Source organism: Blautia sp. BCRC 81119 (assembly GCF_003184505.1).
GTDB lineage: Bacteria > Bacillota > Clostridia > Lachnospirales > Lachnospiraceae > Blautia_A > Blautia_A fusiformis.
This window is the reverse complement of record NZ_QJHD01000006.1, coordinates 1-57671: the sequence shown is the minus strand read 5'-3', so window position 1 is coordinate 57671 and position 57671 is coordinate 1. Positions and strand designations below refer to the sequence as shown.

Here is a 57671-nt window from a genome sequence, read left to right as displayed (position 1 = left end):
TCAAGAAGGAATTTTTGAGCATCCTTTTATGAAAAAAAATAACAGCTGCCCCAGGCGTGGAGTATTGGTCTCTCCTCTGTCCTGTGACAGCTGTCTTGTTTTTTTCAGACAGGTATTGTATTTATGGTTATTGCATTTATAGTTATTGCATTCATAGTTTTACTTCATTGCCCACTGTACCAGGCACACTACACCAACCTGCACCAGCAGTATCACCGGTACACCAATTGCAAATCTGGCTTTTCGGGTTTTGTGGTGAAAAAATCTCATGCCAAGGATCGCCCCGACGCTGCCACCGATGACAGCACTTAAGATCAGGGTCTTCTCCGGGATCCGCCATTTATTACGACGTGCTTTCTGCTTGTCAACTCCAAAAAGCACAAAGGCCAGGATATTGACTGCAAGCAGATAATAATATATGTAATCATTCATGATAGCTCCCTCCAGGATCTGTGTCCTGTATTTCGGACAGTAACCGATTTATGTCTTCATTGCAGTTTGATGATCAGCACCGGTATGGGCGGATCATTGGGCCGGTTTGCATATTCCGACAGGATCACCAGATATTTATGGGGATCCAGCTGACGGATAAACACAAGCATCTCATCCCGTTCCTGATATCCCGTATCCCCGCCACTGTAAATGCAAAGTGTCATAAGTCCGCCTTTTTTCAGAAGCTTAAGTCCGCTTTCCACCGCTCTTTTGCTGCTGTCTGCTCTGGTTGCCACCGAATGGTCTCCGCCGGGAAGATATCCCAGATTAAAGGTGATGCAGGACACTGTTTCTGCTTCTGCATAAACGTCCATATTCTCATGGGATTCCAGAAGAAGCTGATAATTTTCCGGACAGTTATCTCTTTTCAGGCGCTCCTCCGTATGTTCCAGTGCCTGCTTCTGAATGTCAAAAGCCAGAACCCGTCCCCTTTTTCCTGCAAGCTGGCTTAACAGAGCCGTGTCATTGCCATTTCCCATTGTTGCATCGATACAAATGTCTCCCGGCATGACCTGCTGCCGTATAAAATGCTGCGTGTATGCAGTGATCTGAAGATTTTTCATTTAAAAATCCTTTCAAAATTCTCTTACAGTTCATGATAATACGGACAGATATCCTCATAATGTCCGTCCTTCATACGGAACCCCTTCGGGATCACGCCAAGCTGGATAAATCCAAGTCTCTCATGATGATCTTCTTTATTTAAGCAGCTCCACATTCCGTCCGTCTCTTCGGATCACACCCTCATCCGAGAGATTTTTGATCTCCCGCATCATGGCACTCCGGTCCACACTTAAGTACTGGGCCAGTGCGGTATAGGACATGGGCAGCTTGAATTTCCCGGCATTTTTTTCCGCAGCCAGAGAATGCAGATAGGCTATCAGCTTCTTCCTGGTGGAGGATCGTGAAAGCATGTATATCCGATCTGTCTGCTGTCCGGAACGAAGGGCCGTCATCTGCAGCAGATTACTGACCATCTGGCTGTGATGATGACAGGCATTTTCACAGCGCTTGATCACATGCTCATAATCAATAAACAGCACTTTCGTCACGGTAGTGGCACATACATAATAATGCTGGGAATCTGACGAAAGCAGAAACGGTTCGCCAAATACACTGTCCTTATTCAATTCATCGATGACATACTCATTTCCATCCTCGTCACAGCAGTAGAGAACTGCTCTTCCCTCCTGGATCAGACCGATCTTTTTCATGGAGCTGGAATATTCCATTATGGTTTCTCCATTCTGAAAAACTTTCTCCCGGACTTTGAAGCAGACACGCATCCTTTCCTGTTCTTCGGGCAAAATATCCGTAAATAAAGTGATATGCTCCATAAATTTTCCTCCCACCGGCAAAATAATCTTCCGCATATCTGTACTTTTCTCTCTGCATCCAGGACTATGTAAGAGGACTCTCAAAGCAGATATCCGTATTTTATTTTGCTGCATGTTTCTGATTTTATACCAGCACGAAAAAAATGTAAAGTCTGGAATTTTTTCTGTTTTGTTGTATTTGCAACAGTTTTTGTTGTCGATTTCTGTTATATTTTTATCAAAGTTAAGAAACAAACAAAACCTGAAGCATATAAATAAATCCACCATAGAAAGAAAAGAGGAATCGCTCATGAAAATCACAGATACCATCAAATATGTAGGCGTTAATGATCATCAGGTTGACCTTTTTGAAGGCCAGTACAAAGTGCCGAACGGCATGTCCTACAACTCCTATGTGATCCTGGACGAAAAAATTGCGGTTATGGATACGGTAGATGCAAATTTTACTCACGAATGGCTTGATAATATCCAGAAAGTTCTGGGTGACCGGAAACCGGATTATCTGATCGTACAGCATATGGAACCGGATCATGCAGCCAACATCGCAAACTTCCTGAAGGCTTATCCGGACACCATCGTTGTTTCCAACAAAAAGGCCTTCGCCATGATGCAGAATTTCTTTGACCTGGATCTGGAAAGTCATCAGATCATCGTAGATAACGGCGGAACCCTTTCCCTTGGAAAACACAATCTGACTTTTGTATTTGCACCGATGGTTCACTGGCCGGAGGTTATGGTCACTTATGACAGCACAGAAAAGGTTCTTTTTTCCGCAGACGGCTTCGGAAAATTCGGTGCCCTGGATGCAGATGAACCATGGGACGATGAGGCAAGAAGATACTATATAGGCATCGTTGGAAAATATGGTGTGCAGGTGCAGAATCTTCTGAAAGTAGCCGCAACTCTGGATATCCAGACCATCTGCCCGCTCCACGGACCGGTTCTTACTGAAGATCTTGGACATTATATCAGTCTCTATGATACCTGGTCTTCCTATACACCGGAGGATGACGGAATCGTGATCGCCTACACTTCCGTATACGGTCATACAAAAATGGCCGTTCAGCAGCTGGCCGATAAATTCCGCAGCAAAGGATGTCCAAACGTTGTTGTCTATGATCTTGCAAGAGACGATATGTCCCAGGCACTGAGCGATGCTTTCCGTTACTCCAAGCTGGTTCTCGCAACCACCACATATAATGCAGGCATCTATCCGTTTATGAACGACTTTATTACCCGACTGACAGAGCACAACTTCCAGAACCGCACGGTAGGACTGATTGAAAACGGAACCTGGGCACCGCTGGCAGCGAAGGTTATGAAAGAAATGCTTTCCAAATGCAAAAAGATCAGCTGGCTGAATACCACAGTTAAGATCATGTCTGCAGTAAACGAAGAAAACCGCAGGCAGATGGAAGCTATGGCTGATGAGCTCTGCCAGGAATACATTGCAAAAAGCGATGATCTTGCCAACAAGAATGATATGACTGCTCTGTTCCGCATCGGTTACGGCCTCTATGTGGTAACCTCCAACGATGGCAAAAAGGACAACGGTCTGATCGTCAATACCGTTACACAGCTTACCGACAACCCATATCGCGTGGCTGTCAACATCAACAAGGCAAACTACTCTCACCACGTGATCCAGCAGACCGGTATCATGAACGTAAACTGCCTGTCCACAGATGCTCCGTTCTCTGTTTTTGAGCAGTTCGGCTTCCAGTCCGGCAGAAGCACCGATAAATTTGCCGGACAGAAAGTAAACCACTCCGACAACGGCCTGGTATTCCTGGACAAATATATCAATGCTTTCATGTCCCTGAAGGTAGAAAACTATGTGGATCTCGGCACTCACGGAATGTTCATCTGCAGCGTCACAGAGGCCCGTGTCATGAGCGATCAGGATACCATGACTTACACCTACTACCAGAAACATGTAAAGCCAAAGCCACAGACCGAAGGCAAAAAAGGCTGGGTATGCAAAGTCTGCGGATACATCTATGAAGGCGATGAACTTCCGGAAGATATCATCTGCCCGCTGTGCAAGCATGGCGCTGTGGATTTTGAGCCGATCGAAGGATAAGACTGAAATCCCCATAAATTGATTTAATCCGGTTACAGCTCCCTTATTTTTACAAATTATAAACCACAAAAAAGACAGGCTTCTGAGGTTGCCTGTCTTTTTTGTATTATCATCCAATGTCTTCTCAGCGTCTTTCACCAAATTTATTCTTACAGCAGATCAGACACTCACGCTCTGTATTTCTGCAGGAATCCTGAAATTTACGGATTATATGTCTTTCATTTATTTCATCAGTCTGATAACCTGCTCTGCAGTATCTGCCAGATTCTGCTTTGCATTCTCATTTTTCATGGCCTCCTCCAGAGTTACCACTCCGCGGAGGATCGGGAAAAAGGCATCGATCCCTGCATCGTTGCAGGCTCTTGCGTCACGCTGTACGGCACCTGCAAAGGCGATCACTTTTTTGCCATATTTCTTTGCAAGCTTTGCAACACCTACCGGCGCTTTTCCCATGGCTGTCTGTCCATCCATACGTCCCTCACCTGTGATCACAAGATCCGCGTCTTTGATGTAGTCCTCAAGTTTTGTCTCATCCAGCACGATGTTGATCCCGGATTCCAGGACTGCATCGGTAAAGGTCAGGAATGCAAATCCCATTCCGCCGGCAGCACCTGTTCCCGGATACTTTGCATCTGCTTTCGGAAAACGCTCCTTTGCAAGCTCTGCGTAAGCACCCAGCCACTGATCCATGTCCTGGATCATCTCCGGCGTAGCACCCTTCTGCGGTCCGTAGATGGAACTGCATCCAAGCTCTCCGCAAAGAGGATTTGTGACATCGCAGGCAACACGAAATTTACATTCTGCAAGCTCCGGGATCACATAGGCATCTGTGATCTCTGTGATGTCTTTCAGGCCTCTTGCTCCCGGAAGGACCTGCTTTCCGTTTTTATCCAGAAATGCATAGCCAAGTGCCTGAAGCATTCCCACACCACCGTCATTGGTGGCGCTTCCGCCGATACCCACAATAAATCTGCGGCAGCTTTTTTCGATGGCGTCCTTGATCACCTCACCGACACCGTAGGTTGTGGTATAAAGAGGATTTCTTTTTTCGTCCGGCACCTGCGTGATCCCTGCTGCACCAGCCATTTCGATCACTGCAGTCTTTGTGCTTTCGATGATGCCATACTCACAGATCACCGGCTCGCCAAGAGGCCCCGTAACCTTTACGTGCTCTGTTTTTCCGTTCATTCCTGCGACAAGGGCTTCCACGGTTCCCTCTCCACCGTCTGCCAGTGGTCTTACCTGAACTTCTGCGTCCGCATCCACACGATGGATACCTTCAGCAGCTGCAAAGCCTGCCTCCATGGATGTCATACTGCCCTTAAAAGAATCGATCGCTGTTACTACCTTCATTTTATTTTCCTCCTGTATGATTTTTATGTAAAGCTGATATCCGTACTCTCCGTTCTATCATTCCGTGTACCGGAAACGTGAAATGTTCATTTACGTGTCAGGCGGATATTTTCTGCGCAGCTCTGCAGCCAAATAACTGTTCTGCTGTTTGGTTATCAGCTGTCCCCGGATGAAAAGAACCTTCTGTGAACTTATTTTTCCCTGGAAATGTCTCTGGCTGATGCCGCAGAGAAGCTTTTTCTCCACAAAAATACTCTTCAATATAAATTAAACCACATTTATAAAAAATGTGGTCTCAATCCCCGAAAATTCCGGGACGCTGTTCTGTTGTATCTGGCACTGGAGCTGGAATGAACCGGCTATTTCACTATTCTCTCACATGAAAGCCAAACTCCTCCTCCAGTGGGATTTCCCTTGCTTCAATCCCCTCGATCTCCACAAAGCTCTGCTGAGAAAGGCGCTCTACCATCTCCCGGATTTCTTCTCTGGTTCCCTGTACTTCCATTTCCACACGATCATCCCAGAGATTCCGTACCCAGCCGGTCAGTCCCATGGACTGTGCAATATAATAGGAGCGGTAACGAAAGCCTACTCCCTGTACTCTTCCTGAAAAATAAAAATGTTTCCGAATCTTTTCCATCTGGCACCTCATATTTTCTGTCTTAACTATTCTGTCTCTGTATCTCCACCCGAAATTCTCCCGCATCCGCCGCAGGAATATCATAACCAGATTATATAATATTTCTTTATAAATTGTAAAGTTATATCCTTCTATCTATTGGAAACTATAATCATCTGCGTTATAATGGTTTTTATCAGAATAAAAAGAAATTTACTTTCTTTTGCAGAAAATATTTTCAACAAAATTTAACATCAGGAGGTAATGATCATGAATGAAAGCATCAAAAATCTGTTAGAGCGCAGAAGCATCCGCGCCTACAAAAAAGAGCTTGTTCCGAAAGAAACTCTGGATACGATCCTGGAAGCGGGAGAATATTCCCCCAGCGGCATGGGACAGCAGAGCACTCTTATGGTAGTGACACAGGATCCGGAGCTGGTTGCAAGGCTTTCCAAAATGAACGCAGCTGTTATGGGCAGCACCTCAGATCCGTTCTACGGCGCCCCAACTGTGATCATTGTCTTTTCCGACAGCAAAATGGGCACCTGTGTGGAAAACGGAAGTCTTGTGATGGGAAATCTCATGAATGCCGCACATGCTCTCGGCGTGGACTCCTGCTGGATTCACCGTGCAAAAGAAGTTTTTGACTCCGAGGAAGGAAAAGAGCTGAAGAAGCAGTGGGGTGTTCCAGAGGAATATATCGGCGTAGGCCACTGTGTTCTTGGATACCGTGACTGTGAGTATCCAACAGCCAAACCGCGTAAGGATGGTTTTGTGATCCGTGTGTGATCGGCTTGCAGAATAAAATTTCCACTGCCAAAAACTTTTAATGTAAATAAAAATCTGACAGATTCCTGCATGATACGCATCGCTACGTATCTGAGAATACACAGGGAAACACCCCTCCGGTATCATAAATACCAGAAGCTTTTCCCGTCTTCTCCGGCAGTGATCTGTCAGATTTTATTTTCTCTTATTTCAGTGCTTTATCCTTATATCTGGAAATCTCCTCCAGATATTTTTTCCCAAGGGCACTGATGTTAACACCCTTTCTGGCAACATAACCGATTGTCATGATCTCATCGGAATCCAGCTTCACAGCACAGTAATCGGAACCATTAAGATCCTCACAGATAATACCGGAGCATAAGGTATATCCATTCAGTCCTACCATCAGGTTCAGCATAGTAGCCCTGTCATCGGCTTTGATCAGCCGTTTGTATTCATAGGTGCTCAAAACCTCCTCAGCAAAATAAAAAGAGTTATTTCCTCCCTGTTCAAAGGACAGACACGGATATTCCTTCAGTTCTTCCAGCGTGATCTTCTCACGCTTCGCCAGAGGATGCCCCTTCCACATATAAACGTAGATCCGACAGTTGAGAAGTTCGTGAAACTCCAGACCATACTCGTGAAACATTTTTGTAAGTACCTTACGGTTAAAATCATTTACGTAGAGGATCCCGATCTCACTCTTGAAATTACGGACATCCTCGATGACCTGATGCGTCTTGGTCTCGTGGACCGCAAATTCGTACTCATCCATGCCGAATTGCTTTACCAGCTCCACAAAGGCATTAACTGCAAAGGTATAATGCTGCATGGAAACACTGAATTTTTTGCGTGACTGTTCCTTGGAAATATATTTGGCTTCCATCAATTCGTACTGTTCCACCACCTGCCTTGCATACCCCAGAAATTCTTCGCCTGCAGGCGTTACGGCGATTCCTCGGTTCGTTCTTCGGAAGATCTCAACACCGGTTTCTGCTTCCAGCTCCCGGATTGCCGTGGAAAGACTGGGCTGAGAAATATAAAGGCTTTTTGCTGCCTCGTTCATAGATCCGGCTTTTGCAATTGCTATGGTATATCTGAGCTGTGCCAGAGTCATCTTTCTGCCTCCCCGTTTCTTGTTCCGGCTTTCTGTTCCTCTTCAGGCAGATCCGGCAACAAGCATCCTTTATCTTTTTATTTAAGGTAGTTCTTATCTACATATCCTTCTTTTCCAAGCTTCGGAACATATACATACCAGTAAGTACTGTCTTTCTTCTCAATGACTTCTACCGTATCTCCGTTATTCAGCTGGGCGATCTCATTGTCCTTGTCATACGCCTTTGTACTGCGCAGAGCCAGATAGCCGCTTTCCACTTTAACAGTCATGGATGGAGTTGTCGTACCTGAGCCTCCGGTAAGATAGTTCCTGTCAACATAACCGGTCTTATCCAGCTGCGGAACATATACATACCAGTACTGATCGTTGCTGGTGTCCTTCACCTGAACCGTGTCACCGGTATTCAGCTGTCCGATCTCATTGCTTTCATTATAGGCTGCCTTGTTGCGAAGGGCAAGATAACCAGTTTCTACTTTAACTGTCCACAGACCACTGTTGTAAATATACCGGTTATCCACATATCCGGATTTATCAAGCCCCGGAGCATATACGTACCAGTAAGTAGAATCACTGCTGTCCTTTACAAGAACGACATCTCCGGTATTCAGACGTCCGATCTCGTTACTGTCATTGTAAGCTGCGGTACTTCGAAGAGCCAGATAGCCTTTTTTTACCTTTACTGTCCAGGAATCGTTGGAAGCTGTGGCGTTCTCTGCTATCTGGATATAGTTTTTGTCCAGATATCCGGATTTATCCAGTCTTGGCACGTATGCATACCAGTAGGTAGCGTCCTTCCGATTTGTAACTTCCACAAGATCTCCTGTATTCAGCTGTCCGATCTCATTGCCTTTGTCAAAAGCCTTCTCACTCCGGAGAGCCAGGTATCCATCTGTGACTTTGACTTTAAAAGTGGTTCCTGCTGCTGCCTTTGCCTCCCGGATCGTCGCCGGAAAAGCTGCTGCCAGTATAAGTGTCAGAAGTACCAGCCTTTTTACTGCCTTTATATGGGACAGAAGAGTTCTTTTTCTCATATTATACGCCTCCTTTTCTTTTTTGGATCTTTCTCTGATCTGCGGCTCTCTCTGTTTTTTATTTACTGAGCAGACCGCACCGGAATTTATGGTAGTATTATATCATATTTTCAGCTGATAGCTGTAAGAATCACATCTCTTATTGCAGTCCAAAATGTTCTTTCCCACAATGCAGGTATTGACACTTTTAATTAGTAGTGTTATATTACATGTAGAACAAGATAAAAGTAATGCCCCCGGGATTTTTCCCGGGGAATTTTATACGCATACGTTCAATATATGACAGTCCGGGAGATCTGTCCTCTGAGAGGACAGATCGATCATCCGGGACGCTGCAGACTATAATATAAGGGAAGGTGAATACCATGGCAGTAAAAAGAGATTATTACGATGTTCTGGGCATTGACCGGAACGCAGATGAAAAAACAATAAAAAAAGCCTATCGTAAACTGGCCAAAAAATATCATCCGGATACAAACGCCGGTAATGCAGATGCCGCAGATAAATTTAAAGAAGTAAACGAAGCCTACGATGTCTTAAGTGATCCAAAGAAGAAAAAAATGTATGATCAGTTTGGTCATGCCGCATTTGAAGCAGGAGCTGATCCTGGAGCCGGCGCAGGTGCCGGTGGATTCGGCGGATTCCAGGGTGGCGGCAATGGCAGCTATCAAGAATTTCATTTTAACGGTGAAAATATGGACGATATTTTTGGTGATATCTTCGGAAATATGTTCCACGGCAGTCACGGCGAAAGCCGCGGTTTCGGCAGCAATGGCACATATGAGCATTTCACCGGTAACGGTGGCGGCTTTCACAGTGGATTTGGCGGAAGTGGCTTTCACAGTGGCAACGGCTTCGGCGGATTCCATCAACAGGATTTTCCGCAAAAAGGCTCTGATGTGAAGGCCAGCATCAACGTTACCTTTGATGAGGCAGCTTTTGGTGCAGATAAAAGGATCTCTCTGTCCGGTCCGGACGGAAGCTCCGGTGCACCGCAGACACTTCAGATTCATATTCCGGCAGGTATTGATACCGGCAAGAGTATCCGTCTGAAAGGAAAAGGCATGCCCGGAACCGGCGGCGGTGAGCCTGGTGACCTTCTTCTGAAGGTTACCGTAGGAACACGTCCTGGCTATGAACGAAAGGGATCGGATGTTTATACCACCATTTCTATTCCTTACACAACCGCTGTTTTCGGCGGTGAAGCCACCGTTCCCACCCTTTACGGAAATGTTATCTGTAAGATCAGGGAAGGTATGCAGTCCGGTTCCAAGATCCGCCTGAGAGGAAAAGGCATTGTTTCCATGAAGAACCCTTCCGTCCGCGGTGATCAGTATGTAACCATTCAGATCCAAGTTCCTCAGAATCTGAATTATTCCGCAAAAGAGAAACTCCATGAATATGCAAAGGCCTGTGGACTGGAACGGAGTAATGCCACCGGATCACATGTAGCATAAAAGTTAAAATAAAAGAGTATCACAAAGCTCATCACTATCAATGAGTTCCTGTGATACTCTTTTTTGATTTTAAAGTAAGATCTGATATAGCTTATGACAGCGTCATATCTCCATCTTTCACCCATCCGAGCTTACGTACAAACATATTGATCAACGGGCAGAGAACTGCCGGGAGAATAAAAGAGATCAGAAAAAGTCCTGCCCAGTCCATAGCTGTAACAGCTGTCTTGGTTCCTTCTGCAATATCATTCATCCATCCTGTATACACACCGATCTGACCTACAAAACCGCAGGTACCCATTCCTGAGGATACAGCAGTTCCGTTCATCTGAAGCCTGAACAAGCAGGTTGCAATAGGTCCTGTGATAGCAGATGTTACGATCGGAGCGATCCAGATTCTTGGATTTCTGACGATATTTCCCATCTGGAGCATGGAAGTTCCGATTCCCTGAGAGACAAGACCACCCCATTTGTTTTCCCTGAAGGACATGACCGCAAAACCTACCATCTGCGCACAGCAGCCCGCTACTGCAGCGCCGCCTGCCAGTCCGGTAAGTCCCAGAGCCGCGCAGATCGCAGCAGAAGAGATCGGCAGCGTTAGTGCGATTCCAACAAATACAGAAACCAAGATTCCCATAAAGAATGGCTGCAGATCTGTTGCCCACATGATCACGCTTCCTACCTTCATGGCAGCTTTTCCAAGAGCCGGTGCCCACCATGCGGAAAGACCTACGCCCACACCGATGGTTACAAGAGGCGTTACAAGGATATCGATCTTTGTTTCCTTTGAAACTGCCTTACCGATCTCAGCTGCAACAATGGCAACAAACAGTACAGCCAGAGGACCGCCTGCTCCGCCAAGTGCGTTGGAGGCAAATCCAACGGTGATCAGCGAAAACAATACCAGCGGCGGGCAATGCAAGGCGTAACCGATGGCTACTGCCATGGCAGGGCCGCTCATGGCAGATGCCAGAGAACCTACTGTATACTGGGTATCATTGACTGTGGCAACTGCCATAGTCAGAAACGGAATGTGAAACTGTGTGCCAATGGTGTTGATGATCGTACCGATCAGCAGGGAACAGAAAAGTCCCTGTGCCATAGCTCCCAGTGCATCGATACCATATCTCTTCAGAGAGATCTCGATATCCTTCCGTTTTAGAAATGCTTTGAATTTTTCCATTTTTAAACTCTCTCCTTACCCTGATCCGCTTCCTGCCGGATCAGTTCCTTTATTTGCAAAAAGCCTCGCTTACTTTCTCAAGTTCCTCGCGGATGGAAATATGCTGCGGACATACTTCCTCACACTGTCCGCATTTTATACATTCATCTGCACGCTTTCTGCCATGACTGACTACCAGCCAGTCTTCCTGATGCGCTGCGGCGGCTTTATTTCCGTACAATGTCAGATAATTCATTGCTGTAAAAGAACCGGAAATTCCAATTTCCATCGGACAGACCTTTGCACAGTAGTTACAGGTTGTACATGGGATCAGAGGAATTTTGCTCATAGCCTCTCTTGCCTTATCAAGAGTCTCCTTCTCACTGTCAGTAAGGCCATTGAAATCCTTCATAAAGGAAAGGTTATCCTCCATCTGTGCAACATTGCTCATTCCGGAAAGTACGGTGATCACGCCTTCCAGATTTGCCGCAAAACGGATTGCCCAGGATGCTGTGGATGCTTCCGGCTCTGCTTCCTTCAGAAGCTTTTCCACTGCTTCCGGCGGAGTTGCAAGCATGCCGCCTTTTACAGGTTCCATGATAATGACCGGTTTTCCATGTTTTCTGGCTACCTCGTAGCAGGCTCTTGACTGGATCACCGGATTTTCCCAGTCTGCGTAATTGATCTGCAGCTGTACAAATTCCATTTCCGGATGTGCAGTGAGAAGTGCATCCAGCTCCTCCGGTGTGGAGTGGAACGAAAATCCTGCATGTCTGATCAGACCGGCTTCCTTCTGTTCATGGATCCAGTCCCATAAACCGTACTTATCAAAATATTTTGTTCTGTGCTCTCCAAGATTGTGGAGAAGATAAAAGTCGAAATATCCTGCCTTTGTTCTCTCCAGAGATGTTTTAAACTGTGCAAGAGCTTCATCTCTTGTCTTGCAGTTGATCCAGGCTGCCATCTTGGTGGCTAACTGATATTTTTCTCTCGGATAACGCTCTACCAGCGCTTCGCGGATAGCATCTTCGCTTCCTGCATAAGCCCATGCTGTATCAAAATATGTAAATCCGGCTTCCATAAATTTGTCCACCATGACTTTGGTCTGCTCCACATCGATCACACCTTCTGATTTCTGCGGAAGTCTCATAAGGCCAAAACCAAGTTTTTTGATCTCTTCACCTAAATATGCCATATCTTTCTCCCTTCTTATTACATACCGGAAAATTCCTCATATCATCTGATATATCACCGGATAAGCAATATTTCTGACACAGATATCTCCCGGACCGTTATATTTTTGCCGCAGAAAAACTGCGTTTCTCCTATTATAACGATATTTTTCCTGGCGGTAAACCTTTTTCTTTTACAAGTGTCAAGACAACGCCAGGATATAAAAAACAGCTGCCGCACGTTTATTGCACGGCAACTGTCTTTTGTCCTATCAGTTCATCTTTGTTCTTTACACCTCAGATCAAATATTTTAAACTGATATTACTTATAATAACCATATATCGAAAGGCAGAAAACTCTCATGAAAAACAAGCAGGTCATGAACCGCCAGACTTCGTCAAAAGAACTTCATCTTATTTCCTGCGGCTGGGAAAAATGTACACCGGAACAGTCCTATGGTCCAGGTGTACGGCGGTATTACACCATTCACTTTGTGCTGAGCGGGCAGGGATATTTCTATATGAACAACCGGAAATATACCTTGAAAGCCGGACAGTGCTTTTTCATTCCTCCTATGACCAGTTCTCTCTACAAAGCGGAACCTTCTGATCCCTGGACTTACATCTGGATCTGCTTCAATGGAGAAAATGCTCCCATACTTTGTGAACACTGTCATCTTACTGAAGAAACTCCGGTCCAGCAGCTAAATTCGGTTCTTCCCTATCAGGAAACCATTCTTGAAATGATGACTCACCCGCAGCTGACGCCCTCCAGTGAAGCCTATATCCAGAGTGGTCTTTACCGGATCATCGCCATGCTGGAGGAAGAATTTCATGCTTCCTACACGACCATGGAATCCAATGAGAATTTTTACATCACACAGGCTGTTGATTACATCAAAAAAAGTCCGCTACAGAATATCACTGTGACAGATGTTGCTGACTATCTCCATATCAGCCGCAGCCACCTTTACGGACTTTTTAAAAAACATCTTGGAACCACACCCCAAGCATTCCTGACTTCAGCCAAGATCATCAACGCCCGGGAGCTTCTGACCATCACGGATATCCCTGTCTCCAGCGTGGCGTTCTCCTGCGGATATCAAAATCCATTTGCCTTTTCCCGTGCCTTCAAAAAAGAAACCGGCATGACGCCACGGGAATACCGGGAAAAATATCATCATGCCGAGGATCTTCTGGATTGCTGAACCACTTTTCCTGATTTACGGAACAACTACCTTGGCATTATAGTATTCCACCGCAGCATCCATGGTCGGACCTTCGTTGTCAAACCAGTCATAAGTGATAGTTTCGCCGTTTTCTCCCCATACCTCCGGGCAGTCGATTTCTTCCCAGTCCATCGGAACAAAATGCTCTTTCTGTTCTGATGCACGCAGCATGATCTGATGCAGCTCCTCAAATTCCTCCGGATTCAAAACTCCAGGTTTTGCGGATACAAACAGTGGTGTACCGCTCTTTGCAAGAACGTCTGCCCACTGACGATTTTTCTCCCATGGGATCATTCCGAAAATACCGACACAGTCTGCATCAATATGGTAAAACGTATTGTGCTGCGGAAGACGGAATGCCAGCGTATTTACGCCCATTCGTCTGGTACGCTCCCAGATACGTCCGCTGGTATCGTCACCGGTCCGGTTCAGATGCATCAGGCCTGCGCCGAGATGTCCGATGGTATTGCAGCCGATGATCACTGCGTTGTTGCTCCGGGAAGCATCATAAATCTCCTGATAAAGCATTTTTACGATTTCTGCGCTGGTTTTGGTCTGATCATAAAAATGCCATTTCTCCATGGAATTGTCTCTTAAATTCGCCTCAAATCCCCATTTCCCAAAGAGATCAAAGGTAGAAAAATCATGCTTGATCAGCGTGTATCCCCAATCACAGATCCTCTCGATATCTTTACGGATATATTCCAGTGCATCCGGGTGGGACGGATCGAGACAGTCATTATAGGAAATTCTCCACTCATTCGGGATATTCTCATCTTCATTAAGAAGCAGACGGACCCAGATACCCGGGCGGACACCTTTTTTCTCCAGCTTGTCTGCAAGACCTTTCATATCCGGAAATCTGTCATTGCCTTTTGTCCATGGTCCACCGTTGTATTCATCCAAGCGGTGATGTTCCTGCCAACAGTCATCAATGACCATGAACGGAGGATTTTTTACACCTTCGGTCAGTTTCAGGATATAATCGGTATCACTTAAGATCTCCTCTTCGGAGCTGTCACCGTAAGCATAGTACCAGTTATTGCTTCCATATACCGGAAACTCTGGGAAGATCGGATCTGCACACATTTTTTCACAGAATTTCTGTGCAGTTTCAAAAGTATCTGCTCCTTCTGCTTCCATGCAGACGATCTGTGCGGCACACAGCTTTCTTCCTTTCAGCTGTACTCCTGTATTTCCGCAGCGAACATCCAGAAACAAAGTAATTCCTTTGGTATCCACCTGCCAACAGCACATAGCAGAAGGACGGACCTTTACGCCAAAGCAGAGAACCTTCTCAGAAAGCTTCGCCAGAAAATACCATGGCAGATAACGGTTTCCGCTCATTCCATGCCATTCCGCATCACCATAGGTACGTTCCCAGGCATCTCCCAGAAATCTGGCTGATTTCGGGATCTTATAGTTCCATCTCAGCTTCACACATCTCACTGCATCCTCGGATGTGACAAATATATCCTCATGTTCACCTGCGTCCTGAAATTCCACAGTAGTTGCACCGGCAGCTACTGTCGTCTGCCCTCCCTGGCACACAAGTCTCTCCGCTTCTGTTTCCACTGTTACATAATCCGGTACCCCAAGCTTAAAATCTGCATATTTTTTCTGCATTATTCTCTCCTCCTGTACTTTTTCATTTACATTTTGCTTTACCTGCATACTCATGAATACTGTCTTTCTATCGTCTGTTCAACTCAGAAGAATGTACGAAAAATTTTTTTAATACATTTTGTCTATATGCCTTATTATATTGATTTTTTTGGTTTTTTCTATGCTTTAAAGTTATTATAACATTGCAGAATGTTCAATCTGCATAAGATTTTCAGTCCTTGTCCGATTCGCTTTTTAATATGAGAGCATAAAGGGCTAAAGGTGGAAATTAGTTTTTTCATTTTACGGAACACAAATTCTTCACAATTTTTTAGCACTCACCTATTGACTTTGCTAACAACATGTGTTATATTACATATAGAACAAAGGAGAAGATAAAAAAGAACTTCCAGATGTTCAGAATAAAACCAAACGATCACCACTGCGGAATAACCCGAAGTGGTAACTATATACCGGCAACAGTTGGATTTCTTGATCCACCGGAACGGCTTTTCAATTTGAAAGGAGAAATGACTTATGATGTTCCCGAGTGTATTTGGAGAAAACTTATTTGATGAGTGGATGGATGATTTTGGATTCAGAGATAATTTCTTTAGCGGAAAGAACCCTCTTTATGGCAAACATGCAAAAAATATCATGAAAACTGATGTACGTGAAACAGATAAAGGCTATGAGCTGGATGTAGATCTTCCAGGATTTAAGAAAGATGAAGTACAGGTACAGCTGAAGGATGGTTATCTTACCATCTCCGCTGCCAAGGGTCTTGACAAAGACGAGGAAGACAAGAAAGGCAATTATATCCGCCGTGAACGTTATGCCGGCAGCACAAGCAGAAGCTTCTATGTTGGTAATGGTGTAAAAAACGAAGATGTCCATGCAAAATTTGAGAACGGTGTTCTGAGACTTTCTATTCCGAAAAAAGCAGCTGAAGAGATTGAAGCTGATAAATATGTATCTATTGAAGGCTGATATTGACTCACTCTCACAGGGGGAGGATCCTTAGGGATTCTCCTCCTCTTTTTTATACGCAATAATACATATGACACTCTCTTTCCAATTTACTACGTACTCACAAGTACTTTCACTCTATAGTAATGATCCTATTGTCAAAGTTTTCATGATATTGGATATTTTTTAACAAATACGCTTGATTTTTTGAATATTTTTTATATATTTTGCATTATATTATTTCATTTTTTTGAAATTAATGGTATAATATGCACAGCTAATCGGATATTTGCAATCCGCATTCGGTTAAATAAATCTGTTTCGTAATCCTTCAGGATAATTCTCCTGAACAACCACGTAAAACACGATCACGACAGGAGGTTTTTATTATGGATCAGGACAACATCATAAAAATTTATGCACGCACTGACAACCGCATACAGCTTAAAATGATTCCGGGACACTTCGTAACATCCCAGTCCCATATCACACACTACCTGGATCTCACTACTATGAAATCCAGATGCGCTGAAGCACAGCGTATTGCATCCGCTCTCGCAGCAAATTACGAAGCATCCATTCCGGTAGACACCATCGTCTGCATGGACGGACTTGAAGTGATCGGTGCTTATCTCGCCGAAGAACTGACCAAAGCCGGCGTCCTTTCCATGAACGCACACCAGACCATCTACGTCATCACCCCTGAGTTCAACAGCACCGGGCAGATGATCTTCCGCGACAACTATGAACCAATGATCAATGGAAAAAACATCCTCGTCCTAAATGGTTCCATCACCACCGGATCCACATTGAACCGAGCTATCGAAAGCGTTCTGTACTATGGCGGTAAGATCCGCGGCGTGGCAGCCATCTACAGCAGTGTAGACAGTGTAGCCACACTCCCTGTCCACTCTATCTTTCAGGCCAGAGACATCCCGGACTATCACTCCTACCGCTCTGACAACTGCCCACTGTGCAAAAACCGCCAGAAGATCGATGCTATTGTCAGCAGTTACGGATATTCTGTATTATAAGATTCAGATCAATCAACGAATCCCCCATGGATAGCAAAACCAGTGGGGGATTCTCTTTATCTTTTCTTATTATAATTGATATTCTCTGTACATAGCTTCACGCATTTCTTTATCTGTAACAACCTTCTGAATCTCATTACCACGCTCATCAAGTATAAGCCTGTTGATCAGAACACTAAGTCGTTCTTCCCCCTGGGCCATTCCCTGAGCTATTCCCTGAGCCATTCCCTGGGCCATTCCCTGAGCCATTCCCTGAGCCATTCCCTGTTCTCGCCCCAGTGCTTCAGCCTGTTCCTTAGCTTCCGCCATCAGTCTTGCCCTTTTCTCAGATTCCAGTTCCAGAACATGTCCACCCATAATCTCACCTATTCCTTTCCGGACTTTCTCCTCATTTCTGAAAATATGATCAGATATCCGAGTTATCAGTCCAATCAGATCACTGAACAGTTCAGACCTTCCAGATTCAGTGATCTCTACCTCCAGTTTACTCCGGATCACTTCATATTCATTCAGTAATTCCTGAAAAAGTTGTGGATTCTCACTCATCTCATGCCCTCTTTTTTCATATCGCATGATATAAAAAGGAAGCAGCATAAGAAGACTCTTTTCAAATATCTTATCTTTTGTATAATTCTCTACTTTAATGGCAGGCACTCTGTACAAATGACATCCCCCATCCGGAAAAACCACATCCACTTCCAGAAAATCCGGCGTATTCCTACTATTTCTCAGATACAACACACAAGAACGTGGAAACTCCATCCGATACCTCCGTCCCTGCTTTCTGGCAAACTCAACAGCAGTTGCAAAATCATACTCTATCATCCGTACAGCCATTGTCGTGTCATCCGTACTCTGGCATTCTATATGATAAATCCTGTTTCCGATCAACAGCCGCGAATCCGTAATAATCTCACCATCCACCCGCTGATACTCGTTACGCAGCTGCACAATCTCCATATCAGCCGGGTATGATGTATGAAAAACATCATTGATCAAAGGCACGACCAGAAACGTCATTTTCTCCATCATAGTACGAAAAACATCATCAAAAATCGTATTATCTCTCAAACAATACTCCTTCTGGTATATACAATTATACCATCAACCAAACACTTCAGAAACCCTGTATACAGTTTTTATAAATATTTTTGAAAAAACGCTTCAGACATTGAAGCAAAAAGAAACCAAATAAATGGATAGATCTTATAAGATATACAAATCATACCACACATCCCACCACAACACCACAAAAACCCATCTCCAAATTTCGACACCACCTTCCAGCGTCCAGCAACGCACCGACATTCACAACCTCCCTCCAAACCACAAAGAATCTCAAGCTTCCAAACTACAGGCGTCCAGCAACGCGCCGACGCTCACAACCTCCCTGACAAACACATAGAATCTCAAGCTTCCAAACTACAAGCGTCCAGCAACGCGCCGACGCTCACAACCTCCCGGCAAACACATAGAATCTCAAGCTTCCAAACTACAGGCGTCCAGCAACGCGCCGACGCTCACAACCTCCCGGCAAACACATAGAATCTCAAGCTTCCAAACTACAGGCGTCCAGCAACGCGCCGACGCTCACAACCTCCCCTCCAAACCACAAGGAAACTCAGCCTTTCCTCCCAGCCATCCAGCGCAGCGCTGATGGCTCATCCAACTCCCGTCAGACCACTCTATCCCTCCCACCATGACCGCACAGTGTGAGGTTTGCAGCAGAAGTCCGGGTGCTTTGGAGTGAGCCTTGGTCCATACTTAGCGTCTGAGGTGGTTCACGGAGAGGTACCCGGCGGCCACAAGCCGTAGGGTAAGGCCCATCTGTCTGAGCCAGGTACGCATCAGCGTACATGGCGAGTTATGGGCCGGCCGCTCCGTGAGGCACCTCAGACGCTTAGTATGACCAGGCGAAACGACGGCACCCGGACTTCTGCTGCAAATCTCACACGTCCGTCCGCGTCATCTTGCCCCCACCAAACACCTGTGCTATAATCAAACTAATTAAAAAACCGAGGTAAACCACACATGAACAAAAAAGAAATCGCAGAAATAAAAAAACAATTCACCCCTGACCGCTGCTCCATCACCCGCATCTGCGGCTGCTACGTAGACGGTGAAAAAAACAAAAAAACCGAACTCAAAGAAGCCTTCTTATCCTTATCAGAGGAAGAAACCTTCAAATACTTCGACATCTTCCGAAAAACCCTCACCGGCACCATCGGAAAAAACCTCATCAACATGGAATTTCCCCTGGATCAGGAAGCTGAAGGCGGAACCCAAAACTTCCTCATGAAACTCCGCAAAAGCAAACTCACCGACGACACCCTCACCGAAGCCTTCTACGACAGAATCATAGAAAACTACGACTACGGTGAAAACTACTACATCATCCTCATCCACGCAGTCTACGACATCCCCGGCAAATCCTCCGACGGTGCCGAAATGTTCGACGCTTCCGATGAGATCTACGATCACATCCTCTGCAGTATCTGCCCGGTCAAGCTCTCCAAAGCAGGCCTGCATTACAATGCAGAGACAAACAATATTGAAGACCGTATCCGGGACTGGCTGGTAGAAATGCCTGACTGGGGCTTCCTTTTCCCACAGTTCAACGACCGCAGTACCGATATCCACGGACTTCTCTACTACACCAAAAACGCCGAAAATCTCCGCTCCACCATGATGGAAGAAGTCTTCGGCTGCACCACACCACTATCTGCCGGAACCCAGCGTGACTCCTTCAATGCTCTGGTGGAAGAAACCCTTGGTGATGACTGTGCCTACGACACAGTCCTTGAGATCCACGAAAAGCTCAACGATCTCATCGAATCCCAGAAGGACGAACCGGAACCTGTTGTCCTCACCAAATCCGAAGTCAAACGTCTCTTCGAAGAATGCGGCGTAGAAGACGAAAAGCTCCAGAACTTCGATGAACAGTATGAGCTTGCCGCAGGAGAAAAATCAGCTCTGGTAGCATCCAACATCACCAACACCCGGAAATTCGAGATCAAAACCCCTGACGTGGTGATCCACGTAGCACCGGACCGGGCAGAACTGGTAGAAACCCGCATCATCGATGGTCGAAAATGCCTTGTGATCCCCATGGAAAGTGAAATAGAACTCAACGGCATCCGTGTCAGCACATTGAACTCTGTTGAAGATACATCAGCAGAACCGCTTCCTGTTAATGATATTACTGACATTGATAACAGTAACACCGAAGAAGAAATCCCATTTTAAAGGAGACCTTATGAACGATAAAAAAATCCTGTTCTTCGACATAGACGGCACACTGCTTACGCCTCACCCTTTCAAGGTTCCGGAGAGCACCAGCCGCGCCCTCACAAAAGCCCATGAAAACGGTCATCTTCTTTTCATCAACACCGGCCGCACCAAAGTAATGATGCCCTCTGCACTCTCAGAGCTTCATTTCGATGGCTATATATACGGCTGTGGAACCCACATTTACATGGACAACAAATTGCTTTTTTTCCGTACAGTCCCAAATCTTCTGTGCAAGGAAACCGTAGACCTTCTCCGCAAATGCAAGATCGAGGCAATTTTTGAATCCAACACTGAGATCCTGTATGATGGCGCATCTCCGGCCCAGTCCGAATTCGGAGTCAAAATGCGAAAAGAAATTCCAATGGTCGACATCACGAAATTCAATCGGGAGGATGCCTGCACTTACTCTTATGACAAATTCCTGGTACATATGCTGCCGGATTCCGATGTCGAAAAATTCCGCAGCTTCTGTAATGATCATTACACCTATTTTGATCACGGAAACGGAATCTGGGAAGTCACACAAAAGGGTACCAGCAAAGCCACAGGCATGGAATTTCTCCTGGACCGCCTTTCCATCCCCAAGGAAGACTGCTATGCATTCGGAGACAGTCCCAACGACCTTCCCATGCTGAAAGCTGCCGGAGTCAGCGTTGCTATGGGAAATGCTTACGGAGGCATCGAAGAGCACTGCACATACCAGACAGACTCAGTGGACAAGGACGGGATCCTTCACGCACTAGAGCATCTCAATCTGATCTGATGATCCGTAAAGCAGGCATGAGCATTACAAAAACGAGCCGTGTACGATAAACCCGTACACGGCTCGTTGTCTTTTCTCTTATCATTCCATTGTAAACATTGTATCTTATTTCTCAGCTTCCGGTGTAGCAGCTGCCTCAGATTCTGTACTGTCTGCAGTCTCCTCATCAGCCTTTGCAGAATCTCCCTCTGTCTCCGGTGTCTCGGTCACATCGGTCTGCTCCTCAGCTGCCGGTGTCTCAGTTGCCTCAGCCGCTGCAGAATCTGCTGTCGGTGTCTCAGTTACATCCGGGTCCGGTGTCGGAGTTGAAGTCTGGATCGTAAAGCTGTGATTATCTGTGATCTTGATCTTCTTGATCAGTTTTTTCTCTTCTTTGATATCAGCTTTCTTCTTCCAGCCATCTGTTGTATCATTATAGAAATCATCCTTCTTGGTGTTTGTCAGAGACTCTTTCTTACTCTCCGTTGCAGTTTTATCATTCTTGGAATCCAGTCTCACAACATACCATACGGAATCTGTCTTTATGATCTCCTCGTTCAGTGCACCCTCGTCCAGCTTTCTTAAAGCGGTACGAACCTCATCCGGATAAGTAGTTCCGTTGGCAGCACTGTCATCACCTTCCTCATAGGTAGGGCATGTTCCGGTTGTTGCGGTCATATCCTCGGAGATCTCATCTCCAAGAGTATTGAAATCTGCAGCCGGATCCTCTTTAACCTTGTCATAAAACTTCTGAAGATTCTCTTTATTCTTCTTGATATCATCATCGGAAAGATCATCTCCGCTGACCTTTGCACTTGCATAGCTGAAGGACATCTGCTGATATTCTTTCTCATCCAGCTTCACGTCCGCTTTGGCTTCAATGGCATCCTTCATCTTCACATCGTATGTTTCAAGCTCGAGGAAAGTCTTTACCATATCTTCATCAACCGCAAGCTCTGCAATTGTCTCATCAGAATTGGCAGCCATGAAGTTCTTGGCAGCTTCCTCAAGAGCCTTCTGCTCATCATCTGTGATTTCAACATCATACTCGGAAGCGTGTTCTTTCTCCAGACACATCTTTTCAACAGTTTCAACAGAAGTTGTTACCGCATTTTCACCGTAAGTCTCATCGGAATCATCCATTTTGGTACTCCAGATAGACATATCGCTTCCGCCGCCAAGATACATCTTGTACATTGCCTCAGCCTGTGCCTGCTGCATACGTGCTGCCAGACTTACAACGCCAAACGGGATTTCCTGCTTATTGACTGTCACTGCGATCTTTGTACCATCGAGTTTTTTATTTCCGCAGCCTGCCATCATTCCTGCCGCTGTAACGCAGACAAGAGCAGTAACTGCCGCTTTCTTTACTGAATTTCTCATTTCATCCTCCATCTATCCGTCCATAAGAATCACGGTCCGGCTCTTATTCCATAATACTTGATTATAAACGTTTTCACCTTTAAGAGCAAGGAATTTCACGAACTTACACGACATTTCACAAATTATCCACAAGTCTTTCCGGGAAAATATCCGGTATCCACAAACCGGATGTTTTTTCCCGTGGATAACCCTAAGCTTAGCTGATTCTTCCCTTTACTCCAGTGGCTCTGCCAGTTTTGCCAGCTCCCCCGCAAACTTCATCAGCTCTTCAATCAGCCTTCCCTGTGGTGTCAGGATAAATTTCGGCTCATGATCAGCCTTAAACTGCAAACCTCTCCGGTACTGCGCCATAATAGCCGGGATACCTGCGGGATCCAGCTTGGCCTTTTCATAGAGCGTGATCCGGACATCTTTTCCAAGCTGCTTGATCTCCGTCACATATCCCTGATGGGCAAGAGCCTTCAGTCTTGCAATGGCAAGAAGATTCAGCACAGCTTTTGTCGGCTCGCCAAAACGGTCGATCAGTTCCTCCAGCATATCGTCATATTCCTGCTGGCTTTCAATACCGGCAATACGCTTATAAATATCCAGCTTCTGGAACTCGTTGCTGATATAGGAATCCGGGATAAACGCATCGATGTTGAGATCAATGGTCGTCTCAAAATCATCCATAGTCCGGATTCCCTTTGCCTCCTTGACAGCCTCACTGAGCATCTTGCAGTAAAGGTCATAACCAACTGCGTTCATATGCCCGTGCTGCTGAGCACCAAGAAGATTTCCTGCTCCACGAAGTTCCAGATCCTTCATAGCTATCTTAAAACCGCTTCCAAGGTCTGAATACTCCCGCATGGCGCTAAGCCGTTTCTCCGCGGTCTCCTGGAGCATCTTGTTTTTGGTATACATTAGAAATGCATAAGCAGTCCTGTTGGAACGTCCTACACGCCCACGAAGCTGATAAAGCTGGGAAAGGCCATATCTGTCCGAATCATGGATGATCATAGTGTTTACGTTGGAAATATCCAGTCCTGTCTCAATAATAGTGGTGGAAACCAGTACATCCACATCTCCGTTGATAAAATCATACATTACCTGCTCCAGTTCCCTCTGACTCATCTGTCCATGTGCAAAATCCACTCTGGCCTCCGGCACAAGTCTGGATATCCGAAGGGCTACTTCGGCAATGTCATTGACTCGATTATATACGTAATACACCTGTCCACCCCGGCGAAGCTCCCTGCGGATGGCTTCCCGAACAGTCTCCTCATCGTACTCCATAACGTATGTCTGGATCGGCACACGATCCATCGGCGGCTCTTCCAGAACGCTCATATCACGGATACCGATGAGACTCATATGAAGAGTTCTCGGAATCGGCGTTGCCGTCAGCGTCAGTACATCCACATCTTTTTTCATCTGCTTGATCTTCTCCTTGTGAGTAACACCGAAGCGCTGCTCCTCATCAATGATCAGAAGTCCAAGATTTTTAAATTCCACATCTTTTGAAAGAACTCTGTGGGTGCCGATCACAATATCTACCTGCCCCTTTTTGATCCCTTCGATGGTCTTTTTCTGCTGGGCAGATGTCCGGAAACGGCAGAGAAGCTCCACCTTCACCGGAAATTCTTTCATACGCTGTACAAAGGTATTGTAATGCTGTTGGGCAAGAATGGTAGTAGGGACCAGATAAACCACCTGCCGGCTTTCCTGTACTGCCTTAAACGCAGCTCTTAAAGCCACCTCCGTCTTTCCGTAACCAACGTCACCACACACAAGACGGTCCATGATCCTGGTGCTTTCCATATCTCTCTTGGTATCCTCAATGGCTGCCAGCTGATCCTCTGTCTCCTCATAAGGAAACATCTCCTCAAATTCCTTTTGCCATACGGTATCCGGTCCGCAGACATACCCCTCTTTCTCCTGGCGTACTGCATAAAGCTCTACCAGCTCTTTTGCGATATTTTTTACCGCACCCTTAACACGGCTCTTGGTCTTATTCCACTCCTGACCGCCAAGCTTGTTCAGCTTGGGCGTTTTTGCATTTTCGGAGGATCCGGAATATTTCTGCAAAGCATCTAGCTGGGTTGCCAGGATATAGAGATTACTGCCGCCCCGGTATTCGATCTTGATGTAATCCTTCACAACACGGTCAACCTCTACCTTTTCGATTCCACGGTAAATACCCAGTCCATGCTTTTCATGAACAACAAGATCACCAATGGAAAGCTCTGCAAAGTCCTGGATCCTGTTTCCGCTGTACTTTTTCTTTTTTTTGCGCTTTTTCTGCTCTTTGCCGAAAATATCGGTTTCCGTCATCACTGCAAATTTGATCAGCGGATACTGGAAGCCACGTCTTGCGTGACCATAGACCACCATGATCTCCCCGGGACTGATGATACGATCCATGTCCTGGCTGTAAAAAGCATTCAGTCCTTCCTCTGAAAGATCCTTTGCCAGACGCTCCGCCCTGGTCCTGGAACCGGAGAGCAATGCGATCCGGTATCCCTGACTCTTATACTGAAGGAGATCCTTTACCAGAAGTTCAAAGCTGCTGTTATAAGAATCTACAGACTTCACCGTAAGATCAAATTCCTCATTGATCTTCCATCCGGAACGTCTGGGAGAAAGTGCGGATACAGCCACACAATTCCGTCTGTTCAGCTTCTTCTGCAGTTCCTGAAAGCCACATAGCCACTGCTCCGGAAGATTTGCCTCGCCTTTTTCCTCTCTGTGCATACGACTCTGACGGTACTCTTCCTCCACACCCTCGCCGTTTTCTGCCAGGTGGTTCAGTTCATCCAGAAACACCAGTGTTTTTTCTTCCGGAAAATAATCCAGAAAGGATACCATATCTTCTCCGTCCATCTTTTCGACGGCCGGATAAATCGTAATTTCATCTACATTTTCTAGAGATCTCTGACTTTCCGCATCAAAGCTCCGGATAGAATCCACCTCATCATCCCACAGTTCGATACGCCAGGGATTATCCTCTGTCAGCGGATAGATATCAATGATTCCTCCACGCACAGAAAACTGCCCCGGAAGCTCTACCTGACCAGTGCGTTCATACCCCAGCTCTACCAGCTCTTCCTTCAGCTGATCCAGATCGATCACACTGTCACTTTTAAAATGAAGAAGTCTGCTTCTGATCTTTTCCAGCGGCATCAGGAAATCCATACATCCGTCAATGCTGGTAACAACGGTCACTTCTTCCTGTTCCAGAAGTGCCCGGATCACACGCATCCGCTGCCGGATCAGAAGATTTCCGTGAATATCTGCCTGAAAAAACAGAAGATCCTTTGCCGGATAAAAATATACATTTTTGTCATAGAAGCGGTAATCCTCATAGATTTCCTTTGCGTTGCGCTCATCATCCGCAAGGATCAGATGATATGGAAAAAGCCCGGAAAGTCCATACATCAGATGGACCTTCTGGGACTCCATACATCCGGAAACATTGAGAATTCCGCAGTTTGCGCCACAGCGCTTTTTTATTTCCTCAAACTCTGCAAGACCCTGCAGAGGATGCAAAAATGCTTCCATACAAACCTCAATTCTTAGGCTTTTTCCTGTTATATTTATTCATCGCCGCATCTACGCCCTCGGACAGGATCATCTCCACAGCCTCTGCCGCATCATTGATCCCTTCGTCCACAAGCTTGCGGTCACTGTCCGAAAAATGACCCAGCACAAAATCTGCCAGATCCCAGTCTTTCGGTTTTGCACCGACACCAACACGGATGCGGATAAATTTTTCAGTTCCAAGGCGGCGGATGATATCCTTGATCCCGTTATGTCCGCCTGCACTGCCCTTTTTGCGGATACGAAGCTGCCCAGGTTCCAGATCGATATCATCGTAGATCACGATCAGCTCTGTCTCCGGATCGATCTTGAAATAGCCGGACATCTCCTGGATCGGACCGCCGCTTAAATTCATATAGGAAAGCGGTTTCATCAGAATAGCTTTTTCACCGCCGATGATACCTTTTCCATACATGGCATTAAATTTTACGCCGCCCTGCGGGATATTATGCTTCTCCACAAGACAGTCAACGGTGTCAAAGCCCATATTGTGGCGTGTAGCCTCATACTGCTTTCCCGGATTTCCCAAACCTGCAATTAAATACATAAAAACTCCTCAGCTGTAATCTACCTGTTTCAATGTCAGGCCTTCTTATGCCTTAAGGCATACAAATGCTCTGATCGTATCAGTTGAAATATACCATCTCATCAGCAAGTGGCTCACAAACTTCTACATGCTCTGCGTAAAGTACGATTCCCTCTCCCTGATATTCCATTCTCTTCTCAAACGCAACCTTCGCAGTAACATCCACCCACTGGCCTTCTGCGATCTTCGGAGCAAAAGCGCTCTTGCAGATGTAACCAAGGAATGTGGTATCATCTGCACAGCATGTCATGGCTGTTCTTCCGGGAACAAAGAATTTGCTTCCCATTCCACGCGGCTTCAGGGCACGTGCTTTAAAGTGAACGGTTTTTCCAACATAACGGTCCGGATGATCCATGGAATCCACAAACCAGATACCATAATCCTCCGGAAGGATATCGATCACCGGCGCATCAATATCAAATGGCATCTCATCCTCAAAAAGATCACCAAGCTCGCCCTCTTCATCCTCAAAGATGATCTCCGCACGCTGGTTCACCACCTTGATGCTTCTTCTGTAAGAAGGAAGCGGGTCGTTCTCCTGGCAGCGGTTAAAGATAACCATATCCGCATTGCGGACCATGTCCATAAAAAGTGACTTCATATTCGCCATATAGACTTGGAATGTGCTTGCATCCACACAGGTGATATGCTGCTCCACGCCCCAGCCTTCCGGTTTTTCCATTTCTTCGAATTTACTTACCAGCCACATGCCATTATACTCAATGATCACCCGCTCCGGCTGATGCAGGATCTCCATTGCCGCAAGTCGTTCCGGTGTAAGCTCTTCCTCGCTGTCAATGCTCTCCACAACGGTATTGCACTGTTTCAGTGCTTCCTCATCATATTCTTCCTCACCCTCTTCGCAAAGGATCAGCAGTGTTTTTCCATCGATCTGAAAGTAATCCTGCTGCAGGGTAAAGCTCAGGAAAGAGGTCTTGCCGCTTTCCAGAAAACCTGTGATCAGATAAACGGGTACTCTGGTCTCTTCCATAAATCCATCCTATCAGATACTGTACGATTTAATGTACAGTATCTGTTTCCTTTCTGTAACAATCTATATCTGTATTCCGCTTTGGCTTTGCGTCAAAACGAACATTTATTTTATCATATGCTTTATGCGATCCCGAAAAGCTCCTCCAGTGCATGCTCGTCAAGCTTAGAACCGATCACGCACAGACGGCCTGTATATTCCGGTGCACCCTCACGGATCTCAGTTTCTTCCGGAACCATATCAAAATAGATCCATGTTCCGTCTTCTGCCGGAAGCATTCCCTTTGCACGGAGGATGATACCGTATTTATCAGACTCGGAAAGTGCCTCAAGGATCTTCTCAAGTCCCTCACGTGTATATTTTTTAATAGTCTCACGGCCCCAGCTTGTGAAGACCTCATCTGCATGATGATGGTGGTGGTCATGTCCACAGCCACACTCTCCGTCGTGGTGATGGTGATGCTCATGCTCTTCATGATCATGGCCGCAACCGCACTCTCCGTCATGGTGATGGTGATGCTCATGCTCTTCATGATCATGGCCACAACCGCACTCTCCGTCATGGTGATGATGCTCATGCTCTTCATGATCATGGCCGCAGCCACACTCTCCGTCGTGGTGATGATGATGCTCATGCTCCTCCTCAAGCATCTCCTGCTCCAGGGATACCGGATGCTCCATAACCTCTACCAGCTTCTTACCGTCAAGATTCTCGATCGGAGTTGTAATGATAGCAGCATCCTTATTCAGGCTGCGGAGAAGCTCCAGGGACTCCTGAACCTTTTTCTCACTTGCAATATCAGTACGGCTCATGATGATAGCACCTGCATACTGGATCTGATTATCAAAGAACTCACCGAAGTTCTTCATATACATTTTGCATTTTTTTGCATCAACAACAGTTGTATAGCTGTTCAGTTTAATGTCAACCTCGTCCTGAACACCCTGTACAGCCTTGATAACGTCAGAAAGCTTACCAACTCCTGATGGCTCGATCAGGATCCTGTCCGGATCATATTTGGTAACAACCTCTTTCAGAGAGGTTCCGAAATCTCCTACCAGAGAGCAGCAGATACATCCGGAGTTCATCTCACGGATCTGGATCCCTGCCTCTTTCAGGAAGCCGCCGTCAATACCGATCTCACCGAACTCGTTCTCGATCAGCACTACCTGCTCACCCTGAAATCCATCCTTCAGAAGCTTTTTGATCAGAGTTGTTTTTCCGGCGCCAAGGAAACCGGAGATAATATCAATTTTAACCATTTTGTATACACTCCTTTTAACGTAGTTTGACCAGGAAGTATTATACCCCCTGGTTGTATCCTGTTATGCTCATGATGACAGAGAAAAAAATACCTGTTTCTGTATCTGCTGTCATTATATCCATTTTACAAAACAGACATTCCTATTCTGCTTTATATTCAGATTAATAGAGGGATGTGAAAAGCTCACATCCCTGAAAATCGTTCTTCCTATCAGCCGTTGATCATAAAGTTCATAAGCTTGTCGATATCCTCTTTCTCTGCTGCAACGATCTCAAGCTCCGGGATCTCACCAGCGGAAAAGATGTTTGCAAGAGATACATACTGGGAAAGTTTGGATTTCAGGTTCAATCTGTCTCCCTCTCCTGTTACAAGCTCTACTCTACCCTTGCAGCTGTCAATTACCTCAAAAAATTTATCAATATCTGTAATATGTGTTACTTTCATTTTAAAAATCTCCTTTCTTATTAAAGGGCTGTTCTTAACTCTTTCCGTTAGATTATACCCCAGTGTTTTTAAAAAAGCAATCCCTGCCGGGCAAAAACACTTCACAGATATTCTCTACGGATCTATATATATTTCGTCATATTTCTTCAATTTCAACGGTACAGTCTTTTCTTCCTTTGTTCCATTTCATGAGATAAACCTTAAATCCCAGAGAATCTCTGGCAATGGTAAACGGTTCTTCCCTGAGTACTTCGGATCCCATACCCTGCTCGTTCAGCTCTGCCTGCTTTGTCCTGGCTTTTTCTGTAAGAACTCTAAGTTCTTCATCGGCTTCTTTTCCAAAAGAACGATTCCCATATCCGGATGAAGCTTCCCGCAGCTTTTCAGAAAGGCACATCGTTACCTGGATGTGTTTTGTACGGTGAAGCATTCCTGCCAGTTTCCGTGCTACCCATTTAAACCGAAGTTTCCGGTAAATTTCAAGCCACCTGACAAAGGTACGGTCTCCTGCCTGCCTTGCGATCTCTCCCATTACCTCAAATGCCTTTTCCGAGGGAATCCACGGATTTTCCCTGGGAACAATATACTTTTCCGGAACAGCCGGATAACAGCAGTAATTCAATGGCGGAAATTCCACCAGTGCAGAAAGCTTCTCCTCCAGAGCGTTGCAGCTGTCCCCGCCTATATAATCATATTTGTCGCGGAGGATCGCCAGCCGATATTCCAGCTGCCGTAAGTATTCATACCCTTCTACCCAGAAATGACCGATCCGGCTGTAATCGTAGAGATGTTTTTCCAGAGACAGGGTTTCAAAAAACAAAGTCACCACCGAATCATCCTGGTGAACCACAAGGATGTATTCTCTGCCCTGCCGGCTTAAATCTGCCAGGATCTCGCCCTCGTAATCCGGTTTGTATACACCTGTCATACGGGCATTTCCAAAAACAAGAAAGCTTTCTACCGCATCATTCATAAGATACACAAGACGGATTTCGCCGTTTTTTACATAAGAATCCACTCTGTACATATTGTCATCGGACTTTTCCGCAATTGCTTCCGAAAAAGCACTTTCTGAAGCTGCTTTCTGATCCTGCGGATCTTTCTCATCATTCACTGCCACCAGTTCAAACTGATCTTCTCCAAGCAGCTCTGCTAGCTTCTGAAAGGTATCTGGCAGCTCTTCAAAGGCCTTCTCTGAGACATATCTCTCCGGTGCTGTTTTTCCTGCAGTATTATTTCCAGTATCCATCAATTACCTCTTTATTCAGTTTCTCCCCAATAACGATCATGATCTCCTGTCCCAGCTTTGCCGGCCGGATGCAGATCTCATGGCGGGTAGCATTCAGCTCCAGCCATTGTCCATCTTCTTTTCTGAGAAAACCTTTTACGCGAAAAACATCTCCGCAAGATGGATCATTCAGGATCCTTTCTGCAGTTTCATGAAGTTCCTCCTCGCTTTTATGAACGTTCATAAAAAACAGAGAATCAAATCCGCCGCCTTCCGCATAGGATTCCTTCACGTAATCCTCTGCCACATACCCGCAATCCAGGATCTTTTCCAGGTCTGTGTCTGTGAGATCATCCCAGTTTCCGGTGAGAATCTCACTGTCCAGACGGCGCCTGCACTGAATCTGGCCAAGTGCACGGTTGAGATGCTCTTTTGTGCTGCTGATCTCTTCCACCGTGGCTTCCTGGCTCCTGCTCAGTAACACATAGCCTGCATCTGCCACCTCGGAAGCCAGCAGATAATCCGCTTCCGCAGAAAGATCCTCTGCCAGCTTCGCATCCACAATGGCGATCACATTTCCGATCTCATACCATTTATCCAACGGTTCCTCATGGAGGGCGTCAAAGAACTCATCCACATCAAAGATTCCGGATGGTTCTACGATGACACGGTCGTAACCGCACATTCCCATGGCGATCAGCTTTGTCTTAAATCGCCGTCTGTGACAGTCCGCATCACAGCCCCCGGAAACCATCTCCAGCTCACAATTGTCTCCCATTAGATCCTGAAGCAGCATCATATCCACATTCACTGCCCCGAAATCATTTTCCAGGATCCCGATGTTCATGCCTTTTTTCAGAAGATAGGAGGCATATTTTTTTATAAATGTTGTCTTTCCGGATCCGAGAAATCCAGTTATCAGATCGATCTTTATCATATTTCTTCCTTTACCTTATCAACTCTCCGGAGCATACAGTAAAATAAATGCGAATATATGCTTTACTTATGTTCCGGTCATATTTCAATAATCTCCTGCCCGACAAATGTCGGACTGCTATCAGTATATAATCTTTTTTCCGCAAAGAAAAGAGGCGGTCCTGAAAAATCCTCTCAGAACTGCCTCTTTCCGGCTATTTTATCTTTTTATAAACATATATGAAGATTACTTTGTAAACAGATCTACCAGATCCTGACCATCATTATAGCCCTGTTTTTTCAGTTCCTGAACAAACCAGTCATCTACACCGTCTACTGCTTTCTTAAAGGATTCGATATCCATGTCCTTTTTCTCTGTGAAGGTCACACCGTTTTTGTCTGCCCAGCGTGCTTTGATCTCATCATCACTGGAACGGTTGATGTAACGCTCATACTCAACAGCTTTCTGACCACACTCGTCAACAACAGCCTGCTGCTCCGGTGTCAGCGCATCATAAATATCCTGGTTGATGCAGAAGAACAGGCAGTCATAGATTGCATCCCACATGGAGCAATATGGCTGTACCTCCTGTACACTGGCTGCATCGATGGCGGGCAACGGATTCTCCTCGCCCTCTACCGTATTCTGCTGAAGTGCTGTGTAGGTCTCGGACCAGTTCATATTTGTAGCATCTGCCCCCCATCTCTTATAACACTCCATAAGGAGATTAGAGCCGGCTACACGAACCTTCAGATTCTTCATATCATCTACAGATTTTACCTCATGCTTGCTGTTTGTCAACTCACGGAATCCGTTCTCTGCAATACCCATGCAGTGAAGTCCGTAGCCGTTAAGGATCTCCTTCAGCTTGTCTCCGGCCTCTCCGTCAAACTTCGCATCTGCATCATCATAGGAATCATAGATGAACGGCAGGGATACCACATTGAAGCGTGGATCAAATGCAGAATAGATCAGATTGGAATGCATGGAGATCTGTACCGGGTCTCCGTTCATCAATGCCTGGATTCCCTCGGACTGATTTCCGTTTGTCAGCTGATCCGCTGCGTAAATGTTAACCTTGACCTTTCCTCCGGTAGCCTTTTCCATGAGTTCACCGAACTTACGTCCTCCATCAGCCCAGGTACTTGTCTCCGTTGTGGAGCATGCAAAGTTCCAGGTTGTCTCAGGCCAGTTCAGATCACTGTAATCCTCCACGGTATCTACCGAATCCTCTGTAAACAGATCTACAAGATCCTGTGCATCGTCATAGCCTTCACTCTTAAGCTCCTTTACAAACCAGTCGTCGATTCCGTCTACTGCTTTCTTGAAGGAATCGATATCCATATCCTCTTTCTTTGTAAAGGTCACACCGTTGCTCTTCTCCCAGCGGCTCATGATCTCCTCGTCGCCGGAACGGTTGATATAACGCTCATACTCAACAGCCTTCTGGCCTGCCTCATCAACAACCTGCTGCTGTTCCGGTGTCAGGCTGTCATAGATATCCTGGTTGATACAGAAGAACAGACAATCATAGATTGCATCCCACATGGAGCAGTACGGCTGTACCTCCTGTACACTGGCTGCGTCGATCGCAGGCAACGGGTTCTCCTCACCCTCTACCGTATTCTGCTGAAGTGCTGTGTATGTCTCAGACCAGTTCATATTTGTGGCATCTGCCCCCCATCTCTTATAGCATTCCATAAGAAGGTTGGAACCGGCCACACGAACCTTCAGGTTCTTCATGTCGTCTACTGTTTTTACTTCATGCTTGCTGTTTGTCAGCTCACGGAAACCATTCTCTGCGATTCCCATACAATGAAGTCCGTACTCACCAAGGATCTCTTTCAGCTTTTCTCCGGCCTCACCGTCAAATTTTGCATCCGCGTCATCGTAGGAATCATAGATAAACGGCAGGGATACTACATTGAATCTCGGGTCAAATGCAGAATAGATCAGATTGGAATGCATGGAGATCTGTACCGGATCTCCGTTCATCAGTGCCTGGATTCCCTCGGACTGATTTCCGTTTGTCAGCTGATCTGCTGCGTAAATATTAACCTTGACTTTTCCGCCGGTTGCTTTTTCCATAAGCTCACCAAACTTACGTCCTCCGTCAGCCCAGGTACTTGTTTCAGTTGTAGAGCATGCAAAGTTCCATGTCATCTCCGGCCAGTCAAGATCACTGTAATCCGCGATGGTATTAAAGGAATCACTTCCGTCTCCGGAATCCTTGGAACTCTGGCTTTCTGTGTCAGAAGACTGGTCTCCTGTATAGGAACCCTCTTTTGCAAGAGCCTTCGGAAGAGCTGTGGAAACAGCCGGAATATAAGTGATGATCAGAAGAACTGCAACGGATGCAGCGATCATCGGCATAACTGCTCTGGAGATCTGCTGAAGAGTAACCTCCAGACCTTTTTTGATCTTGATACTGATGGCAACGAAAAGATTTACACCTACCGGAGGTGTTACCTGTCCGATCGCAAGGTTAACTGTTGCCATAACACCGAATGCTACCACATCATAGCCCAGAGCCTTACATACCGGAAGCATGATCGGTATAAAAATGTACATCGCAGAGTTTGCATCAATGAAGCATCCTGCGATCAGGAAAATGATGTTTACGATCAGAAGGAAGGTAAACTGATTATGTGCAATGCCGGCAAGAAGCTCAGATGCCGCATTTGCAATACCAAACTTGGTACATACAAAAGAGAACAGGGAAGCACTCGCTACGATCAGCATGATTCCACCGGTTGTCTTTGCAGAATCCACAAGAATGTCAAACAGATCTTTGAGCTTAACCTCACGGTAGATCACCATACCAACAAACAGACCGTAAACAACAGATACGGCTGCAGCCTCAGTTGGTGTAAAGATACCACCGTAAATTCCCCCGAGGATGATAACCGGCATCAGGAATCCCCAGAATGCATCTTTAAATGTATCCCAGCGTTCTTTTGCGGAAGCTTTTTCACGGGATGGCTGAATGTTATGTTTCTTTGCCTCGATCATAACGATGATCACAAGAGCAACACCCATCAGAAGTCCCGGAACGATACCAGCCATAAACATATCTGCAATAGATACCCCTGTGATAGAAGCGTATACAACGAATGCGATACTCGGCGGTATGACAATGGCGATGGAACTGGAGGTTGCCATCAATGCCGTGGAAAACGGTGCGGAGAAACCGCCCTGCTCAACCATAGCCGGGATCAGAACTGCTCCAAGTGCCGCAACCGTTGCAGGACCGGAACCGGAGATCGCTCCGAAGAAGCAGGCTACGATAACACATACAATGGCGATACCGCCCTTTTTATGTCCTACGCAGGTATCTACGAAGTTGATCAGTCGTTTGGAAATACCGGCTTTTGCCATAATGTTTCCGGACAGAACAAAGAACGGGATAGCAAGAAGCAGGAATTTACTGATTCCGGAGTACATATTTGTAGCTACGATCGTCAGAGATGTACCGGAATAAAGGATGGCACATACAGATGACAGACCTAAGCAGATTGCAATGGGAAGTCCCAGGATCAGGAAAACAAAGAAGGAGATAAATAAGATTGCACTGATCATTTATTTGTCCTCCTTTTCATCATCTTTTTTCAGGCAGAAGTCCAGGCAGTACTCAATAAAATGAAGGATCATACAGCCTGCTCCGATCGGCACGAAGGACCAGAAGATCCACTCCGGCCAGTTCAATACGAAAGTTCTCTTGCCGTTTGCCAGCTGTGTAAGAACTTTGTCCATTCCATATTTAAATAAAATTGCGGAAAAAACAATACTCAGGACCGTGATCAGGATCACAGATGGTTTTTCCAGTTTTTTCGGAAGACGGTCCGTAACCAGTGTCAGACTTACCAGTCCTCCTTTTTCACGGCAGGCAAGTGCTGCTGCCAAAAGTGTGATGAGAACAAACACCGCTACAACAAGCTCTTCTGTAAAAGACCATGAGCGATGGATGACCTTACGGGAAAATACATTTCCCACAGTCAGCACAAGGATCAGCAGTGTGGAAATGACCAGTACAATTTTTTCTACTGCTGCAAGTGCGTTCATGAGTTTTTTGTACACTTTCATACTCTTTCCCCTTTTGTATATTTTTCCGGTTTCAGATCCTTACCGCGTGGTTTAAAATGTTTTGGATAAAAAAAATCCGTCCCCTTTCAGGGACGGATATAAAATTCCGCAACCACCCTGTTTCTCCATTGAAACAAGCACGATTCTGCAACGTACCGGCATACGCGACTTCTGTAACGGGAAGCACCCGTGAAAACCTACTTACTTGTCTGAAACTTTCGGCTTTCCTTCTCAGGGATGATATTCAAGGCAGTTCCGCCGCTGCATCACACCAGTTACAGCTCTCTGAAGACGGTTCCTCTGTCTTTACTGATTCCCTTCACGGAATTTACTTCTGTTATGTGTTAACTCTTTAATGAGTTAAACCAATTCTAACTCTGTTTGTTTTGATAGTCAAGTTTTTTTTTCAAAAACTCCTTCAGGCGTTCTTTCCTTCTCCGGCGAAGTACTCCTTCACAAGCTTTACAACCACACCGGAAAGCAGGAATACTGCGATCAGGTTAGGGATCGCCATCAGACCGTTGAAGGTCTCTGCGATACTCCAGAGAAGTCCAAGGTCAACAGTTGCGCCGATGATCGCTACCAGAGAGTACAGTACCATAAAAGGTCTGATAGCTTTTTCCTTAAAAAGGAACTCCGCACATCTGGCTCCGTAAAGTCCCCATCCAATGATAGTGGAAAATGCGAAGCAGCACATGGCAACTGCTGTAAAGATGGAAACCCAGTTTCCGTATGTACTGGTAAAACCGCTGATGGTAAGCTCCGCTCCTGCTGCTGCGCCATAACCAACCGGCACCCCGCTGCAGAGGATGACAAGCGCTGTCAGCGTACAGATCACGATCGTGTCCGTGAATACCTCAAAGATCCCGAAAAATCCCTGTTTTACAGGTTTTCTGGTGTCTGCACAGGCATGTGCGATAGAACCGGTACCAAGACCTGCCTCATTGGAAAAAATACCTCTGGAAACACCTTTTTTCATACTCATGAAAAAGCTTCCTACTACGCCGCCTGTCACAGATGCCGGATTAAATGCCCCTCTGATGATAGCGCTGAAAACACCCGGAACATTTTTCCAGTTGATGATAATTACACCGACGGCAAGAATAATATAAAACAATGCCATAAACGGTACCAGCTTTTCTGTAACCTGGCCGATCCTTTTGATTCCGCCAAGCAGGATCATTGCCACAAGAATCGCAAGGATGATCCCCATAACAAGGTTTACCGTAGAAGTATTGTCTGCAGCGATCACATTGTAATTGATCAGTGCAGAATCAATAGCTGTTGTAATGGTATTAACCTGGGTTGCATTTCCGGTTCCGAAAACAGTAAGCACACCAAAAGCGGAAAACAGATATGCCAGCCAGTGCCAGTGTTTTTTTAGACCATTCTTAATGTAATACATTGGTCCTCCAACCAGATCTCCATTGGCATTGGTTTCGCGGAAATGTACCGCAAGTGTTACTTCTGAAAACTTTGTACACATTCCAAGAAGTGCGGAAATCCACATCCAGAATACGGCTCCCGGTCCTCCGATGGCAATAGCACCTGCCACACCTGCAATATTTCCCGTTCCCACGGTAGCAGCTAACGCCGTACAAACAGCCTGAAACGGTGTCAGACTTCCATCGGAAGCTTCTCTTTTCCGAAGCATACGTCCGATAGTGACCCTGATGGCATAGGGAAATTTCCGAATCTGGAGAAAATTCGTGCGGATACTTAAATAAAGACCTACACCAATAATACAGATCATCGCAGGAACGCCCCAGATAAAATTGTTTACGGCAGCATTCACTGATTCAATAACAGATAACATTCTATAATCCTTCCCTTATTTAATTTTGTCTTTTTGGATTGTAGGTTTGTCTGTACAAAAAGACGATTCGTTAGATTATATCACATTTTTTGTCGAATGTATAAGAGAAAAGCTTTATAATTTTACTATGATAAAGAAAGGAAGTGAATAAAAGCTGCCAATCCTGTTGTTAAATATGTGATACACCTGTAGTAAAAATACTTATCTGTGATCAATATCATTTTCCGTATCGTCCAGGAATGTAAATATATATCCCCAGTATTTCTCCAGGATCTTACCTCTGCTTCCATAGATCTCATGCTTTGTTCCGATCATATGGATATAATCACAGCTTGTTTTTCCCTGGCGATTGATCTTTCCGGCAAAATTTTTCAGGGCACGAACAGACACCAGATCTTCCGTCTGGGCCTGGATGAGCAGCATTGGTGCCGTATATTTTTTCCATCCGTAGAGACGCAGATACCAGCTCATTTCCGCAGAAGCCCAGAGCCAGCCGTAGGATGGAGACCAGGTCTGGAGCTCCTTATGTTCTGCACGGAGATTTTTGTATCGCTCGTATCTTGGTTTTGATGTTGCGGAGCTTGTCTCAAAAGAACCGCTGCCATCGTAAGGCTTTCGGCCAGCTACATATTCCTCATCTTTTCCGAAAATGCATTTCTCCAGAGCTATGCCGGTGGCTGCCGGCCACGGAACATTATCTGTAAGAGGACGGATCATCGGAGAAGAAAGGATCACCTTGTGAAACCAGTCCGGCTCCCAGGCTGCAGCAATACCACCGATGGCACCACCCATGGAATGTGCATACAAGTTAAGTGACAGATCCGGATGTGCTTTCTTTATGTAGCGGCATGCTTTCAGAAAATCGCGGATATATCTTCTCCATGTATCGATGTGGACCAGAGACGGGTCTGCGGTAAGACGATAGCTGCGGCCATGGCCGCAATGCTCCGGAATATATACATGATAGCCTTCCTTAAGAAAATAATAGGCCACTTCATCATATTTTACTGCTGATTCTGTGAATCCGTGGCTGATGACTACCACACCTTTAGGCATATCAATATCAGACAGATACTGCAGCATATGGATCTTACCTGTGATCCGTTTGCTTTCGTTACGAAACGGATAATCCGCACCCGGTACATAAAGTTCCCTTCTGTGAGACAGAAGATATGGCATTACGATATTTTTCATGGTTTCTTCGTATTCATTTTCATGTATGATCTGCATATTGGTTAAAAACCTCCCTTGCTTTTACTGTATTGCTTTTTTGCTTCTCCCAAACTCTGCTTTTCAAAACCCTTCCATGTTGTCACAGCTGTTTTCTTACAGGATAACAGAATTCACTCTTCCAGGCAATCCTTTTTAGACCATTTTGCTCTTTAATTTCCATTAAAAAATGCCCGAACATTTTGATATGTACCGGGCATTTCTTCTATTATTTAATAAAATCTCACAATATCTTCCACATCTTTACGTTTCGGTCTTGCAGGCTCTTCGGCTGCTTTTCCGATGGCGATCACTGCCATTACCGTTTCTGTTTCCGGAATGGAAAGGATCTCACGGAGCTTGTCTCCGGCACGAAGTCCCATGATCAGGGTTCCATATCCAAGCTCCTTTGCCTTCAGGATCAGATTCTCGTTCTGAAGTCCCAGATCATAGCAGCCCCAGCCGTTTCCAAGCTCATTATCCGGTGTTCCGTCTTTCTGAAATCCGGCATGGTTATGTACAAAGGTTGTAACGATCAGGGAGGCATTCTCTGCTTTTGCCTGGTTCATTTCCGGCAGACATTCTCTGCTGACCTTCTCCACCATCTCTTCGGACATTACACAATAATATCTTCCGGTCTGGGAGTTTTTCCAGCTGGGTGCTTCCTGAGCGGCCCGGATCACTGCAAGAAGATCTTCTTTTGTGATCCTGCTCTCCGGGCTGTATTTACGGATGGTCCTTCTCTCTTCGATCAGTTTCTGAAATTCCATATTTTTCCTCCTTACTGTCCGGTGCAGGATCTGCTTCCGGATCCTGCAGTTATTCCGGCATGGATTTTTATGTTCACACTTTTTATGGAGCTATTTTAACACAATGCCGTATTGAAATCAATTTCAAAACTCCGGCATCGTTACTGTTCATTCTGCGACCGTTACTGTTCACTCCGTTCTCAGCAACACGCTTCAAAAAATATTGCCTGGGAACAATAACTGCAATACCACTTATGAAGATTTTTTTTGATTTACCACATAAATTCCCACACAGACAAGAAACAGTGCGATGAGACTTCCCATATTAAATGCCTGACGTACCTCTCCCAGAACCAGTGCAGACAGGATCACACTGAACAAAGGATTTACAAAGCCAAAGATCGCTACCCTGGATACATCATTCCAGGCAAGCAGCACTGACCACAGTGTATAGGCCACTGCAGACACCATTGCCAGATAAAAGATGATCCCGATACCGGCGGCATTTACCACTCCGAAATGTCCTCCCATCCCTTTTCCGATCAGGAACAGAATGATCCCGCCCATGGTAAACTGCGTTCCGCTGAGTACCACCGGAGATACCTTTCTGGAAAAAATATTGATCAGCACCGTGGACATTCCGTAAGAAAACTGCGCGATCAGAATAAATCCTTCTCCTGTAAGCCTAAAACCTGCATCCAGAGAATTTCCCATGAGATTGATCACGACCACGCCGGCAAAACCGAGGATACAGCCGAGCATCTTTCGCCCGGTCATTTTTTCCTTGTGAAAAACAAGGCAGGACAGCAGGATCGCAATAAAATTCCCAAGACCTGTGATAATAGCGCCTTTTACACCGGAGGTATGTGCCACACCTATATAAAAGAAGAAATACTGACATACCGTCTGAGCTATACATACCGGCACCGCATATTTCAGAACAGTTCGATCCGGAAGCAGAACCTTGCGCTCACGCAAAGATGCAAAGATCAGTACAAGGATTCCTGCCAGTGCAAAACGCACACCTGCAAAAACGATCTGACTTGCCGTATCTGCAGAATCCATCTGCATCAGACGGTATCCTGTCTTGATCAGCGGGATCGCACTCCCCCAGAGAAGACAGCAGACGCAGGCAAGCGCTGCCACCACCCAGGTTTTTTTTAATATTGTTTTTGTTTGTTCCATTTGTTTATTCTCTCTTTCTCAAAACTTCTTCCATCTGACTGATCACAGCTTTTATTTCATTTATTGCACTGATACTTACGTCCCGGAAATCAATCTTTTTCCCCTTTCCGTATAATTCCGCCTCATAAGCGCTGGCTTTCTCTTCATCTTTATCCTTGTATCGGGCTTTTCCGATCAGCCAGGCACTGGAATCCGCACAGTCCGGATATTCCGTATTTCCCCGGATCAGAAAATCCTCTGAAGCTTCCGTCAATGCTGTTTTCAGTTTTTCTGCTTTATCCAGAAATTCTTCCGTTGTCTGCGGATAATGTTCTTTTATATAAAGGAGATTTTTATGAATACAGGTGGCACTTTTTTCCATTAGTTTCCGTTCTTCCGGATCTTTGAAATTATCATATTCCCCAGGCCGGACTTCCCATCCGCGGATGGATTTGCTTAATTCCATCAGCCAGTATACATGACGGGAAATATCGTCCGGAAACATAAAATACGTAGAAAATTCATGATCGATCATAGGTGCAAGACTTATGATCCCGCCATCTTTATCACAGAGAAACGTTACATTTTCATAATGATAATTCTGGTCTCCCCTCAGGACAGAGATCAGCACCTGCATGGCAAGCTGTTCCGCTATTTCCTGATGCTTCTGCAAAAAATCAGCTTCAAAAATATCTCTATAATCATAAAACATCTGGCAATAGTTTACATAATTATCTATATCTACCTTTTCATCCGGATATTTCCTGAAAAACTCCAGAAGATTCAAAATGGATTCCCCTTCTTTATAGGCCATGGGTACTGCTGTTCCGTAGTCAAGATATTTTTCATTTACTGCCTCATACCCTTCACAGATGGCCAGTTCATACCTGGGCGCAGGCATAAAATATTCATTAATGATCGTTGACCAGAACACCTCTGCATAAGCATACAGTGGCGTGGAAAATGGTTTGGATTTCGTCAGTGGCTTAAAAATTATATTTCCAGGAAATATGGGGAAATGTTTTTCCCCGCTTACCACGCCTACAGCTTCAGACTTAAGATTTCCGATTCGATTTTTGTATTGATAGTGTCTGACTTTATAATACATAGCAGTCATATCGTATTGCCTTCCCCTTCAATGTATAAGACGGCTCCCGGCCGGCAAGACATTCACTTTTCAGCGGACGCTTGACGATGATCTTATCCGGATTTGCTCTGATAGCTGCATCAAAAAGATCCTTTTCCCCGGAACACGGTGGTTCCAGCTTCTGGATCAATTGAAGTTTCTTGTTGATCAGGCTGGATTTCTGTCTTGCCGGAAACATGGGATCCAGATAGATCACGTCTACAGGATCAAGAAGCTTTGACATACCTTCTACACTGTTTCCCTCGATCACCTTCATACGACCGGCAATATCTTTCAGATCCATATTTTTCTTGGCACGGCGAATGGCATCTTTAAGAAGGGCTGCGATCACCGGATTCTGCTCGTACAGCGTCACCTCATAGCCCTGGGCTGCCAGAAGAAAGGCATCCTCACCCATTCCTGCCGTAGCATCGATGGCCTTCCTTCCCTCCTTATCTGACTTCACCGCCTTCACCAGCATCTCATGCTGAAGTCTGCCTCTGGTAACTCTGTGAAGCATCGTCTCCACAAAATCCCCCTGATAGGTCAGCCCGAAACCGGACAGCGAAACGCCCCTGGAATCAAACCGCACCGTCAGAAAATCTCCCGGCTTATCCTGAAGCTGCGCTCCGGTCCTCCTGCAAAAGGCTTCCGCCATATCTCTCTGTCCGCCCTTTCCAAGACAGACTGCGATTTTATCATTCATTTCCCGATTCTCTCTTTCATGACTCTTTTTCATAAGCTCTTTCATTCTACAATTTTACAAAAGAAATTGCAATTCATCTCAAAAAAGATGTCCGCAGACGTACCAAAATACGCTGCGGACATCCAATGTCTGATCCATAGTCAGGCGGTTACTTAATGCTTGCTGTCCTAAAACAGAAGCTGAAGTCCCATTGCAATGATCCACATATATGCACAGGTCTTTGGGATCATCAGGCTTCTTATTGTCCGCACTCTGGATCCTTTCGATCAGACCTCTGCTCTCCAGATTTTTCAGAGAAGAGGACACGTGGGATTTCGTCGACTTACGGACTTTAACGATCTCAGCCGTATATTTATTTTGAATTTCTCTTTCCTTTTCTGACTTTGATCCTGCGGATCATCCTTCGGATCAGAAATACCACAAGCACAATGATCACAATAAAGATCAAACAAATACCTGCGATCATTGCCGAAAACTTATTCGGCTGCTTCACCAAATCAATGATATTTCTGCTGTCCTCCACAACCTTACGTCCATGTGTCGTCTCATAATATTCCGGCACATTGGCAATTCCGTCGCCGTCTGTATCCGCAAAGGACTGCATATATCTTGCGATCGCATCCCAGGCCTTTAACTCCCTGTCACCTTCCATGATCGCCTGATCTTCCAGATTTTCAATAGGATTTCCATCCCTGTCCTTCGGTTCAAGAGACAGCAGTCCATAGGACATTTTCATCACTGAACCAAGCATCTGGCCGGTATACAGATCTGTCACAACATGATACAGCTTGTCATCCTGGATCTCGATCCGCTCTCCGTCTGCCCTGGTGAGATAACAATCTGTCACCTTATTCAGGATCATCCGATGTGGATTGTATGCAAAATTCAATCCACTGCAATATAACCTTGCCGTTGTCATAAAATCCGATACAGAAGCGTCCACCTCCGCTACCAGCTTCAGCTCTTTTCCGGTCAGGTATGCACTGATCAGCGGATATCCGGCAACACCGTCCTTTCCGATCCCCAGTGAAAAGGAATTAAAAACATCCTCTACTGTGATATCGCCCTTTGTGTATGTGTCCCGCACGGTTCCGCTTGGAACAACGGCTACATCAACCGGATCACCATCATAATACTCGGAATTTTCCACTGCATATATGTATGCATCGGACATGATATCACCAAGATTCAACTCTTCGTGCTTCGTGCCCATTTCTTCCAGACTGTTGAATTCAACATCATTTTCAGCAAGAACCTCTTCCCTTGTATAGCCGAAATCGGCAAGATAATTCTTATCCACCGTATCCATCAGGGCATCGATCTGTTCCTGTGTCGCCTGGTCCGGTTTTACATCCTCAGAAACAGGGATCAGCTCATAGGATGTCAGCTCCCACCGTCCGTCCTGTTTCTGTGTCATGGAAAGTGATCCCAGATTTCTTCCGTATTCGCCGCAGGATACGATATATGTGTTCCCATGCTGAATTGCCTCTTTCAGCTCTGTGTGCGTATGTCCGCTGATGATCAAGTCGATATCCGGCACCTCTTTTGCAAGGATCTCATCCTCCGATTTGTTCTCATCCTCCCAGGTTCCTCCATGGGACACACAAGCGATCATATCCACTTTTTCATTTTTTCGGATCTCTTCTACCGTCTGTTTTACGGCCTCAACCGGATCCTTGAACTTTAATTCACAGGTCGGTGCACATTCCAGGGCATCCTTACCGAACACACCGACTACCGCAGCCTTTACATCTCCTTTTTGAACTACTACATAATCCTTCACACCGTAGGCTTCAAATGCCGACCGGATCTGCTTCTGACCATCGCTTAATCCATCCTGCTCCATGCTGTCCCAGTCCACGTTGCACACTACCAGTGCCGGCACTGTCTCACCGGAAGCCTTCGCAGCCTCCAGCATATTTGCCAGTCCCTTTGAACGATAATCATATTCATGATTCCCCAGAGTCGTCACATCATACCCCAGATATCCCAGCATCCGAAGCTCTGCCGCCTCCGTATCGTATACGGTCTGGATCAGTGTTCCCATGGAAAAATCGCCGCCATCCAGCACCAGGGTGTCCGGATCTTCCTGCTTCTTTTCATCGATCAGGGTTTTGATCCTTGCAAATCCGCCAACTTCTTTTTGCTCTCCATCTACGATGGTTGAAAAGCTGTTCAAATGCGAATGTGTATCATGGCTGAACAAAACATCGAGCTGTTTTGCCTCGGCTGCTTCCACCGGGACATTCCATGCAAGAGGAAGCAGCAATGCAGCAATAAGCATGATCGCCAGCAGCCTTGCTGAAATTTTCTTTCGTGTTTTCATAACACTCTCCTTTTGTATATAGTTTTCTTATGCCTTTTTACAAAACCATCAATAATGTTCCCACACCGATCAAAATACATCCCATCATCGATCTTGCTGTGAATTTCTCATGCAAAAAAACAAATGCCAGTACCAGTGTGATCACGACACTCAGCTTGTCTATCGGCACAACCTTCGATGCATCGCCTATCTGCAGAGCACGATAATAACATAACCACGAAGCACCCGTTGCCAGACCTGAAAGGGTCAGAAACAGCCAGCTTTTTTTGCTGATCGCTGCGATCCCGCCCTGGGTATTTGTGAGGAAAACCATTCCCCACGCCATAACCAGCACCACCATCGTTCGAATCGCTGTTGCAAGATTCGAATTAACACCGGCAATACCTATCTTGGCCAGTATGGAGGTCAGCGCCGCAAATACAGCAGACAGCAAGGCAAACACAAACCACATAGTAACTCCCCCCTTAAATATAAGATTTTCTTAACTATCCCAATACAAGTCCATCATATCATTTCCCCTCTGATATGTCACTATTTACAATTTCCTCCGCCGTATATTCCTCTATTTCTGTCTTTGTCACCTGTTTGATATGCTTTTTTTTCAGGCGCAGATATACGAATTCCCGAAAGATAGTATAGAACACGGAAAGCAGCGGAATGAAAACAAGCATACCTACAATTCCCATAAGGTTTCCGCCGATCGTAACTGCTGCAAGAACCCAGATCGACGGAAGCCCTACGGATTCACCCACAACATGAGGATAGATCAGATTTCCCTCGATCTGCTGCAGCACCAGAAATACTATAATAAATAAAATTGCCTGTTTCGGATTTACCATAAAGATCAAAAAGCTTCCCACCGCACACCCGATGAAGGCCCCGAAAATCGGAATCAATGCGGTAAACGCAATCAAAACTCCGATCAAAAGTGCATATGGCATCCTCAAAATACTCAGTATCACAACAAACATACAACCGAGGATCACAGCTTCCAGACACTGACCTGCAAGAAAATTTGCAAATGTCCGATAAGTCAGAGAACAGACTTTAAGAAAAGCATCTGCCTTTTTCTTTGGGAGAAAGGCAAAAATTACTTTTCGGATCTGCACATGCAGCTTCTCCTTCTGAAAAAGGACATAGCAGGCAAATGAAAAAGCAATAAAAAAGGTTGCCAATCCACTGACTATGGAACCCACTGCTGACATTGTGGTATTCATCATATTTCCTGCACCGTTTCCAAGAAGGCTTATCCCCCACTTGATCGCCTGATCCGGATTAAACTGTACCTGATCTACCAGCTTCATGATTTCCTGGTTATTATGGGAGAATTCCCGGATCCAGCTTTGCATCTGCGGAATAAAATCAGCGATACTCATCATCAAAGTTCCCATTGTCCGCGTAAGCTGCGGGATCACACCAAACATCACCAGTACGATCACGCCAACCGCAAATACGATCGTAAGGAACAGACTTATCGGTCTTGCCAGTTTTGCACCTATCTTATTTTCTTTTTTTACCCTTCCAAAAATTTTCTTTTCCAAAAAGCTCATTGGCACGTTGGTCACAAATGCGATCGCTCCGCCAAGTACAAAAGGAAATGCGATCCCCCATATTGCTTTCAGCACATCGAGCACCACATCAAACTTCCACAGGGCAACCACAAGAAATGCTGTAAACACAATAAGCTCCCGGATTTTTTTTACAGATATTTTACTTATATCCACTATCATTCTCCTCTTTTTCCTAATTTCATGCGTATCCATTTAAGCAGCTGAATGATCGGAAGACTTGCAAACGCATACAGATATACACAGCCAAGCTGCATCAGATCCAACGTCTCTACTTTAAACAGGAGATGAAATCCTGGAACCGTCAGTACAACGGTAATGAGTACTGCCCCAAGTACAAATGCTCCCTGAAGCCATTTATTATTAAAGAAACGTTTTGTAAAGATAACCGGATGATCCGATTTGCAGTTGAATCCATGGAACAGACGTGCCAGACAAAGTGTTCCGAAGGCATAAGTACTGCCAAGCAGTGCACCATTCTGATGATATCCTGTCAAAAATCCTATCATCGTCATCATACCGATCACCAGTCCTTCCAGACCGATTTTACCAAGAAAATCCCTTGTCAGTATTGACTCGTCTGCTGATCTTGGTTTCTCATTCATCACCTCACTGCTGTGCGGCTCCACGCCTAATGCGATCGCCGGAAGGCTGTCTGTCAAAAGATTGATAAACAGCAGATGTACCGGTGCAAAAGGAACCGGAAGTCCTGCAAGGGATGCACAAAGAACTGCCAGGATCGCACCAAAGTTTCCTGACAGAAGAAACTGGATCGCATACTTGATATTCTGATATAAATTTCGTCCGTTTTCCACTGCTTTTACAATTGTTGCAAAATTATCATCTGTAAGCACCATTGCTGCGGCATCCTTTGCGACCTCGGTTCCAGTCACTCCCATTGCAACACCAATATCTGCCTGCTTCAATGCCGGAGCATCATTCACACCGTCTCCGGTCATTGCCACGATCATCCCCTTCTCCTGCCATGCACGGACAATACGGATCTTGTGCTCCGGTGACACTCTTGCATACACAGAAATATTCGGGACAAACTCCTTCAGCTGCTCATCACTCATATTTTCAATATCAGCACCTTCGCAGGCTTCTGACAGATCATGTAGGATCCCGATCCTTTTTGCGATTGCCGCTGCTGTGATCTTATGATCCCCCGTGATCATGACCGGCCGGATCCCCGCTTTTATACATTCTGCAACTGCAGCCTTTGATTCTTCCCTCGGCGGATCCATCATAGCGATCAGGCCAAGAAATACCAGCTGATTCTCATCTTCTGTCGTCAATACATGGTTCTCCGGAATTTCACGATAGGTAAATGCCAGTACCCGTAACCCTTCCATTGAAAATTCCTGATTCTGGCGCCGGATCTTTTCTTTATCTGCTTCTGTGATTTCCCGAACTCCGTCCTTTGTCCAGATCCTGTCTGTCAGCTCCAGAAGCCGGTCAACCGCACCTTTTACGATCATCCGGTTCTCATCATCAATTTTGTGAAGTGTTGACATCATCTTACGGTCACTGTCAAAGGGAAGCTCTCCTTCCCTTGGATAAAGCTTTCTTACACCAGCAGCCTCGATTCCGTACCGGCTGCCCAGATTGATCAATGCCGTTTCCGTCGGATCTCCGATCTCCACTCCATTTTCATTTGTTGAATCATTACATAAAATGCTGTAGTCCAAAAGACATCTCTGCGCCGGATCTGCTACATCAATTGCATCTGCTGTGATTCTTTTTCCATCAATATAATAATCTTCTACTGTCATTTTATTCTGTGTGAGTGTTCCGGTCTTATCCGAACAGATAACAGATACGCTTCCAAGACCTTCCACAGCCTGAAGCTTACGAATGATCGCGTGCTCCTTTGCCATCTTCTGTGTTCCGAAAGAAAGGACTATCGTCACGATGGAGCTTAAAGCTTCCGGAATCGCTGCGACTGCAAGTGCTACTGCAAACATAAATGCACTGCTGATCTTCTCACCGCGGAATACACTGATCGCAAACAGAATTCCGCAAAATATCAGGATCAGAATGGAAAGCTTCTTTCCAAAATCATCCAGATTCGCCTGAAGTGGCGTCTGTTTTTCCGAAGTCGATTTCAGAAGTCCCGCAATCTTTCCAACCTCTGTCTGCATTCCTACATTCGTTACAACCGCTCTGCCACGCCCATATGTGACAAAGCTTCCAGAAAACAGCATATTTGTCCGATCACCAAGCGATGCTTCCTCCAAAATAATGTCCCTACTCTTTTCAACCGCAAGACTTTCTCCGGTAAGGGCACTTTCATCGACCTTAAGGCTTGCATTTTCAATCAATCTTCCATCGGCCGGGATCATATCACCTGCTTCAAGAAGGATCACATCTCCTACAACCAGTTCTCTTGCCGGGAGCTGTACCGCCACACCATCACGTAATACCTTTGCCTCCGGTCCGGAAAGCTTCTTTAAGCTCTGCAGGGACTGCTCAGCCTTTACTGTCTGCACAGTTCCCAAAATCGCATTGATCGTAATAACGATCACGATAACTGCTGCACTTTCCACATCTCCAAGCATACCGGATATCACTGCCGATGCGATCAGGATCAGCACCAGAAAATCCTTATACTGTTCGAAGAAGATCTGCAAAATACTTTTTTTCTTTCCTTCTGCAAGCTCATTCCATCCGCACTTCTCTCTGGACCGTCTGACCTGTTCATCGGTAAGCCCTGATTCCCTGCTTTCCACACGCTCGAGAACTTCTTCTGCTGTCTGCTGATAAATTTCTTTCATTACCTTTGCCTCCTTTTTTGCAAATATTCACCAACTGTAATTTTTTTATGCAATAAAGGATTTTTTTGATAAAATGATATAAAAAAAGAAACCCTTATTGCACAACAAAAAATGCAATAAAAGTCTCACCATTTCCCTGCAGCGCCGGATGTTTCCACCGTACTGACGACACTGCAAACGCAGATTTCCAAACGTAGGTTACTCCCCTTTATCAGATTTAATATTATAACAGGGTCGGTACCTCTGTCAAGATACTTTATAAATCACACCTTGCAAATATGATACTCCGGTAACAGAAAAACTCCCATTTTTTGAATGGAAGTTTTTCTGTTACCCTGAAAGTATTATAGGCCTGCAGCCGTTTTATTACCTTTTAAGATTTATTACTTTGATCAGCTACAATATTACCCTGCACAACTCTTCCCTGGTCTTTTCCTTTTCTCAGTCCTCGAACCACCTGTACATTTCCAAGAATCAGATAATCCATTTCTCTCTTAGTAATTTTCGCAAAATTTTTCTTTGAAACAAAATAGAAGGTAACTCCCATCAACACCCACACGATCAGTGCTGCAAAGGACTGTGGAGCCATGAATGCTGGAGAACCGGGCACGATCAGGAGCAGCAATATTGCGACAGAAATCACGCAGCCGCCCATTGCTACTGCCGGATGGATTTTATTTGTATCTGTATCATCGCCATATTTTTTCAGAAGAATATAAGCACCTGCACAGGTAAAGAAATATCCGAACGCAGTACCTACGGAACACATATCTACAACCCAGCCGATCACTTCTCTGCCGAAAAATGGGCAGATACAGCAGATGATCATGGTAAACCCAACACATATGGACGGAGTTTTATGCTCCGGATGAACCTTTTCAAAAGCTGACGGAAGCATTTTTGCTCTTGCCATACCAAATAAAAGACGGCTGGATGTCATAAAGAATCCGTTCATACCGGTAAAAATCCCCATGCACACTGCCAGTGCCACAAAGCACACACCAACTTTTCCCATTGCAAGATCAAGAACTGCACCTGTATGCCATTTTACAAGAGTTCCATTCGCATCTGTCATAGTCAGAACCTGCTGCCAGGGAACAACACAATCTGTCACCAGTGCCATTGCACCATAGATCAAAGCACCTACGATCAATGCTGAAATGATCAGCATTTTGCACTTCTGTGGTGGAAAATCATACTCTTCTGCCGCCTGTGGAATACAGTCAAATCCTACATAAAGGAACGGAGCCAATGCCAGGATAGATACAAAACCGCTTCCAAGAGACTTGCCTTCGGCTCCGTATGCCGGCTGCAGATTTGAAGCATCAAAATGTCCTGTTGCGATCACACCAATGACTGATACAACAACCGCTGCACACATGATAAGGACCATCGCAAGCTGAAGATTTCCTACAGATTTCGCACCTTTGTAATTCATGATCCCGAAAAGTATGATAAAGAACAGGGATAATCCGACTTCACCCATATATACATCATATCCTGCAATTGTATACAGGTAACCTCTGTTAAAGACTCCAGGAAAAATATAGGATGCCAATACCGGAAGTGCCGTTGCATTCAAAGCTACAATAGACAGATATCCAAGCGACAGCATCCATCCGCATATGTACGAAGCAGTTCTTCCAAAGCCTTTATATGCATAGGCAAATTCACCACCCGCTACCGGGAATTTTGCGATCATATAAGAATAGCTGTAGCCTACCACGATCATTAAAAGACCGCCTGCCAGAAATCCCAGAAACAGCGGGAGCGGTCCACCTGCACGTTCTGTCCAGAGACCACCCTGTATAAAACATCCCCATCCAATGATGGAACCGACTGCAACTGCCCAGATTGAACCAGGTCCCATGGATTTTTTTAATTTTGTTCTTTTATTTCTTTCACCCATATATATCCTCCTGCTTCATCAAGCATATCATTCATCATCATCTTCTCTGGTTTCTTCACTGATCGTATATGCCTCACTGATATCGGAAACAAAAATTTTTCCATCACCATAATGTCCATACTGCCCACTCTTTGCACTGTTAATGATAATATCTACAACTTCATCTTTTTCTTTGTCCCCAACAGTAATATACAGCATGTTTTTTGCCATTTCCTGATAAAGGACATCACCTACCTGAATACCTTTTTCCTTACCTCTTCCTGAAATTGCCCATTTTGAAAAAGCAAAATATCCTTCCTGTTCCAGTGCTTTGATGACATCCATTACTTTCTCAGGTCTTACGATTGCTGTGATCAGTTTCATAATCTTTCATCTCCCATCCATAAATACAAAAAGAGCCCAGATACCAAAGTATCCGGACTCCATCGTCTCTTTCTATATTATCATTATTTCTTTCAACATTCAATCAAAATCTTTCACTTTCCGGCCAGATATCGATACATCTCATCCAGCATCGCATCTGTGATCTCTACCGGATTGTTATAAAGGTTCGGGTGTCTGCTGATGCGAACCAGCTCCGCAATCTGATCATCGTCAAGCTCCAGATCCTTCAGATCACATCGCAATCCCATTTTTTTCTTTAATTCAAGAACTGCATCCGCCATCTCTTCTGCATCTTTGAATCCAATCCTTCTGGCAAATTTCTCTACACGTTCACCACCTTCGCCTTTTGCATTGATTCTTATAAAATAATCCAGGGTCAGGCCACACGCCTCGCCATGCGGGATGTGATAAATATTGGTCAATGGAAATGAACACGCATGGGAAGAAGTAGTTTTCGGTAAAGTAAACGCCAATCCTGCGATCAAAGATGCTTCGCACATTTTCTCCCTTGCTTCCTCATCATCGGGCTTCCTGTATGCTCTGTAAACATATTTAAATACCAGTTCTGCTGCATGCATCGCAAGTACATCACAGATCGGCTGATGACCTTTGCTCCAATAGCCTTCGATCGCATGGGAAAGAACATCAATTCCTGTTCCTGCCGTAACCTGCGGTGGCATTGTATAAGTAAGTTCAGGATCAATAATAGCTGCTGCCGGATAAAATCCCTCTGATACGATCGGCGCCTTTTTTCCATTTGCATGATCCGAAAGAACTGATACACAGGTCACTTCACTTCCTGTTCCTGCAGTCGTAGGAACTGCGATCAGTGGAAGATGTTTCTCCAGCATTGCTACTCCGGTTCCATGATACTTACGGATGGAATCCGGAGTCAAAGCTACACTGGCAGCTGCTTTGGCACAATCCATGGGACTGCCTCCACCCAGTGCTACCACAAATCCGATATTTTTCTGCCGGATCACTTCCGCACAGGCATCTACCTCTGCAACGTCCGGGTTTGGAGAAACATCTCCAAAAGAAGCGACGATCATTCCTTCTGACTCTTTTATGATCGTTTCGGCAAGACCGCATTTAAAGAAAAACGGTCCTGCCACCAGAAGGCCTCTTTCGCAACCAAGCCCTCTGGCTATTTCTTTGATTTCCTTTACTCTTCCCTTACCGAAATGAATTTTTACCGGCTGTAGATAATCCCAGTTCATAGGCTGCCTCCTGCTTTATCAGTCACAAAATTTTTCATCGACCATTGTAAGCACTTCATCAAGGATCGGGAGATACTCTTCCAGCTCCTCTTTCGTGATGATCAATGGCGGACAGATTTCAATAAAGTTCTCGCGTCCGAAGGTTGCAAAGCCACGTTTCTTTAATTCTGCAAATATCCATGGCATTACAGGTCCGGGTACGCCGTATTCCTGCATCGGTTCTCTGGTTTCCTTATTCTTGACTACTTCAAGTGCGCCGAACAAACCGATACATCTTGCTTCACCAATACATTTATGCTTTCTTACCATCTCGTCCATAAACGGAGCAACGATCTTGTGCATCTCAGCTACATGTCCCTCGATGTCGTGTTCTTTATAATATTTCATTGCAGCCACACCAGCCGCACATGCCAGTGTATGTCCGCTGTAAGTAAGTCCGCACTGAAGAACATTTTCCTCAAAATACTCTGCAACTTTTTTGCTTACAATACATCCGCCCAGCTGTACATAACCACAGGTAACACCTTTTGCAAATGTAATGATATCCGGTTTCATATCAAAATTCATAAATGCAAACATTTTTCCTGTACGGTAAAATCCTGCCATAACCTCATCACAGATCAGAAGGATTCCATATTTGTCACAAAGTGCACGAACACCTTCCATATATCCGTCCGGAGGAAGAATGACACCGTTTGCACCTACTATAGACTCCATCAGGATCGCTGCCACATTTCCGGGGCCTTCATATCTGAGCTGCAGATCCAGCGCATCCAGATATTTCTTCGTTACCTCTGCATCATCAACTCCCTTTGTATATCCGTCACGATACATCTGAGGGTTCATAAAGTGCACGAATCCATTTGCACCACCGATCTCTGCTGCATATCTTCTCCAGTCACCGGAAGCATTGGATGCTCCAAGTGTAGCTCCATGATAGCTTCTGTAGCAGGAAAAGATCTTGGTTCTTCCGGTTACCATACGTGCCATTTTAATAGCATTCTCATTGGATTCTGCTCCACCATTTGTGAAGAAAACTCTCTTGTATGTATCTGCTCCTGCTGCTTCTACAAGCATTTTTGCCAGCATGCTCTTCGGCTCGGATGCATATGCCGGTGCCATGAAACACATCTTATCAGCCTGTTCCTTGATCGCTTCAACGATCTCCGGAAGCTCATGTCCGAGGTTGGAACACACCAGAAGTGAAGCCATATCTGCATATTTTTTTCCATCATAATCGTAAAAATAAATTCCCTCAGCTCTTTCTACCGGTAAAGTATCTGCTCCTGATCTTGCCCATGACTGCATCACATAATCTTTGTGCATCTGTGCTACTTCTTTTCCTGTTAAACTCATAATAACTTCCTCCTCTTTATCTGTAATTCAGGTTTAAATATTGTTCATTTTTGCGGTAAACAAACTTATTATTTGTTGTAGAACAAGAAAAGCGCCCGGCCCACATTCATTTGTGAACCAGACGCCTTTGTCTTATCTGAGTCATATATTACTCTCGACACTGGCTGTCTGCAATAGACATCTATCCAATTATTTTTGTGCTGCAGCACAATCGTTATTGTTCTGTTGCCGCATTTTCCTTTTACATTTCATTCATCTGATATAACAGGAAACCCAGCTTCAGCTGAAAACGCACATCAAAATCAGAAAGATCTTTTCCAAGTATCTCAGCGGTCTTTCCAAGCTTATAATTAATTGTATTTCGATGTACGATCAATTCCTGTGACGCACTTTTGACACTGCAGTCATTAGCCAGGTAGCACTGAAGTACTCTGACCAGATCTGAGTGGTTCATCTCATCATATTCATACAATGGAGCTACTGTGTCCGCCAGATATTCTTTTATTGCTTCTTTATCTGTAAGTGTGAGCAGTACCCTGTAAATCCCAAGGTCTTTATAAAAAATAATCTTTCCGTTATCTGCTCTGTTCTCTCCCGGGACCTGACAAATACATAATAAATCCGACATTTTTTCCGCAAACTGATAGCTTTTATAAATCTGCCTCAGCCCGGAAATCTGCTTACTTACACTTACAAATATCTGTTCCTTCTGCTGTGCCATCCTGCAAAGCATCTGAAAAATCCTCTCCATAACTTTTCTGCATGATTCATCAGAATAATCACACAAAACCAGAAGGATCTGCTTTTCCTGGGTACAACTCAAAATCCCATTATAATTGCAGCGGATATGACTGCTCAGTTTAGATAAAATCTGCTCGAGCCTTGTTCCTGTTACACGATTATCGTCTTCCAGAACACACACATTCACAACCGTATATGCACTGTCTGTAAAATACCCTTTTCTCATCAATACCGAAACATACAGTTCTTCCTGCGACGGACATAAAAAGGCATTGTTAAGCGCCGTCGAAACCTCAATTGCATTCTGCTGTTCTTTTGTTATTGCAAAACATATGATCCGCATGATTTCAGCCATTCGAATCTTCCACGGTACTTCAAATACCGGAAATCCCTTTTCATTTGCAAAATCAATAACATCCTGTCCGATCTCACTGATATAAGGTCCTGTATTGATCACGATCCCGCTGGCTTTATTTCTCCATACTTCCTTTACCAGCTGAAGCAGATTCAGATTTTCATTCAGTCCCAACCCTGTTGTAAAGGTAAGCTCCTGTCCCTGCAGAAATGCAGAAATCGTGTCACTGTCTACCATATGCGTCCATGACACTTCATGATCCAGTCCTGTCTCACCTGCTACCAGCCTCATCTCCAGATGCTGTACCTGTTTCATGATCTCACGCAATGTAACTGCCATATTTATACGCCTTTCTTCACCACATCATCCTGTGATCAACTGTATCAGACAATCAAAGATACTCCGGATATCAGAAGCAGTACATAAGTCAGATTCAGAAATACCCTCTGAGATACTTTACATACCAGCTTTTTACCTAACCATGTAGCTATAAGTAATGGCAGGATACTGATACAGATCAGTCGAATATCTGCCGTTCCAACCAGTCCGCTCCTGAACTGAGTAACCATCAGAAAAAAATTCAGCACCAACCATACAGGGGCCACTGTGGCACGAAATTCTTCTTTTTCTTTCAGTACCTGTGTTGCATAGATCACAAGTAAAGCACCCCCTGATACAAACATACCATGAATTATCCCTGCCAGGATCAGAACTATCCACAAAATGAAATACGGAAGTTTTTTCTCTGTATGGATGCACAGATTCTTTAATGCAACTGCGACGATTATGATTCCATATATTGTCAGAAGAATATTTTCAGATTTCACGATCCGGCAGATCTGTATCCCTGCAAACATTCCGATCAACATGACTGCAGACATCTTAATCAATTCTTTCCGGTTTATATGTCGATATCCGGTCACTGCGATCATCAGTCCTGACAGCCAGGCCATAATATTCAGAACCACCTTTGCATGATCCAGCCCAAGCAAATAAACGGAAGGCGGCATCGCCAATACCGTGCCGGCAAACCCTGTGATAGCCTGAATAACATTAGAAACAAACAATACAAGCAAAAATAACAATTCTTTCATAGAGCATTCTTCCTTTTCTGTATTATCTGTTTACCGCACACTCTTTATCACTGCTGATAAAATAAAAAGACGCTTTGCAATAATGACTGCAAAACGTCTTTGTTTTTTCTATATTCTCGATATTAGCACGCTAAAAAGAAAAAGTCAACAGTTGCCTTTCTCCATTACCTTGACACATCCTTTTGTATTATTATCTTTTGCTATTTTTCTTAATGACAGCTATGGCTTCCACATCCATGCTCGCCACATGTATGTCCTTCCCCGTGGCTGTGCTCGTGATGAGAACATTTCACATCCGGATTATACTCCAGTGTTTCATTGATAAAAGCTTCTACTGCTTCATCCGCATCTCCGGAAACTCCTCCGAAAAGCTTAATGCCGGCTGCCGCTAACGCTGTCTGTGCGCCGCCTCCGATTCCGCCACAGATCAAAACATCTGCATTCAATGCTTTAAGAACTCCTGCCAATGCACCATGTCCGCTTCCATTCGTATCTACTACTTCTGAATGTACTACTTTTCCTTCCTCTACATCGTAAATCTTAAATGTCTCTGTGTGTCCAAAGTGCTGGAAAATCTGTCCATTTTCATACGTTACTGCTATTCTCATGATACCTTCTCCTTTTTCTGCTGCATATTTTTTGTAAATTTCCTGCTTGTAACACCCTCCAAGGTTGCAGCTACTGCTCTGGCCGTCACAGATTCTGAAATCCCCACCCTCGATTCTGAGTGGATATCCATCAATGAGAGCATCTGCTATTTTCTTCCTGGCAATCTCGTAAATCCGTTGAACGGTTGTTCTTGCGACTTGCATAGATGCTGCGCACTGCTCCTGACTATAACCTTTCTTGTCCAAAAGACGGATGGTTTCATACTCATCTACCGTCAGAACAATAGGTGTTTTTTTCTCAGTATCATCTGCCGGAAAGAATTCTAAAACATTGGGGAAATGGCAAACTTTTCTGCATTTTACTGGTCTCGGCATAAACTGCTCCTTTCTTGCTTTTCTTATATAATAGCCCTATAAAAGGCATATGTCAATAATATTTTTGACATATGTCCATATAGCTCAGCTAATAGTATTATATACAGCATAAACTTCTCCTCACGACACATATATTTCGTAAGCGTCCAATAAGAGGGTGTATCGAAATTTCTGGCTGTTGCATGTAAACTATTGATTAGAGTTTTGGGAGTTGACTCTAAAAACTCTAAATCTAATCTAAGGAGCAGGCTTA

General features: G+C 45.1%; 47 protein-coding genes, 2 pseudogenes and 1 other annotated feature. Of the genes and pseudogenes, 9 read left to right on the top strand and 40 right to left on the bottom strand.

Annotated elements, in window-relative coordinates:
• Positions 1-159 precede the first annotated feature (159 nt).
• From DMI82_RS05135 to DMI82_RS05120, 4 genes and pseudogenes are all read right to left on the bottom strand, one after another.
• Positions 160-432, bottom strand: a complete 273-nt coding sequence (locus DMI82_RS05135; RefSeq protein ID WP_110102721.1) for a DUF1294 domain-containing protein — start codon at positions 430-432, stop codon at positions 160-162.
• Between the two features lie 56 nt (positions 433-488).
• Positions 489-1055 carry a class I SAM-dependent methyltransferase gene (locus DMI82_RS05130; RefSeq protein WP_110102720.1) on the bottom strand — a complete coding sequence of 189 codons (567 nt, stop codon included), beginning with the start codon at positions 1053-1055 and terminating at the stop codon, positions 489-491.
• 23 nt (positions 1056-1078) lie between these two features.
• Positions 1079-1180, bottom strand: a pseudogene (locus DMI82_RS05125) (GNAT family N-acetyltransferase); the annotation flags it as partial.
• 10 nt (positions 1181-1190) lie between these two features.
• Positions 1191-1829 carry a Crp/Fnr family transcriptional regulator gene (locus tag DMI82_RS05120; protein ID WP_110102719.1) on the bottom strand — a complete coding sequence of 213 codons (639 nt, stop codon included), beginning with the start codon at positions 1827-1829 and terminating at the stop codon, positions 1191-1193.
• A 289-nt stretch (positions 1830-2118) separates the two neighbouring features.
• Here DMI82_RS05120 and DMI82_RS05115 point away from each other — a divergent pair, with 289 nt between their 5' ends.
• Complete coding sequence (locus DMI82_RS05115; RefSeq protein WP_110102718.1) at positions 2119-3912, top strand: flavin reductase; 1794 nt, start codon at positions 2119-2121, stop codon at positions 3910-3912.
• A gap of 222 nt (positions 3913-4134) precedes the next feature.
• Here the strand turns inward: DMI82_RS05115 and DMI82_RS05110 are convergent, their stop codons facing one another.
• Complete coding sequence (locus DMI82_RS05110; RefSeq protein ID WP_110102717.1) at positions 4135-5265, bottom strand: glycerate kinase family protein; 1131 nt, start codon at positions 5263-5265, stop codon at positions 4135-4137.
• A gap of 201 nt (positions 5266-5466) precedes the next feature.
• Here DMI82_RS05110 and DMI82_RS20640 point away from each other — a divergent pair, with 201 nt between their 5' ends.
• The gene (locus tag DMI82_RS20640) at positions 5467-5619 is read left to right on the top strand and encodes a helix-turn-helix domain-containing protein (RefSeq protein ID WP_255363779.1); all 153 of its coding nucleotides are present in this window, start codon (positions 5467-5469) and stop codon (positions 5617-5619) included.
• 13 nt (positions 5620-5632) lie between these two features.
• Here DMI82_RS20640 and DMI82_RS05100 read toward each other — a convergent pair whose 3' ends face one another.
• The gene (locus DMI82_RS05100) at positions 5633-5905 is read right to left on the bottom strand and encodes an acylphosphatase (protein ID WP_015525529.1); all 273 of its coding nucleotides are present in this window, start codon (positions 5903-5905) and stop codon (positions 5633-5635) included.
• A 249-nt stretch (positions 5906-6154) separates the two neighbouring features.
• On the opposite strand from DMI82_RS05100, the gene DMI82_RS05095 reads away from it, so the two are divergent.
• Positions 6155-6673, top strand: a complete 519-nt coding sequence (locus tag DMI82_RS05095) for a nitroreductase family protein (protein WP_110102715.1) — start codon at positions 6155-6157, stop codon at positions 6671-6673.
• Between the two features lie 184 nt (positions 6674-6857).
• Here the strand turns inward: DMI82_RS05095 and DMI82_RS05090 are convergent, their stop codons facing one another.
• Together DMI82_RS05090 and DMI82_RS05085 are read right to left on the bottom strand one after the other, a co-directional pair.
• The gene (locus DMI82_RS05090; RefSeq protein ID WP_015525527.1) at positions 6858-7769 is read right to left on the bottom strand and encodes a LysR family transcriptional regulator; all 912 of its coding nucleotides are present in this window, start codon (positions 7767-7769) and stop codon (positions 6858-6860) included.
• Between the two features lie 77 nt (positions 7770-7846).
• On the bottom strand, positions 7847-8800 hold the full coding sequence (locus DMI82_RS05085) for an SH3 domain-containing protein (protein ID WP_242981812.1): 954 nt from the start codon (positions 8798-8800) through the stop codon (positions 7847-7849).
• Between the two features lie 365 nt (positions 8801-9165).
• On the opposite strand from DMI82_RS05085, the gene DMI82_RS05080 reads away from it, so the two are divergent.
• Complete coding sequence (locus DMI82_RS05080; protein ID WP_059086226.1) at positions 9166-10257, top strand: DnaJ C-terminal domain-containing protein; 1092 nt, start codon at positions 9166-9168, stop codon at positions 10255-10257.
• Between the two features lie 91 nt (positions 10258-10348).
• Here DMI82_RS05080 and DMI82_RS05075 read toward each other — a convergent pair whose 3' ends face one another.
• Together DMI82_RS05075 and DMI82_RS05070 are read right to left on the bottom strand one after the other, a co-directional pair.
• On the bottom strand, positions 10349-11440 hold the full coding sequence (locus tag DMI82_RS05075; RefSeq protein ID WP_015525523.1) for a PTS transporter subunit IIC: 1092 nt from the start codon (positions 11438-11440) through the stop codon (positions 10349-10351).
• Positions 11441-11489: 49 nt separating this feature from the next.
• Positions 11490-12614 (bottom strand): aldo/keto reductase, encoded by a 1125-nt coding sequence (locus tag DMI82_RS05070; RefSeq protein ID WP_110102714.1) that lies wholly within the window; start codon positions 12612-12614, stop codon positions 11490-11492.
• Between the two features lie 339 nt (positions 12615-12953).
• Here DMI82_RS05070 and DMI82_RS05065 point away from each other — a divergent pair, with 339 nt between their 5' ends.
• Positions 12954-13799, top strand: coding sequence for an AraC family transcriptional regulator (locus DMI82_RS05065; RefSeq protein WP_110102713.1), 846 nt, complete (start codon positions 12954-12956; stop codon positions 13797-13799).
• Positions 13800-13814: 15 nt separating this feature from the next.
• Here the strand turns inward: DMI82_RS05065 and DMI82_RS05060 are convergent, their stop codons facing one another.
• Complete coding sequence (locus tag DMI82_RS05060; RefSeq protein WP_242981811.1) at positions 13815-15446, bottom strand: glycoside hydrolase family 36 protein; 1632 nt, start codon at positions 15444-15446, stop codon at positions 13815-13817.
• 516 nt (positions 15447-15962) lie between these two features.
• On the opposite strand from DMI82_RS05060, the gene DMI82_RS05055 reads away from it, so the two are divergent.
• Positions 15963-16415 carry an Hsp20/alpha crystallin family protein gene (locus DMI82_RS05055; protein ID WP_110102711.1) on the top strand — a complete coding sequence of 151 codons (453 nt, stop codon included), beginning with the start codon at positions 15963-15965 and terminating at the stop codon, positions 16413-16415.
• Positions 16416-16783: 368 nt separating this feature from the next.
• On the top strand, positions 16784-17428 hold the full coding sequence (locus DMI82_RS05050) for a hypothetical protein (RefSeq protein ID WP_021652759.1): 645 nt from the start codon (positions 16784-16786) through the stop codon (positions 17426-17428).
• A 69-nt stretch (positions 17429-17497) separates the two neighbouring features.
• On the opposite strand, the gene DMI82_RS19720 is transcribed toward DMI82_RS05050, so the two are convergent.
• Positions 17498-18499, bottom strand: a complete 1002-nt coding sequence (locus DMI82_RS19720; RefSeq protein WP_110102710.1) for a hypothetical protein — start codon at positions 18497-18499, stop codon at positions 17498-17500.
• A gap of 960 nt (positions 18500-19459) precedes the next feature.
• Here DMI82_RS19720 and DMI82_RS05040 point away from each other — a divergent pair.
• Together DMI82_RS05040 and DMI82_RS05035 are read left to right on the top strand one after the other, a co-directional pair.
• Complete coding sequence (locus DMI82_RS05040) at positions 19460-20674, top strand: DUF4317 domain-containing protein (protein WP_092072040.1); 1215 nt, start codon at positions 19460-19462, stop codon at positions 20672-20674.
• A gap of 10 nt (positions 20675-20684) precedes the next feature.
• Positions 20685-21482, top strand: coding sequence for an HAD family hydrolase (locus DMI82_RS05035; RefSeq protein ID WP_242981810.1), 798 nt, complete (start codon positions 20685-20687; stop codon positions 21480-21482).
• Between the two features lie 105 nt (positions 21483-21587).
• Here DMI82_RS05035 and DMI82_RS05030 read toward each other — a convergent pair whose 3' ends face one another.
• The 28 genes and pseudogenes from DMI82_RS05030 to DMI82_RS04895 all read right to left on the bottom strand — a co-directional run bounded on the left by DMI82_RS05030 (position 21588) and on the right by DMI82_RS04895 (position 57418).
• Positions 21588-22844: an FKBP-type peptidylprolyl isomerase gene (locus tag DMI82_RS05030; RefSeq protein ID WP_110102708.1), complete on the bottom strand. Its 1257-nt coding sequence runs from the start codon at positions 22842-22844 to the stop codon at positions 21588-21590.
• A gap of 213 nt (positions 22845-23057) precedes the next feature.
• On the bottom strand, positions 23058-26384 hold the full coding sequence (gene mfd / locus DMI82_RS05025) for a transcription-repair coupling factor (protein WP_110102707.1): 3327 nt from the start codon (positions 26382-26384) through the stop codon (positions 23058-23060).
• A gap of 7 nt (positions 26385-26391) precedes the next feature.
• Positions 26392-26970, bottom strand: a complete 579-nt coding sequence (gene pth / locus DMI82_RS05020; protein WP_015525511.1) for an aminoacyl-tRNA hydrolase — start codon at positions 26968-26970, stop codon at positions 26392-26394.
• 79 nt (positions 26971-27049) lie between these two features.
• On the bottom strand, positions 27050-28000 hold the full coding sequence (locus DMI82_RS05015) for a TIGR03943 family putative permease subunit (protein WP_021651300.1): 951 nt from the start codon (positions 27998-28000) through the stop codon (positions 27050-27052).
• 122 nt (positions 28001-28122) lie between these two features.
• Positions 28123-29262 carry a CobW family GTP-binding protein gene (locus DMI82_RS05010; protein ID WP_110102706.1) on the bottom strand — a complete coding sequence of 380 codons (1140 nt, stop codon included), beginning with the start codon at positions 29260-29262 and terminating at the stop codon, positions 28123-28125.
• Positions 29263-29474: 212 nt separating this feature from the next.
• A complete protein-coding gene (locus DMI82_RS05005; protein ID WP_015525508.1) occupies positions 29475-29708 on the bottom strand; it encodes a hypothetical protein in 234 nt (77 codons plus the stop codon).
• 136 nt (positions 29709-29844) lie between these two features.
• Entirely contained in the window at positions 29845-30957 is a 1113-nt protein-coding gene (locus DMI82_RS05000; protein ID WP_015525507.1) for a DUF3878 family protein, read from the bottom strand.
• Positions 30941-31873 (bottom strand): GTP-binding protein, encoded by a 933-nt coding sequence (locus DMI82_RS04995; protein WP_015525506.1) that lies wholly within the window; start codon positions 31871-31873, stop codon positions 30941-30943. The genes DMI82_RS05000 and DMI82_RS04995 overlap by 17 nt, the downstream gene beginning before the upstream one ends.
• A 225-nt stretch (positions 31874-32098) precedes the next feature.
• Complete coding sequence (locus DMI82_RS04990) at positions 32099-35431, bottom strand: TRAP transporter large permease subunit (RefSeq protein WP_110102705.1); 3333 nt, start codon at positions 35429-35431, stop codon at positions 32099-32101.
• Positions 35432-35935 (bottom strand): TRAP transporter small permease, encoded by a 504-nt coding sequence (locus tag DMI82_RS04985; protein ID WP_015525504.1) that lies wholly within the window; start codon positions 35933-35935, stop codon positions 35432-35434.
• An 85-nt stretch (positions 35936-36020) separates the two neighbouring features.
• Positions 36021-36267, bottom strand: a binding site (T-box leader).
• A gap of 86 nt (positions 36268-36353) precedes the next feature.
• Positions 36354-37751 carry an alanine/glycine:cation symporter family protein gene (locus tag DMI82_RS04980; protein WP_110102704.1) on the bottom strand — a complete coding sequence of 466 codons (1398 nt, stop codon included), beginning with the start codon at positions 37749-37751 and terminating at the stop codon, positions 36354-36356.
• A gap of 201 nt (positions 37752-37952) precedes the next feature.
• The gene (locus DMI82_RS04975) at positions 37953-38981 is read right to left on the bottom strand and encodes an alpha/beta fold hydrolase (RefSeq protein ID WP_021652865.1); all 1029 of its coding nucleotides are present in this window, start codon (positions 38979-38981) and stop codon (positions 37953-37955) included.
• 212 nt (positions 38982-39193) lie between these two features.
• Entirely contained in the window at positions 39194-39730 is a 537-nt protein-coding gene (locus tag DMI82_RS04970) for a nitroreductase family protein (protein WP_015525501.1), read from the bottom strand.
• Positions 39731-39961: 231 nt separating this feature from the next.
• Complete coding sequence (locus tag DMI82_RS04965; protein WP_110102703.1) at positions 39962-40894, bottom strand: DMT family transporter; 933 nt, start codon at positions 40892-40894, stop codon at positions 39962-39964.
• A gap of 4 nt (positions 40895-40898) precedes the next feature.
• Complete coding sequence (locus DMI82_RS20235) at positions 40899-41990, bottom strand: hypothetical protein (RefSeq protein WP_242981809.1); 1092 nt, start codon at positions 41988-41990, stop codon at positions 40899-40901.
• A complete protein-coding gene (locus DMI82_RS04955; protein WP_044962204.1) occupies positions 41971-42705 on the bottom strand; it encodes a class I SAM-dependent methyltransferase in 735 nt (244 codons plus the stop codon). Before DMI82_RS04955 ends, DMI82_RS20235 begins: the two co-directional genes overlap by 20 nt.
• 234 nt (positions 42706-42939) lie before the next feature.
• Positions 42940-43050 (bottom strand): annotated as a pseudogene (locus DMI82_RS20635) (MarR family transcriptional regulator); the annotation flags it as partial.
• Between the two features lie 7 nt (positions 43051-43057).
• The gene (locus DMI82_RS04945) at positions 43058-45031 is read right to left on the bottom strand and encodes a bifunctional metallophosphatase/5'-nucleotidase (protein ID WP_110102702.1); all 1974 of its coding nucleotides are present in this window, start codon (positions 45029-45031) and stop codon (positions 43058-43060) included.
• Between the two features lie 37 nt (positions 45032-45068).
• Positions 45069-45482 carry an EamA family transporter gene (locus tag DMI82_RS04940; RefSeq protein WP_110102701.1) on the bottom strand — a complete coding sequence of 138 codons (414 nt, stop codon included), beginning with the start codon at positions 45480-45482 and terminating at the stop codon, positions 45069-45071.
• A 58-nt stretch (positions 45483-45540) separates the two neighbouring features.
• On the bottom strand, positions 45541-46755 hold the full coding sequence (locus DMI82_RS04935; RefSeq protein ID WP_242981808.1) for an AI-2E family transporter: 1215 nt from the start codon (positions 46753-46755) through the stop codon (positions 45541-45543).
• A 2-nt stretch (positions 46756-46757) separates the two neighbouring features.
• Positions 46758-49376, bottom strand: a complete 2619-nt coding sequence (locus tag DMI82_RS04930; RefSeq protein ID WP_110102699.1) for a cation-translocating P-type ATPase — start codon at positions 49374-49376, stop codon at positions 46758-46760.
• Positions 49377-49749: 373 nt separating this feature from the next.
• A complete protein-coding gene (locus tag DMI82_RS04925; protein WP_110102698.1) occupies positions 49750-51285 on the bottom strand; it encodes an APC family permease in 1536 nt (511 codons plus the stop codon).
• Positions 51286-51312: 27 nt separating this feature from the next.
• Entirely contained in the window at positions 51313-51648 is a 336-nt protein-coding gene (locus DMI82_RS04920; RefSeq protein ID WP_015525489.1) for a P-II family nitrogen regulator, read from the bottom strand.
• Between the two features lie 113 nt (positions 51649-51761).
• On the bottom strand, positions 51762-52889 hold the full coding sequence (locus DMI82_RS04915) for an iron-containing alcohol dehydrogenase family protein (RefSeq protein WP_110102697.1): 1128 nt from the start codon (positions 52887-52889) through the stop codon (positions 51762-51764).
• 18 nt (positions 52890-52907) lie between these two features.
• The gene (locus tag DMI82_RS04910; RefSeq protein WP_110102696.1) at positions 52908-54245 is read right to left on the bottom strand and encodes an aminotransferase class III-fold pyridoxal phosphate-dependent enzyme; all 1338 of its coding nucleotides are present in this window, start codon (positions 54243-54245) and stop codon (positions 52908-52910) included.
• Between the two features lie 241 nt (positions 54246-54486).
• Positions 54487-55680, bottom strand: coding sequence for a PucR family transcriptional regulator (locus DMI82_RS04905; RefSeq protein ID WP_110102695.1), 1194 nt, complete (start codon positions 55678-55680; stop codon positions 54487-54489).
• A 44-nt stretch (positions 55681-55724) separates the two neighbouring features.
• Positions 55725-56435 (bottom strand): sulfite exporter TauE/SafE family protein, encoded by a 711-nt coding sequence (locus DMI82_RS04900; protein ID WP_110102694.1) that lies wholly within the window; start codon positions 56433-56435, stop codon positions 55725-55727.
• A gap of 209 nt (positions 56436-56644) precedes the next feature.
• Positions 56645-57418, bottom strand: a complete 774-nt coding sequence (locus DMI82_RS04895; protein ID WP_110102693.1) for a NifB/NifX family molybdenum-iron cluster-binding protein — start codon at positions 57416-57418, stop codon at positions 56645-56647.
• Positions 57419-57671 lie beyond the last annotated feature (253 nt).

Coding starts and splice junctions, on each gene's coding strand:
- DMI82_RS05135 (WP_110102721.1), bottom strand. CDS start 432: ATGAATGATTACATATATTATTATCTGCTTGCAGTCAATATCCTGGCC.
- DMI82_RS05130 (WP_110102720.1), bottom strand. CDS start 1,055: ATGAAAAATCTTCAGATCACTGCATACACGCAGCATTTTATACGGCAG.
- DMI82_RS05120 (WP_110102719.1), bottom strand. CDS start 1,829: ATGGAGCATATCACTTTATTTACGGATATTTTGCCCGAAGAACAGGAA.
- DMI82_RS05115 (WP_110102718.1), top strand. CDS start 2,119: ATGAAAATCACAGATACCATCAAATATGTAGGCGTTAATGATCATCAG.
- DMI82_RS05110 (WP_110102717.1), bottom strand. CDS start 5,265: ATGAAGGTAGTAACAGCGATCGATTCTTTTAAGGGCAGTATGACATCC.
- DMI82_RS05100 (WP_015525529.1), bottom strand. CDS start 5,905: ATGGAAAAGATTCGGAAACATTTTTATTTTTCAGGAAGAGTACAGGGA.
- DMI82_RS05095 (WP_110102715.1), top strand. CDS start 6,155: ATGAATGAAAGCATCAAAAATCTGTTAGAGCGCAGAAGCATCCGCGCC.
- DMI82_RS05090 (WP_015525527.1), bottom strand. CDS start 7,769: ATGACTCTGGCACAGCTCAGATATACCATAGCAATTGCAAAAGCCGGA.
- DMI82_RS05085 (WP_242981812.1), bottom strand. CDS start 8,800: ATGAGAAAAAGAACTCTTCTGTCCCATATAAAGGCAGTAAAAAGGCTG.
- DMI82_RS05080 (WP_059086226.1), top strand. CDS start 9,166: ATGGCAGTAAAAAGAGATTATTACGATGTTCTGGGCATTGACCGGAAC.
- DMI82_RS05075 (WP_015525523.1), bottom strand. CDS start 11,440: ATGGAAAAATTCAAAGCATTTCTAAAACGGAAGGATATCGAGATCTCT.
- DMI82_RS05070 (WP_110102714.1), bottom strand. CDS start 12,614: ATGGCATATTTAGGTGAAGAGATCAAAAAACTTGGTTTTGGCCTTATG.
- DMI82_RS05065 (WP_110102713.1), top strand. CDS start 12,954: ATGAAAAACAAGCAGGTCATGAACCGCCAGACTTCGTCAAAAGAACTT.
- DMI82_RS05060 (WP_242981811.1), bottom strand. CDS start 15,446: ATGCAGAAAAAATATGCAGATTTTAAGCTTGGGGTACCGGATTATGTA.
- DMI82_RS05055 (WP_110102711.1), top strand. CDS start 15,963: ATGATGTTCCCGAGTGTATTTGGAGAAAACTTATTTGATGAGTGGATG.
- DMI82_RS05050 (WP_021652759.1), top strand. CDS start 16,784: ATGGATCAGGACAACATCATAAAAATTTATGCACGCACTGACAACCGC.
- DMI82_RS05040 (WP_092072040.1), top strand. CDS start 19,460: ATGAACAAAAAAGAAATCGCAGAAATAAAAAAACAATTCACCCCTGAC.
- DMI82_RS05035 (WP_242981810.1), top strand. CDS start 20,685: ATGAACGATAAAAAAATCCTGTTCTTCGACATAGACGGCACACTGCTT.
- DMI82_RS05030 (WP_110102708.1), bottom strand. CDS start 22,844: ATGAGAAATTCAGTAAAGAAAGCGGCAGTTACTGCTCTTGTCTGCGTT.
- mfd (WP_110102707.1), bottom strand. CDS start 26,384: ATGGAAGCATTTTTGCATCCTCTGCAGGGTCTTGCAGAGTTTGAGGAA.
- pth (WP_015525511.1), bottom strand. CDS start 26,970: ATGTATTTAATTGCAGGTTTGGGAAATCCGGGAAAGCAGTATGAGGCT.
- DMI82_RS05015 (WP_021651300.1), bottom strand. CDS start 28,000: ATGGAAGAGACCAGAGTACCCGTTTATCTGATCACAGGTTTTCTGGAA.
- DMI82_RS05010 (WP_110102706.1), bottom strand. CDS start 29,262: ATGGTTAAAATTGATATTATCTCCGGTTTCCTTGGCGCCGGAAAAACA.
- DMI82_RS05005 (WP_015525508.1), bottom strand. CDS start 29,708: ATGAAAGTAACACATATTACAGATATTGATAAATTTTTTGAGGTAATT.
- DMI82_RS05000 (WP_015525507.1), bottom strand. CDS start 30,957: ATGGATACTGGAAATAATACTGCAGGAAAAACAGCACCGGAGAGATAT.
- DMI82_RS04995 (WP_015525506.1), bottom strand. CDS start 31,873: ATGATAAAGATCGATCTGATAACTGGATTTCTCGGATCCGGAAAGACA.
- DMI82_RS04990 (WP_110102705.1), bottom strand. CDS start 35,431: ATGATCAGTGCAATCTTATTTATCTCCTTCTTTGTTTTCCTGATCCTG.
- DMI82_RS04985 (WP_015525504.1), bottom strand. CDS start 35,935: ATGAAAGTGTACAAAAAACTCATGAACGCACTTGCAGCAGTAGAAAAA.
- DMI82_RS04980 (WP_110102704.1), bottom strand. CDS start 37,751: ATGTTATCTGTTATTGAATCAGTGAATGCTGCCGTAAACAATTTTATC.
- DMI82_RS04975 (WP_021652865.1), bottom strand. CDS start 38,981: ATGCAGATCATACATGAAAATGAATACGAAGAAACCATGAAAAATATC.
- DMI82_RS04970 (WP_015525501.1), bottom strand. CDS start 39,730: ATGGAATTTCAGAAACTGATCGAAGAGAGAAGGACCATCCGTAAATAC.
- DMI82_RS04965 (WP_110102703.1), bottom strand. CDS start 40,894: ATGGAACAAACAAAAACAATATTAAAAAAAACCTGGGTGGTGGCAGCG.
- DMI82_RS20235 (WP_242981809.1), bottom strand. CDS start 41,990: ATGACTGCTATGTATTATAAAGTCAGACACTATCAATACAAAAATCGA.
- DMI82_RS04955 (WP_044962204.1), bottom strand. CDS start 42,705: ATGAATGATAAAATCGCAGTCTGTCTTGGAAAGGGCGGACAGAGAGAT.
- DMI82_RS04945 (WP_110102702.1), bottom strand. CDS start 45,031: ATGAAAACACGAAAGAAAATTTCAGCAAGGCTGCTGGCGATCATGCTT.
- DMI82_RS04940 (WP_110102701.1), bottom strand. CDS start 45,482: ATGTGGTTTGTGTTTGCCTTGCTGTCTGCTGTATTTGCGGCGCTGACC.
- DMI82_RS04930 (WP_110102699.1), bottom strand. CDS start 49,376: ATGAAAGAAATTTATCAGCAGACAGCAGAAGAAGTTCTCGAGCGTGTG.
- DMI82_RS04925 (WP_110102698.1), bottom strand. CDS start 51,285: ATGGGTGAAAGAAATAAAAGAACAAAATTAAAAAAATCCATGGGACCT.
- DMI82_RS04920 (WP_015525489.1), bottom strand. CDS start 51,648: ATGAAACTGATCACAGCAATCGTAAGACCTGAGAAAGTAATGGATGTC.
- DMI82_RS04915 (WP_110102697.1), bottom strand. CDS start 52,889: ATGAACTGGGATTATCTACAGCCGGTAAAAATTCATTTCGGTAAGGGA.
- DMI82_RS04910 (WP_110102696.1), bottom strand. CDS start 54,245: ATGAGTTTAACAGGAAAAGAAGTAGCACAGATGCACAAAGATTATGTG.
- DMI82_RS04905 (WP_110102695.1), bottom strand. CDS start 55,680: ATGGCAGTTACATTGCGTGAGATCATGAAACAGGTACAGCATCTGGAG.
- DMI82_RS04900 (WP_110102694.1), bottom strand. CDS start 56,435: ATGAAAGAATTGTTATTTTTGCTTGTATTGTTTGTTTCTAATGTTATT.
- DMI82_RS04895 (WP_110102693.1), bottom strand. CDS start 57,418: ATGCCGAGACCAGTAAAATGCAGAAAAGTTTGCCATTTCCCCAATGTT.